53 protein-coding genes and 4 pseudogenes are annotated in these 47,765 nt (G+C 69.0%); 38 read left to right on the top strand and 19 right to left on the bottom strand.

Annotation, left to right across the window (positions count from 1 at the left end; genetic code table 11):
- The 10 genes from ACIGO6_RS34115 to ACIGO6_RS34070 form a co-directional block, all read left to right on the top strand.
- The coding region (locus tag ACIGO6_RS34115; protein WP_399883146.1) for a transposase at positions 1 to 434 on the top strand (434 nt) is incomplete at its 5' end.
- Between the two features lie 368 nt (positions 435 to 802).
- A complete protein-coding gene (locus ACIGO6_RS34110; protein ID WP_399883144.1) occupies positions 803 to 1,801 on the top strand; it encodes a TIM barrel protein in 999 nt (332 codons plus the stop codon).
- Positions 1,798 to 2,706: a transketolase gene (locus tag ACIGO6_RS34105; RefSeq protein ID WP_399883142.1), complete on the top strand. Its 909-nt coding sequence runs from the start codon at positions 1,798 to 1,800 to the stop codon at positions 2,704 to 2,706. The genes ACIGO6_RS34110 and ACIGO6_RS34105 overlap by 4 nt, the downstream gene beginning before the upstream one ends.
- A complete protein-coding gene (locus ACIGO6_RS34100) occupies positions 2,703 to 3,656 on the top strand; it encodes a transketolase family protein (RefSeq protein ID WP_399883140.1) in 954 nt (317 codons plus the stop codon). The genes ACIGO6_RS34105 and ACIGO6_RS34100 overlap by 4 nt, the downstream gene beginning before the upstream one ends.
- Positions 3,656 to 5,101 carry an FGGY family carbohydrate kinase gene (locus ACIGO6_RS34095; RefSeq protein ID WP_399883138.1) on the top strand — a complete coding sequence of 482 codons (1,446 nt, stop codon included), beginning with the start codon at positions 3,656 to 3,658 and terminating at the stop codon, positions 5,099 to 5,101. The genes ACIGO6_RS34100 and ACIGO6_RS34095 overlap by 1 nt, the downstream gene beginning before the upstream one ends.
- A gap of 200 nt (positions 5,102 to 5,301) precedes the next feature.
- Positions 5,302 to 6,207, top strand: a complete 906-nt coding sequence (locus tag ACIGO6_RS34090) for a sugar-binding transcriptional regulator (RefSeq protein ID WP_399883136.1) — start codon at positions 5,302 to 5,304, stop codon at positions 6,205 to 6,207.
- 296 nt (positions 6,208 to 6,503) lie between these two features.
- A complete protein-coding gene (locus tag ACIGO6_RS34085; RefSeq protein ID WP_399883134.1) occupies positions 6,504 to 7,658 on the top strand; it encodes a DUF5060 domain-containing protein in 1,155 nt (384 codons plus the stop codon).
- The gene (locus ACIGO6_RS34080; protein WP_399883163.1) at positions 7,580 to 7,849 is read left to right on the top strand and encodes a hypothetical protein; all 270 of its coding nucleotides are present in this window, start codon (positions 7,580 to 7,582) and stop codon (positions 7,847 to 7,849) included. The genes ACIGO6_RS34085 and ACIGO6_RS34080 overlap by 79 nt, the downstream gene beginning before the upstream one ends.
- A gap of 165 nt (positions 7,850 to 8,014) precedes the next feature.
- Positions 8,015 to 8,173 carry a hypothetical protein gene (locus ACIGO6_RS34075; protein ID WP_399883132.1) on the top strand — a complete coding sequence of 53 codons (159 nt, stop codon included), beginning with the start codon at positions 8,015 to 8,017 and terminating at the stop codon, positions 8,171 to 8,173.
- A 123-nt stretch (positions 8,174 to 8,296) separates the two neighbouring features.
- The gene (locus tag ACIGO6_RS34070) at positions 8,297 to 9,634 is read left to right on the top strand and encodes a hypothetical protein (protein WP_399883130.1); all 1,338 of its coding nucleotides are present in this window, start codon (positions 8,297 to 8,299) and stop codon (positions 9,632 to 9,634) included.
- Positions 9,635 to 9,694: 60 nt separating this feature from the next.
- Here the strand turns inward: ACIGO6_RS34070 and ACIGO6_RS34065 are convergent, their stop codons facing one another.
- The 3 genes from ACIGO6_RS34065 to ACIGO6_RS34055 all read right to left on the bottom strand — a co-directional run bounded on the left by ACIGO6_RS34065 (position 9,695) and on the right by ACIGO6_RS34055 (position 11,374).
- On the bottom strand, positions 9,695 to 10,552 hold the full coding sequence (locus ACIGO6_RS34065; protein WP_399883128.1) for an aldo/keto reductase: 858 nt from the start codon (positions 10,550 to 10,552) through the stop codon (positions 9,695 to 9,697).
- The gene (locus ACIGO6_RS34060) at positions 10,549 to 10,983 is read right to left on the bottom strand and encodes a cupin domain-containing protein (protein ID WP_399883126.1); all 435 of its coding nucleotides are present in this window, start codon (positions 10,981 to 10,983) and stop codon (positions 10,549 to 10,551) included. Before ACIGO6_RS34060 ends, ACIGO6_RS34065 begins: the two co-directional genes overlap by 4 nt.
- Before the next feature lie 70 nt (positions 10,984 to 11,053).
- Complete coding sequence (locus ACIGO6_RS34055; protein ID WP_399883124.1) at positions 11,054 to 11,374, bottom strand: carboxymuconolactone decarboxylase family protein; 321 nt, start codon at positions 11,372 to 11,374, stop codon at positions 11,054 to 11,056.
- 228 nt (positions 11,375 to 11,602) lie between these two features.
- Here ACIGO6_RS34055 and ACIGO6_RS34050 point away from each other — a divergent pair.
- The 3 genes and pseudogenes from ACIGO6_RS34050 to ACIGO6_RS34040 all read left to right on the top strand — a co-directional run.
- Positions 11,603 to 12,487: pseudogene (locus ACIGO6_RS34050) on the top strand (helix-turn-helix transcriptional regulator).
- A 161-nt stretch (positions 12,488 to 12,648) separates the two neighbouring features.
- Positions 12,649 to 12,807, top strand: a complete 159-nt coding sequence (locus ACIGO6_RS34045; protein WP_399883122.1) for a hypothetical protein — start codon at positions 12,649 to 12,651, stop codon at positions 12,805 to 12,807.
- Between the two features lie 74 nt (positions 12,808 to 12,881).
- Positions 12,882 to 13,302, top strand: a pseudogene (locus tag ACIGO6_RS34040) (transposase); the annotation flags it as partial.
- 49 nt (positions 13,303 to 13,351) lie between these two features.
- Here ACIGO6_RS34040 and ACIGO6_RS34035 read toward each other — a convergent pair.
- Entirely contained in the window at positions 13,352 to 13,738 is a 387-nt protein-coding gene (locus tag ACIGO6_RS34035; RefSeq protein WP_399883120.1) for a DUF6281 family protein, read from the bottom strand.
- Entirely contained in the window at positions 13,738 to 14,106 is a 369-nt protein-coding gene (locus tag ACIGO6_RS34030; protein WP_399883118.1) for a DUF11 domain-containing protein, read from the bottom strand. Before ACIGO6_RS34030 ends, ACIGO6_RS34035 begins: the two co-directional genes overlap by 1 nt.
- 554 nt (positions 14,107 to 14,660) lie before the next feature.
- Here ACIGO6_RS34030 and ACIGO6_RS34025 point away from each other — a divergent pair.
- The 6 genes and pseudogenes from ACIGO6_RS34025 to ACIGO6_RS34000 all read left to right on the top strand — a co-directional run.
- Positions 14,661 to 15,272, top strand: a complete 612-nt coding sequence (locus tag ACIGO6_RS34025; RefSeq protein ID WP_399883116.1) for a TetR/AcrR family transcriptional regulator — start codon at positions 14,661 to 14,663, stop codon at positions 15,270 to 15,272.
- 47 nt (positions 15,273 to 15,319) lie between these two features.
- Positions 15,320 to 15,991, top strand: coding sequence for an enoyl-CoA hydratase-related protein (locus ACIGO6_RS34020; RefSeq protein ID WP_399883114.1), 672 nt, complete (start codon positions 15,320 to 15,322; stop codon positions 15,989 to 15,991).
- Positions 15,992 to 16,087: 96 nt separating this feature from the next.
- Positions 16,088 to 16,858 (top strand): molybdopterin-dependent oxidoreductase, encoded by a 771-nt coding sequence (locus ACIGO6_RS34015; RefSeq protein ID WP_399883112.1) that lies wholly within the window; start codon positions 16,088 to 16,090, stop codon positions 16,856 to 16,858.
- Positions 16,758 to 17,132 (top strand): molybdopterin dinucleotide binding domain-containing protein, encoded by a 375-nt coding sequence (locus ACIGO6_RS34010; protein WP_399883162.1) that lies wholly within the window; start codon positions 16,758 to 16,760, stop codon positions 17,130 to 17,132. The genes ACIGO6_RS34015 and ACIGO6_RS34010 overlap by 101 nt, the downstream gene beginning before the upstream one ends.
- A gap of 57 nt (positions 17,133 to 17,189) precedes the next feature.
- The gene (locus ACIGO6_RS34005) at positions 17,190 to 17,633 is read left to right on the top strand and encodes a PaaI family thioesterase (RefSeq protein WP_399883110.1); all 444 of its coding nucleotides are present in this window, start codon (positions 17,190 to 17,192) and stop codon (positions 17,631 to 17,633) included.
- 186 nt (positions 17,634 to 17,819) lie between these two features.
- A pseudogene (locus tag ACIGO6_RS34000) lies at positions 17,820 to 18,050 on the top strand (transposase); the annotation flags it as partial.
- On the opposite strand, the gene ACIGO6_RS33995 reads toward ACIGO6_RS34000, so the two are convergent.
- Positions 18,010 to 18,189, bottom strand: a complete 180-nt coding sequence (locus ACIGO6_RS33995) for a hypothetical protein (RefSeq protein WP_399883165.1) — start codon at positions 18,187 to 18,189, stop codon at positions 18,010 to 18,012. The pseudogene ACIGO6_RS34000 and the gene ACIGO6_RS33995 sit on opposite strands and share 41 nt — an antisense overlap.
- A 43-nt stretch (positions 18,190 to 18,232) precedes the next feature.
- Positions 18,233 to 18,397 (bottom strand): annotated as a pseudogene (locus ACIGO6_RS33990) (ATP-dependent DNA ligase); the annotation flags it as partial.
- A gap of 158 nt (positions 18,398 to 18,555) precedes the next feature.
- Here ACIGO6_RS33990 and ACIGO6_RS33985 point away from each other — a divergent pair.
- The 3 genes from ACIGO6_RS33985 to ACIGO6_RS33975 all read left to right on the top strand — a co-directional run bounded on the left by ACIGO6_RS33985 (position 18,556) and on the right by ACIGO6_RS33975 (position 20,563).
- A complete protein-coding gene (locus ACIGO6_RS33985; RefSeq protein WP_399883108.1) occupies positions 18,556 to 19,338 on the top strand; it encodes a TSUP family transporter in 783 nt (260 codons plus the stop codon).
- A 140-nt stretch (positions 19,339 to 19,478) separates the two neighbouring features.
- On the top strand, positions 19,479 to 20,018 hold the full coding sequence (locus ACIGO6_RS33980; RefSeq protein ID WP_399883106.1) for a winged helix-turn-helix domain-containing protein: 540 nt from the start codon (positions 19,479 to 19,481) through the stop codon (positions 20,016 to 20,018).
- Complete coding sequence (locus tag ACIGO6_RS33975; RefSeq protein ID WP_385975734.1) at positions 20,015 to 20,563, top strand: transposase; 549 nt, start codon at positions 20,015 to 20,017, stop codon at positions 20,561 to 20,563. The genes ACIGO6_RS33980 and ACIGO6_RS33975 overlap by 4 nt, the downstream gene beginning before the upstream one ends.
- Here the strand turns inward: ACIGO6_RS33975 and ACIGO6_RS33970 are convergent.
- The 4 genes from ACIGO6_RS33970 to ACIGO6_RS33955 form a co-directional block, all read right to left on the bottom strand.
- On the bottom strand, positions 20,529 to 21,083 hold the full coding sequence (locus tag ACIGO6_RS33970; protein WP_399883104.1) for a hypothetical protein: 555 nt from the start codon (positions 21,081 to 21,083) through the stop codon (positions 20,529 to 20,531). The two genes, ACIGO6_RS33975 and ACIGO6_RS33970, sit on opposite strands and share 35 nt — an antisense overlap.
- A 184-nt stretch (positions 21,084 to 21,267) precedes the next feature.
- Complete coding sequence (locus ACIGO6_RS33965) at positions 21,268 to 21,378, bottom strand: SapB/AmfS family lanthipeptide (protein WP_399883102.1); 111 nt, start codon at positions 21,376 to 21,378, stop codon at positions 21,268 to 21,270.
- A 22-nt stretch (positions 21,379 to 21,400) separates the two neighbouring features.
- Entirely contained in the window at positions 21,401 to 24,052 is a 2,652-nt protein-coding gene (lanKC, locus tag ACIGO6_RS33960; RefSeq protein WP_399883100.1) for a class III lanthionine synthetase LanKC, read from the bottom strand.
- Positions 24,053 to 24,772: 720 nt separating this feature from the next.
- Positions 24,773 to 25,705, bottom strand: a complete 933-nt coding sequence (locus ACIGO6_RS33955; RefSeq protein WP_399883098.1) for a LysR family transcriptional regulator — start codon at positions 25,703 to 25,705, stop codon at positions 24,773 to 24,775.
- Between the two features lie 36 nt (positions 25,706 to 25,741).
- On the opposite strand from ACIGO6_RS33955, the gene ACIGO6_RS33950 reads away from it, so the two are divergent.
- A complete protein-coding gene (locus ACIGO6_RS33950) occupies positions 25,742 to 26,662 on the top strand; it encodes an EamA family transporter (protein WP_399883096.1) in 921 nt (306 codons plus the stop codon).
- A 488-nt stretch (positions 26,663 to 27,150) separates the two neighbouring features.
- Positions 27,151 to 27,906, top strand: a complete 756-nt coding sequence (locus ACIGO6_RS33945) for a class I SAM-dependent methyltransferase (protein ID WP_399883094.1) — start codon at positions 27,151 to 27,153, stop codon at positions 27,904 to 27,906.
- 735 nt (positions 27,907 to 28,641) lie between these two features.
- On the opposite strand, the gene ACIGO6_RS33940 is transcribed toward ACIGO6_RS33945, so the two are convergent.
- Positions 28,642 to 29,412 (bottom strand): hypothetical protein, encoded by a 771-nt coding sequence (locus ACIGO6_RS33940; RefSeq protein ID WP_399883091.1) that lies wholly within the window; start codon positions 29,410 to 29,412, stop codon positions 28,642 to 28,644.
- Positions 29,413 to 29,796: 384 nt separating this feature from the next.
- On the opposite strand from ACIGO6_RS33940, the gene ACIGO6_RS33935 reads away from it, so the two are divergent.
- From ACIGO6_RS33935 to ACIGO6_RS33925, 3 genes are all read left to right on the top strand, one after another.
- The gene (locus tag ACIGO6_RS33935) at positions 29,797 to 30,237 is read left to right on the top strand and encodes an ALF repeat-containing protein (protein WP_399883089.1); all 441 of its coding nucleotides are present in this window, start codon (positions 29,797 to 29,799) and stop codon (positions 30,235 to 30,237) included.
- A gap of 226 nt (positions 30,238 to 30,463) precedes the next feature.
- Positions 30,464 to 31,240, top strand: coding sequence for a hypothetical protein (locus ACIGO6_RS33930; RefSeq protein ID WP_399883087.1), 777 nt, complete (start codon positions 30,464 to 30,466; stop codon positions 31,238 to 31,240).
- An 813-nt stretch (positions 31,241 to 32,053) separates the two neighbouring features.
- Entirely contained in the window at positions 32,054 to 32,599 is a 546-nt protein-coding gene (locus ACIGO6_RS33925) for an MOSC domain-containing protein (protein WP_399883085.1), read from the top strand.
- Here the strand turns inward: ACIGO6_RS33925 and ACIGO6_RS33920 are convergent.
- Positions 32,502 to 32,930 (bottom strand): transposase, encoded by a 429-nt coding sequence (locus ACIGO6_RS33920; RefSeq protein WP_399883159.1) that lies wholly within the window; start codon positions 32,928 to 32,930, stop codon positions 32,502 to 32,504. The two genes, ACIGO6_RS33925 and ACIGO6_RS33920, sit on opposite strands and share 98 nt — an antisense overlap.
- Before the next feature lie 443 nt (positions 32,931 to 33,373).
- On the opposite strand from ACIGO6_RS33920, the gene ACIGO6_RS33915 reads away from it, so the two are divergent.
- The 4 genes from ACIGO6_RS33915 to ACIGO6_RS33900 all read left to right on the top strand — a co-directional run bounded on the left by ACIGO6_RS33915 (position 33,374) and on the right by ACIGO6_RS33900 (position 36,213).
- The gene (locus ACIGO6_RS33915) at positions 33,374 to 34,171 is read left to right on the top strand and encodes a peptidoglycan-binding protein (protein ID WP_399883083.1); all 798 of its coding nucleotides are present in this window, start codon (positions 33,374 to 33,376) and stop codon (positions 34,169 to 34,171) included.
- Positions 34,168 to 35,004 carry a DUF2690 domain-containing protein gene (locus ACIGO6_RS33910; protein ID WP_399883081.1) on the top strand — a complete coding sequence of 279 codons (837 nt, stop codon included), beginning with the start codon at positions 34,168 to 34,170 and terminating at the stop codon, positions 35,002 to 35,004. The genes ACIGO6_RS33915 and ACIGO6_RS33910 overlap by 4 nt, the downstream gene beginning before the upstream one ends.
- Positions 35,005 to 35,238: 234 nt before the next feature.
- Positions 35,239 to 35,754, top strand: a complete 516-nt coding sequence (locus ACIGO6_RS33905) for a peptidoglycan-binding protein (protein ID WP_399883079.1) — start codon at positions 35,239 to 35,241, stop codon at positions 35,752 to 35,754.
- 189 nt (positions 35,755 to 35,943) lie between these two features.
- Complete coding sequence (locus ACIGO6_RS33900) at positions 35,944 to 36,213, top strand: DUF4333 domain-containing protein (protein ID WP_399883077.1); 270 nt, start codon at positions 35,944 to 35,946, stop codon at positions 36,211 to 36,213.
- A gap of 370 nt (positions 36,214 to 36,583) precedes the next feature.
- Here the strand turns inward: ACIGO6_RS33900 and ACIGO6_RS33895 are convergent, their stop codons facing one another.
- The gene (locus ACIGO6_RS33895; protein WP_399883075.1) at positions 36,584 to 36,901 is read right to left on the bottom strand and encodes a transposase; all 318 of its coding nucleotides are present in this window, start codon (positions 36,899 to 36,901) and stop codon (positions 36,584 to 36,586) included.
- Complete coding sequence (locus ACIGO6_RS33890) at positions 36,885 to 37,280, bottom strand: transposase family protein (protein ID WP_399883157.1); 396 nt, start codon at positions 37,278 to 37,280, stop codon at positions 36,885 to 36,887. Before ACIGO6_RS33890 ends, ACIGO6_RS33895 begins: the two co-directional genes overlap by 17 nt.
- A gap of 288 nt (positions 37,281 to 37,568) precedes the next feature.
- On the opposite strand from ACIGO6_RS33890, the gene ACIGO6_RS33885 reads away from it, so the two are divergent.
- The 3 genes from ACIGO6_RS33885 to ACIGO6_RS33875 all read left to right on the top strand — a co-directional run bounded on the left by ACIGO6_RS33885 (position 37,569) and on the right by ACIGO6_RS33875 (position 40,041).
- Positions 37,569 to 38,576, top strand: coding sequence for a helix-turn-helix domain-containing protein (locus ACIGO6_RS33885; protein ID WP_399883073.1), 1,008 nt, complete (start codon positions 37,569 to 37,571; stop codon positions 38,574 to 38,576).
- Between the two features lie 85 nt (positions 38,577 to 38,661).
- Positions 38,662 to 39,096 (top strand): peptidase inhibitor family I36 protein, encoded by a 435-nt coding sequence (locus ACIGO6_RS33880; protein ID WP_399883071.1) that lies wholly within the window; start codon positions 38,662 to 38,664, stop codon positions 39,094 to 39,096.
- A gap of 81 nt (positions 39,097 to 39,177) precedes the next feature.
- On the top strand, positions 39,178 to 40,041 hold the full coding sequence (locus ACIGO6_RS33875) for a hypothetical protein (protein WP_399883069.1): 864 nt from the start codon (positions 39,178 to 39,180) through the stop codon (positions 40,039 to 40,041).
- A gap of 62 nt (positions 40,042 to 40,103) precedes the next feature.
- Here ACIGO6_RS33875 and ACIGO6_RS33870 read toward each other — a convergent pair whose 3' ends face one another.
- The 3 genes from ACIGO6_RS33870 to ACIGO6_RS33860 all read right to left on the bottom strand — a co-directional run bounded on the left by ACIGO6_RS33870 (position 40,104) and on the right by ACIGO6_RS33860 (position 42,209).
- Positions 40,104 to 40,583 (bottom strand): hypothetical protein, encoded by a 480-nt coding sequence (locus ACIGO6_RS33870; protein ID WP_399883067.1) that lies wholly within the window; start codon positions 40,581 to 40,583, stop codon positions 40,104 to 40,106.
- Positions 40,584 to 40,595: 12 nt separating this feature from the next.
- A complete protein-coding gene (locus ACIGO6_RS33865; RefSeq protein WP_399883066.1) occupies positions 40,596 to 41,258 on the bottom strand; it encodes a tyrosine-type recombinase/integrase in 663 nt (220 codons plus the stop codon).
- A 318-nt stretch (positions 41,259 to 41,576) separates the two neighbouring features.
- Positions 41,577 to 42,209 carry a TetR/AcrR family transcriptional regulator gene (locus tag ACIGO6_RS33860; RefSeq protein WP_399883064.1) on the bottom strand — a complete coding sequence of 211 codons (633 nt, stop codon included), beginning with the start codon at positions 42,207 to 42,209 and terminating at the stop codon, positions 41,577 to 41,579.
- Between the two features lie 115 nt (positions 42,210 to 42,324).
- On the opposite strand from ACIGO6_RS33860, the gene ACIGO6_RS33855 reads away from it, so the two are divergent.
- Both ACIGO6_RS33855 and ACIGO6_RS33850 read left to right on the top strand, forming a co-directional pair.
- Positions 42,325 to 43,173: an oxidoreductase gene (locus ACIGO6_RS33855; protein WP_399883062.1), complete on the top strand. Its 849-nt coding sequence runs from the start codon at positions 42,325 to 42,327 to the stop codon at positions 43,171 to 43,173.
- Positions 43,174 to 43,205: 32 nt separating this feature from the next.
- Complete coding sequence (locus ACIGO6_RS33850) at positions 43,206 to 43,457, top strand: alcohol dehydrogenase catalytic domain-containing protein (protein WP_399883060.1); 252 nt, start codon at positions 43,206 to 43,208, stop codon at positions 43,455 to 43,457.
- Between the two features lie 332 nt (positions 43,458 to 43,789).
- On the opposite strand, the gene ACIGO6_RS33845 is transcribed toward ACIGO6_RS33850, so the two are convergent.
- Positions 43,790 to 45,295 (bottom strand): hypothetical protein, encoded by a 1,506-nt coding sequence (locus ACIGO6_RS33845; protein WP_399883058.1) that lies wholly within the window; start codon positions 45,293 to 45,295, stop codon positions 43,790 to 43,792.
- Between the two features lie 128 nt (positions 45,296 to 45,423).
- Here ACIGO6_RS33845 and ACIGO6_RS33840 point away from each other — a divergent pair, with 128 nt between their 5' ends.
- Entirely contained in the window at positions 45,424 to 46,104 is a 681-nt protein-coding gene (locus tag ACIGO6_RS33840; protein WP_399883056.1) for a response regulator transcription factor, read from the top strand.
- Entirely contained in the window at positions 46,091 to 47,587 is a 1,497-nt protein-coding gene (locus tag ACIGO6_RS33835; protein ID WP_399883054.1) for a sensor histidine kinase, read from the top strand. The genes ACIGO6_RS33840 and ACIGO6_RS33835 overlap by 14 nt, the downstream gene beginning before the upstream one ends.
- Positions 47,588 to 47,765: the final 178 nt, after the last annotated feature.

The following is a 47,765-nucleotide window of genomic DNA, read 5'->3' as shown; positions in this document are numbered from 1 at the left end:
CCGTGATCCCGAAGGGCTCGGCGGAGATGGTCGCAGCGACGATCCGCACGGTCTTCGCCCAGCCCACCGCGGACGCGGTCCGCACTCAGCTCGACACCGTGGCAGACATGCTCGGCCGGCAGTTCCCGAAGGTCAGAGAGATGCTGCTGGAGGCCAAGGAGGACCTGACCGCGTTCGCGGATTTTCCCCACCAGCACTGGAAGAAGATCCAGTCAACGAACCCGCTCGAGCGGCTGAACCGGGAGATCAAACGCCGCACCGACGTCGTCCAGGTCTTCCCGAACCCGCCCGCCGTCCTCCGCCTGGCCACCGCGGTCCTCGCCGAACTCCACGACGAATGGATCGCCTTCCCCCGCCGCTACCTCTCCAACGAGAGCATGGACGCCCTCTACCCCGATGCCCCGACCGTCTTGCCCACCACGTCAGACGACTGATCGCCTACACCACGAGAAGGGACATGACCGCCAAGCTCCGCGCTGACGCCTGCGCAGGAGGCCGGGCGGCGCCGATACTCCTCCGCTCCGGCGGCGCGTCGGCATCGCCCCTCCCACGGGGGCCGGGCTGCCGCACGCACCGAACACCATCCGCCCCACCTGGCCGGCAGGTCACCGCGCTGCCACTCTCATTCTCCAGGTCAATCAGGGGCAATTTTGCTTATTGCCGCAAAATGCTGGCAGTACACGACCCCCGCCGTCTCGCCGCGCAACGTGACGTCGGGCGCAACGGGGTTGACACCCCGGACGGCCTGTTCGTAGCTTGACGGCATGTCCAATCAATTACGCATAGACATTCAGGAGCGACGGTGAGCGAACCGACCTTCGGTGCCGGCGTCTGGCACTTCGCCACCTACGTCGACCGCTACGCGACCGACGGATACGGCGAGCCGCGCACCATCCTCGACGCGATCAAGCTGGCCGGCGCAGTGGGTGACCTGTCGGTCCTGGACCTGAACTGGCCCTTCCCGCCCGGCGACATCAGCACGGCGGAGGTGCGGGAGGCGCTGGCCGAGCAGAACCTGCGGGCGATCGCCGTGACGCCGGAGTTCTACACCGGCAAGTTCGCCAAGGGCGGGTTCACCAACCCCGATCCCGCCGTGCGCCGGCAGGCCATCGACCTGGTCGCCGCCTCTGCCGAGGTCGGACGCGAACTCGGCGTCGACTACGTCAAGATCTGGCCCGGGCAGGACGGCTACGACTACCCCTTCCAGGCCGACTACACCGACCTGTGGACCAAGTCGGTGGACGCGCTGCGTGAGCTGGCCCAGTCCTTCCCCGACCTGAAGTTCGCCATCGAGTACAAGCCGCGTGAGCCGCGCAACCGGATGGTGTTCTCGTCCGTGGCGCGCACCCTGCTGGCGATCGAGGACATGGGGGTCGACAACGTCGGCGTCCTGCTGGACTTCGGCCATTCCCTGTACGGCGGTGAGACCCCGGCCGAGGCGGCCCGCATGGCGATCGCCCGCGACCGGCTGTTCGCCATCGACGTCAACGACAACTTCCGTGGCTGGGACGACGACATGGTCGTCGGCTCCGTCCACCTGCTGGAGACCTTCGAGTTCTTCTTCGCCCTGCACGACGCCGGCTGGCAGGGAGTATGGCAGCTCGACCAGTTCCCCTTCCGCGAGGACCCCGTCGAAGCCGCCCGCACCGGCGTCCGCACCATGCGCGCCTTCCACCGGGCCCTGGCCTACCTCGACCGCGACGAACTGGCCGCGGCCCAGTCCGCCCAGAACGCCCTGAAGGCACAGCGCATCGCCAAGCGGGCGCTGTTCCGCGCCCTCGCAGAAAGCGAGTCCCAGTGACCGCCCTCCTGGAGGCCGCAGCACCGCTGCAGGCCGACGACAGCGCCGCCCAGATCTACCAGCAGCGCAGCGCCCGGCTGCGGGCGGCCTCGCCCGCCGAGTCCGCCGCGGAACTGGCGGAGATCGCGACCGCCGTCCGCCGCGACATCCTCACCACCATCCAGTCGGCCGGCATGGGCCACGTAGGCGGTGACCTGTCCGTCACCGACCTGCTGGTCACGGCACTGTGGGGCACCCTGCGCATGCACCCGACCGACCCCGGCCACCCCCAGCGCGACCGGTTCGTACTCAGCAAGGGCCACTGCGCCGCCGCCCTGTACTCCACGCTGGCCTCCTGCGGGTTCTTCCCCCGGACGCGGCTCGACGAGTTCATGGCCCCGCTGTCTCCTCTCAACGGCCACCCCGCCCGCCTGACGGTGCCCGGTGTGGAGACCAACACCGGCCCCCTCGGCCACGGTTTCCCGGTGGCCACCGGTATCGCCCTCGGCGCGCAGCTGCGCGGTGAACCGTGGCGGACGATCGTGGTCCTCGGCGACGGCGAGATGCAGGAGGGCAGCAACTGGGAGGCCGCGATGACCGCCGCCCACTACCGCCTGTCGAACCTGACGGCCGTCGTGGACAGGAACCGGTTGCAGCAGGGCGCCCGCACCGAGGACACCACGTCCCTGGACCCGCTCGACGCGAAGTGGGAGAGCTTCGGCTGGGAGGTCCGCGTCGTCGACGGACACGACCACCAGGCGATCAAGGAGGCCTACGGGCCGTCGACCACCGGACGCCCGGTCGCGGTGATCGCCAACACCGTCAAGGGCAAGGGAGTGTCGTTCATGGAGGACCGCGTCGAGTGGCACCACAAGGTGCCCACCGACGAACAGGTACGTCTCGCGCTCGAGGAGCTGACCCGATGAGCACCCTGACCCAGCAGGCTGCCACCTACGACTGCCGGGCGGACTTCGCCGACGAACTCATCACGCTCGCCCGCACCGACGAACGGATCATGGCCGTCTGCAACGACTCGGTGGGCTCCAGCAACCTGGCGAAGTTCCGCGAGGAGTTCCCCGACCGGCTGATCAACGTCGGCATCGCCGAACAGGACATGGTGGGCGTGGCCGCCGGCCTCGCCAACGCCGGGTTCATCCCCTTCACCTCCGCCGCGGCCCCCTTCCTCACCGGCCGCGCCATGGAACAGATCAAGGCCGACGTCGCCTACACGCACCGCCACGTCGTGCTGTGCGGCCAGAGCCCCGGCATGGCCTACGGCGAGCTCGGCCCCACCCACCACTCCATCGAGGACCTGTCCTGGATGCGCGCGATCCCCGGCCTGGAGATCATCGTGCCCGCGGACCCTTCACAGATGCGCAGCGCGGTGCGCTGGGCCGCCGCCTCGGGCAGGCCGACCTACATCCGCGTGCCCCGATTCAAGGTGCCCGCCGTCACCCCCGACGACGCCCCCTTCGAAGCCGGCCGCACCGTGCGTCTGACCGAAGGCAGCGACGTCACTCTCATCGCGACCGGCACGATGGTCTCGCGCGCCCTGGACGCCGCCGACATCCTGGGCCGGGACGGCATCTCCGCCCGCGTGCTCAACATGACCTTCGTCGAGCCGCTCGACATCGAGGCGGTGGTGGCAGCAGCGCGGGAGACCGGCGCGATCGTCACCGCGGAGGAGGGACTGCTCTCCGGCGGCCTGGGCGCAGCCGTGGCCAAGGTGGTGGCCGAGAACCACCCGGTGGCGGTGCGCATGCTGGGCGTGCCGGCCTTCGCTCCCACCGGCAGTGCCGCCTTTCTGCTGGAGCACTTCGGGCTGACCGCCGACGGCATCGCCGACGCCGCACGCTCCGCGCTGGGACGGGCGTGATGAAGCCGCACGTTCTCGGCGTCGACCAGGGCACGAGCTCGACCAAGGCCCTGCTCCTGAATGCCGCCGGTGACGTCGTCTCCCGGGCGCAGGCACCCTTGGACCAGTTCCACCCGGGCCCCGGCCTGGTGGAACAGGACGCCGCGGCGCTGCTGGACAGTGTGCGCACGGCCGTCGCCGCCTGCATGAAGGACACCGACCCGCACAGCGTCGCCGCAGTGGCGCTGAGCACGCAGCGTGAGTCGGTCGCGCTGTGGGAGACCGCCACGGGCAAGGCCGTCGCACCGGTGGTCAGCTGGCAGGACCGGCGCGGGGCGGAACGTGCGGCACACCTCACCAAGGACGGCAGGGGTCAGGAGATCCGCAGGCGCACAGGTCTTCCGCTGGACCCGATGTTCTCCGCTCTGAAGATGGCCGACCTCCTGGACCGCCACGATCCCTCCCGGACACGCAGCCGGGCCGGCGAGCTGCGCCTGGGCACGGTGGACGCCTACCTGCTGCACCTGCTGACCGGTGAACAGGTCACCGAGGTCGGCAACGCCTCCCGCACCCAGCTGCTCAGCCTCGCCACCGCGGACTGGGACGACGAACTGCTCGAGTGGTTCGGCATCCCGCGCGCGGCACTGAGCCGGATCGTCGCCTCCACCGGCGAGTTCGGGACGGTGCGCGGCCTCGAGCCACTGGTCGACGGCACCCCCGTGCTGGCAGTGATGGGTGACTCCCACGCCGCCCTGTTCGCGCACGCCGGCTGGCGGCCGGGGATCGTCAAGGTCACCTACGGCACCGGCTCCTCCGTCATGACCGTGGCGGACTCCCCCGCACCGCAGGAAGGGGTGTGCAGCACCATCGCCTGGTCGACCGGCAGGCCGACCTACGCTCACGAGGCCAACATCCACTCCGCCGGACGGACCCTGACCTGGCTCGCCGACCTCCTCGGCGCCGAAGCTGGCGACCTGATCCGCCTCGCCGCCGACGCGGACGCGGCAGGCATCACCCTGGTGCCGGCCTTCGGTGGTCTCGGCGCCCCCTGGTTCGACCCGGAGGCCGCGCCCGTCCTCGCCGGATTCACACTCGGCAGCGGCCGGGACCATCTGGCCCGCGCCGCCCTCGAGTCGGTCGCCTTCCAGGTGGGCGACGTCCTGACCGTCCTGCCCGGGCTGCGGCGGGTCGTGGCCGACGGCGGCCTCAGCCGCAGCGACACGCTCATGCAGCTGCAGGCCGATCTCGGTGACGTCACCGTGGCCCGCACCCGCCACCACGAGCTGTCCGCCGCAGGAGCGGCCCACCTGGCGGGACTCGAACTCGGGCTGTGGACGCGAGACGATCTGGAACAACGAGCCGACAGCAGCCTTCAGGTCTTCCGCCCCGACTGGGACGAGGACCGGCGCAGCAGTACGGTCGCACGCTGGCACCGGCACCTGACGGCTGCCCGCACCCTGCGGTGACCGACGGCCCGCGGCCTCGCCGGCACCGCACGAGCACGATGAGGACCTCATGTACCGCAACCACCATCAGCGAGCGCACCACCCCGACGATAGGCTGTCGCATCGCGACAGCCAGGGGAACCGAGGAGGGAACAACAGTGGCGACAGCGCCGTCCGCTCCCGGCCCTGACCACCTGCGGCTACTGGTCAAGGTGGCCCGCATGTACCACGAACGCGGAGTGCGTCAGCCCGAGATCGCAGCGCACCTGAACATGTCGCAGCCCCGCATCTCCCGCCTGCTCAAGGAAGCTGCCGACCGCGGCGTCGTGCGCACGGTGGTGGTCTCCCCCGAGGGCGTGCACGCGGAGCTCGAAGAAGCCCTCGTCGCAAAGTTCGGCCTGCGCGATGCGATCGTGGTGGAGGTGGAGGGCGCGGGGATGGACGTCATCCCCGCCCTCGCGGCGGCGACCGCCACCTATCTCGATGCCACGCTCAAGGGCGGAGACGTCATCGGCGTTTCCTCCTGGAGCGCGACGCTGCTGGAAGCGGTCAAGGTCATGCGGGCCAAGACCTCATCGGTGGCGCACGAAGTCGTCCAGATGGTCGGTGGGTCCGGCAGCCCGGAAGTCCAGCTCCACGCCACCCGTCTGACCAGCCGCCTGGCGGAACTCACCGGCGCCCGCCCTGTCTTCGCCCCCACCGCGGCGCTGGTCGGCAGCCGCCAACTGCGCGACCTGCTGTCGCAGGAGCCGGCCATGACCGAGGTCATGCAGGCGTGGTCACGCCTCACCATGGCTCTCTTGGGCATCGGCGGCCTCGACCCGTCACCCCTGCTGCGCAGCTCCGGCAACGCCATCACCCCCGAGGACCAGCAACAGCTGAAGAAACTCGGCGCGGTGGGCGATGTCTGCGCCCGCTACTTCGACGCCGACGGCCACCCCGTTGACGCCCCCTTCAACGATCGCCTCATCGGCATCGGACCCGATGAGCTGCGTGCCGTGGAGCGCCGTATCGGCGTGGCCGGAGGCACAGCCAAGACCGCCGCGATCCGCGGCGCGATGCAAGGCGGCTGGATCAACGTACTGATCACCGACTTCGAGGTCGCGCGGAACCTGCTGAGCGACTGACCCGCACACAGGCACGCGCACACCAACTCGTGACCTGTCGTCCCCTGTCCGGCACCAGCACCGCCCTGGGGCAGCAACCGCCGAACTCGCCACCGGCGCCTCACCATGCCGGCCCGCCTCGTGGCACTCGCCCACCCCGTTCCAGGGGCGCGTTCGTCGGTCGATCGGCCGACGGCAGCGGGTGCCGGTGCACCGGCCTGCCGGGTACCTCCGGCTCTCCCCCTGCCCCGCCCACCTCGTTCATCCCGCTTCCAGCCGGCTTGGAATGCGCCCCGCCCACCCGCAGGAGAATTGCGATGCCTTTCGGCCCCCACACCCCCCTGTTCGAACTCAAAGCCTCCAAGGAGGCTGCGGTCGTCCTGGAGCAGCATCTTCCCGGCGTCCTCGAGTTGCCCGACTTCACCGTGCTGCCCTTCATGCCGCTGGGCGCGATGCTGGGTCACAATCCACCGCTCGGCGAGCTCCCCGCGGCCATGGACGAGCTGTGGCGGGATCTTGCCGCCCTGCCCTACGACTCCCCGCTGTACAAGACCCAGCAGGCCCCCACGCAGCCTGTTGCGGATGACGACGAGCCGCAGGCCCTCCAGGCGTCGCCGGCCATCACCCATGTCAGCGACATCGAGCAATGGGGCGTCGCAGAGGTCGTCCTCCAGGGACCCGACCACGGCAACCCCTTCACCGACGTCGAACTCGACGCCGTCTTCCGCCACGCCGAAGCACCCGAGGTACGCGTCGGGGGCTTCTACGACGGCGCGGGCACCTACCGCATCCGCTTCCAGCCGCCCCAGCCCGGCCGCTGGACGTTCGAGACCCGCTCCAATGCCCGCTCCCTGGACGGCCTGACCGGATCGCTTCAGGTGTCCGAGCCCTCTGGGGGCAACCGGGGTCCGGTCCGTGTGGTGGACACCTACCACTTCGCCTACCAGGACGGCAGTCCTTACCTGCCCCCCGGCACGACCGCGTACGCCTGGACCCACCAGAGCCCTGAGCTGCAAGCCGCCGCACTCCGCACGCTGGAAGACGCACCCTTCACCAAGATCCGCATGTGCGTTTTTCCCAAGTCGTACTTCTTCAACACCGACGAGCCGCCGCTCTTCCCCTACGACCGCAACGACGACGGAACGTTCGACTTCGCCCGGTTCAATGTCGCGTTCTTCCAGCACCTGGACCACAGCGTCGAGCAGCTCGCCCGCATCGGCGTGGAAGCGGACGTGATCCTTTTCCACTGTTATGACCGGTGGGGCTTCTCCGCGATGCCCGCCTGGGCGGACGACGCGGTGTCCAGTACACGCCAGATAAACGCGACGTGCCCCAGCAGGTACAGCGTGACGCCGCAAGCCGGGCCCTCTGGCCGTCCGAGCGAGGCCCGCGAATCGGCGTCCAGCGGCTGGACTCCCGCTTCGCCGCCTACCGGGACGCCGTTGGCCTGGACCCCGCGCTGGAGTTCCTAGGCAGGTCCTACAGCACACATCTGATCGAGGACGGCCACGACCCGCTGTTCGTCCAGCAGCAGGTCGGCCACGACCACGCCTCCACCACGGCGATCCACACGTGCGTCTCCTCCGACTTCCGCACCCACTCCCTCCGACGCGTCCTGGACGCCACCATCGAGGCCGCTCTGCGGCCGGGAAGGACCTCCTGATGCCACGCCAGATCAGCTACCGGTGGCGCCTGCGCGAGCTATGGCCCCCCGCGGCATGTTCACCGTCGGCGAGCTCATGCCGCACCTGGCCGAACGCGGCATCACCCTGTCCTCCTCCCAGGTCCACCGCCTGGTCTCCGGCACCCCGGATGGCTGTCCCTGCCGGTGCTGGCCGCCCTCTGCGACATCCTCGGCTGCACCCCCACCGACCTGATCACCACCTCGGCCCAGAACCTCCCGGCCCGCCGAGCCGCCGGCGAAGAAGCTCCGATCAAACCAGCCGCCCGGCGACCCACAAGGGTCCGACTGACGCCCGAGAGGTGAGCGGTGACTCCGGAGGAGTACGAGCGGTGGATGATCCGCGACTGCGCACGCTGTGGCCGACGGGCCTCGAAGTCCGCCGAGTGGTCGGACGGACCGATCTGCCGGACCTGCTACGAACGGGCGATGCGAGTCCGCGGCCTCTGCCCCTGTTGCGACACCGATCGGCTGCTGCCGGGGCGAGACACCGGTGGCACACCGATCTGCCGGGACTGCGCGGGCATCGCCCGAGACTTCTTCTGTGATCGCTGCGGCTTCGAAGGACTCCTGCTCGGCGGACGTCTCTGCGAACGCTGCGCCCTCGCCGACACGCTCGTCCGCCTCCTCGACGACGGCACTGGTCGTGTCGACCCGGAGTTCCTGCCTCTGGTCAAGATCCTGCTGGATATGGGCAGGCCCAAGAGCCGACCGATCTGGCTTCGCAACCCCAACGTCGTCCGTCTCCTCCAGGGCCTGGCCACCGGCAGCATCCCGCTCACCCACGAGGGGCTGCACCAGGAAACCCCCTGGCGGACTGTCACTCACCTGCGTGACCTGCTGATGGACAGCAGCGTCCTCCCACGAGTTGACCGGCAGCTCATCCTCTACCAGCGGTGGCCGACCGAACGGCTCGCCGTCATCGAGGAGCCCGAACACCGTCAACTTCTCCGGTACTTCGCCACGTGGCATCGCCTGCGGGCGAAAACGGAGAAGGGACCGCTGGGACGCTCCCAGACCAACCACACCAAGCAGGAGATCACCCAGGCCGGTGCCTTCCTCGCATGGCTCGCCGACCGAGGACGCGCCATCGGACAGTGCCAGCAGGCCGACATCGACGCCTGGCACACCGAGAGCCTGGCCACCCGCCGCCCGTCCCAGTCATTCCTACGGTGGTGCATGAAGACCGGCCGGATGCCCCGCCTCGCGCTGCCGCCCGCCGTCATCACCCAGGGCCCGGAACCGCTGCACCAGCACCGCCGGCTCGCGATACTCCGCCGGGTCCTCAACGACGACTCCCTGCCACTGCGAGCCAGGGTCGCCGCCGCCCTCGTTCTCCTCTACGCGCAACCCGTCAGCCGCATCGTTCGCCTCACCATCGACGACGTCACCGACGACGAGACGACCATCACCGTCCAGTTGGGCGACCCGCCGTCCCCGCTGCCGGAGCCCGTCGCCGTTCTGATGCGGGCCTACATCCAGTCCCATCAGCACCTGCCCTACGCCAGCAGCAGGAGCTCGCAGTGGCTCTTCCCTGGCAGTCAGCCCGGACAGCCGATGAATCCGGTCAGCCTCCAGGTTCATCTGCGTGAGATCGGCGTCCCGCCGCAGCGCGACAGGACCTCCGCCATTCGGCAGCTCGTCCTCCAGGCCCGGCTCCCGTCATCGCGAAGGCGCTCGGTTACCACGACAAGACAGCCACTCGCTTGGTACCAGACCTGGCAGAAGCTCACCGCCGAGTTCGGCGCCACCGACATCGTCGCGTAGGTGTCCGGCTCGGTGCGTCATGGCCGACCCGTGCCAGCGCGAGGTGGCGCTCGTCTGGCGTCACTTGCCGCTGAAGACGGGGAAGGCGCTGTGGTCGCCGTAGTCCACGTCGCGCAGGCCCCGCAGAGCGTCCATGTCAGCGTCGGAGATCTCGAAGTCGACCTTGGCGTTGGACCTCATGTGCTCAGGGTTCGCCGTCTTGGGCAGCGACACCGTGCCCAGCTGGAGGGTGTAGCGGATGCACAGCTGGGGGACGGACACGCCGTACTTCTCGGCCATCGCCTGGACTTCGGCGTTCTTCAGGATCGCGCCGTGGGCGATCGGCGAGTACGCCTCGACGAGGATCTGCCGGCTTTCGCAGTAGGCCAGGAGGTCGGAGGGGGTGTTGCCGGCGTGTACGAGCAGCTGGTTCACGTGCGGGACGACGGTCGCGCCCTGCAGGATGTTCTCCAGGTCGTGCTGCTGGAAGTTGGAGACGCCGATGGACCGGATCTTGCCGGCCTGGTGGGCGTCCTCCAGGGCACGCCATGCCTCGCGGTTGCCCTGGGCGTAGTCGTCGCCGCGGAAGTCGTCCCACGGCTGCGGGCTGTGGATCAGCATCAGGTCGATGCGGTCCAGGCCCAGCTTCTCAAGAGAGCCGTCGATCGCGGTGAGCGCCTGGTCGTAGTCCTTGATCTCCGCAGCGAGCTTGGTCGAGACGAACAGCTGGTCGCGGGGCAGGCCCGACGTGCGCACGCCCTCGCCGACGCCGCGTTCGTTGCCGTATGCCTGGGCCGTGTCGATGTTGCGGTAGCCGATCTCCACGGCTGCGCGGACCGCGTTGGCCGCCTTGTCGTCGTCGATGAACCAGGTGCCGAGCCCCAGCTTGGGAATCTCGACGCCGCCTGCCAGGGTGTAGGTCTCGTCCAGGATGGTCATGCGTTCGCTCCGTTCTTCGGCAGCGCGCCGTACACCTCGTCGGTGACCGGCTCGAGCCATTCGTTACTGACGTCTTCGCCAGGTGTGATGAAGGCGAGGTGGGAGAACCACGAGTGGGCCTTCGCGCCGTGCCAGTGCTTCGTGCCCGCCGGGACGCGGATCACCGTGCCCGGCTCCATGCTGATGGGGTCCTCCCCCTCGGCCTGGTACCAGCCGCTGCCCGCCGTGCAAAGCAGGATCTGGTCGCCGCCGCCGTTCGTGCCGTGGTGGATGTGCCAGTTGTTGCGGCAGCCCGGCTCGAAGGAGACGTTGCTGACGGGCACGCTGCCCGAGGTGAGCGGAGCCAGGTAGCTCTGGCCGATGAAGTACTGCGCGTAGGCGTAGTTCTTCTCGCCGAGCGGGAAGATCTGGTCGAATCCGTTGCCGGCCATCTTGTTCCTCTTCCTTGGTTCACTACGCCCCGCTGAGCGTGCGGGGCCGGTTTGCTGCTTGCGCCGGGGCTCAGGCGGAGCGTTCGTCCGCGATCTTCTTCAGCAGGGTGATCGCGGTCATGGCGTTGGGCCATCCGGCGTAGAACGCCAGGTGCGTGATCGCCTCGGCCAGCTCCTCGACCGTGAGCCCGTTCTCCAGGGCCACACCCAGGTGGTATGGCAGCTGCTCGCTGCGGTAGAGGGCGGCCAGCACACTGACCGTGACCAGGCTGCGGTCCCGCGCGGAGAGCCCGGGGCGCTCCCACACGTCCTGGAACAGGACTTCGTTGGTGAGCTCGACGAGCTTCGGCGCGATGCCGACCAGCTCCTGCGCCGCGGACTGCTTCGCCATGAGGTGACTCCTTGTAATGGTACGAACACGAGGATGCGGCGTTGTTCACTGTCCGCCACCCGGGGACCGGCAGGTATCCCGCAAGGCGGGTGCCTGCCTTCCGGGGCCGGGGCCGCATCCGCTGACAACATCGAGGAAACCGCAGCTCACAGGCGTACGGAAGGCCCTGCCGTTCCAGGTACTGGCAGAACCTCTCAGCCGTGCTCCACTCCTCCTAGCCTGGAGAGCATGGACACCGCCCGCGAGATCCGAGAGTTCCTCGCCACCCGCCGCGCCAAGATCACTCCACAGCAGGCCGGCCTGCCCGTCTTCGGGAGCGGTAACCGCAGGGTCCCCGGACTGCGCCGCGAGTAAGTCGCCCTGCTCGCCGGTGTCAGCATCGACTACTACGTTCGCCTGGAGCGCGGCCAGCTCGCCGGGGCCTCAGAAGAAGTCCTCGACGCGCTCTGCCGCGCCCTTCAGCTCGACGACGCAGAACGCTCCCACCTGCGCGACTTGGCCGCCGCCCAGCGCCAGCGCCCGGGCCGCCGCACCGGTCGGCGGGCCAAGGACACCGTTCCCGCCAGCCTCAAACGGGTCCTGGAGTCCATGACCGGCTCACCGGCCTTCATCCGCAACGGCCGGCTCGACATCCTCGCGGTCAACCCGCTCGGGCGTGCCCTCTACGCCCCCCTGTTCACCGGCTCGGTCCGCCCGGTCAACATCGCCCGCTTCCAGTTCCTCGAGCCCACCAGCCGCGACTTCTTCCCCGACTGGAACGCCTCCGTCAACACCACCGTCTCCCTGCTGCGCACCGAAGCCGGCCGAGCCCCGGACGACACCGAACTGACCGGGCTGATCGGCGAGCTTGTCACCCGCAGCGACGAGTTTCGTGCGGCCTGGGCCAAACACAACGTGCGCCTGCACCACACTGGCCGCAAGCCCTTCCGCCACCCGGCCATCGGCAAGACCACCCTCGACTTCGACGCCATGGAGCTGCCCGCCCACCCCGGCCTCACGCTGACCGCCTACAGCGCCGAACCAGGCACGCCCGACCACGACGCGCTGCGCCTGCTCGCCTCCTGGGCCGCAACCAGCTCGGACGAAGCTCACCAGGACGCATCCCGCCCCTGACCAGACCCTCGCCGAACGTGTTTCGCCTAGGCCATTTCGCTTGAATCATCGGGCGGACCACAGGAAGATGCCCGCAATGTGCAGTCCGGGCAGGTGGATCAGTCCGATCAGGCTGCACCCTCCTGTCGTCAAACGATGGCGAGCCCAAGCGGGCGCGTTCAATGAACCCGTGCAATCCGCAGGTCCGCAGCGGCCCGAATCCGAGCGTCCAGGTGCTGGAGGCGATGCGAAACCTCGGCATCACGGGGTCGAAGGACGACGCCCAGGGCTTCATGGGCGTCTGGCACTACGTCAACCACCACCGCCGAGATCCTCACTGAACTCGGCTACAGCCCCACTGACATCCGATCCCTGACACCGAGCGCCCGACGGTCTGTCCCGCAGCGGCGGCCCGTACACCATCGCTGAGCGGTCGAAGATCTATTGGCACTCCACCAACCATCAGGTCGTCATCGACGCCGACAGCCGGCGCGTCGTCGTGGTCGGTGGACCGCTCGCCGGCAACCGCAACGACTGCGGGGCCTGGGGGAGTCCGGCGCCAAGGCCGCCGTCGGCAAGACCCTCGTGATCACCGACGGCGGCTACCCGGGCACCGGACTCGTCATCCCGCACCGTCGCGAGCGCGGCCAGACCGAGTTCCCGGTCTGGAAAGAAGAGCACAACCGGTCCCACAAGCAGGTCCGGGCCCGGGTCGAGCACGTCTTCGCCCGCATGAAGACCTGGAAGATCCTCCTCGACTGCCGCCTCAAGGGAGACGGTGTCCACCACGCGATGCTCGGCATCGCCCGCATGACAATCTTGCCCTCGCCGGATAGGCAAGCGGGCCGCACCGCGACCCACCATCCCCGGTGGCTCGGAGATCATTTACGCGACAGCCCCTGTCAGGGCCTTGACCTCTGGAGGCAGGCTGCCACCGGGTTGGACGGCAAGGAGCATGATCTCGTCCGAGGTGTACCGCATCGCAATGGCGATACGTGGATTCAAGCCGTCGACAGCATAAGCCGTAGTGGGTTCGGGCCCTGCGGCATCGTCGTCGTGGCCCGGCGTGTCATCGCAGGGCGGGAACTCGGCGGGGCCGAGTGCTTCGCCAACAGTGAAGTCGACGTTGGCCACCTGCGTATAGGTGCGGCCCCCGTACAGGGCAGCGATCGCGCATGACCCTTCGGCCTCCCCGCCACCGCCCTGCGCCGTGCAGGCGATCGTCACCGCGGCCACGACCATGCCCGAGTACCACGGCAGCCTGATTCGCATCAGTGGGCTCCTTCTGGGGCGTGCGCGCTCCGTCTCACCGGGTGCCGCATGCCCCGTAGGGAGTTCGGACCCCAGGCGCGGCTCCCGATCAATTCATAACCATGACGGAGCTCGAGGCGAACTGGTTCGTTCCGCTTTAGGGCCGGGGCGTTTCTCAGGCGGGTTGAGCGGTGCCTGGGTTGCGGCGTGGGGGTGGGTTCACTGCTGCGGTGCGCAGGGCCGGTCTCGTTGCTGGTGCCGGCGACGGTGTTGGCGATCTGGCCGGCCCCGGTGGCCTTGGCGCGCAGGGCGAGGGTGGCGGTGCCGCCGTTGCCCAGCGATCCGGGGGTCCATTGTCCGGTGGCCGGGTCGTAGGTGCCGGCCCACACCGAGACGGCCCGTGTCCGGGCACATCACCTGGTACGCCGCGCCTTTGCCGCCCTGCCGCTTGCCGTCCTGCATCGCCAGGTTGCCGGCCCGGGGGCTGGGGGACGAGCTTGGCGTGGGTGCACTTCGGCACCGCCGTATTGCCCCGGCCTTGCCGCCGGCGCTGGAGTCCGCCGCGGGCGTGCCCGAGCTCCCGAACGAGCCGGGGCGGCTGGAGGGGGCGGAGGCGCAGACCTTGGCGTACTTCGAGGCGCCCCGGCAGCCGGGGGCGCCGACGCCGGTGCCCCCCGTTGTCGGCGTGGGTGGGCGCGGTGCCGACTGCCAGGGGCGCGGCCGCGGCTGCCGTCGAGCCTGCGAGCGTGATGCGCCGCTTGTTGAGCCGAGCGTCATATGGATCACCGCCCTAGCTGGCGCGCATCTCAAGCGGTGCCGTCGCTGCGGATCCAATCACCGCCCGCGCCCCCCTTGCATGTTCTATGCCATACCCCATAAGTTACCGACAGGTAGCCCATCCGCTCGTGGAGGAAGGGCCACGTCGTGGGGAGGTGCTGGGCAGGTGAGTCCGCGCAGGAGTGACAGCCGTGACCGGATGATCCTCAGTGCTGCTGCTCTGCTGCGGGAGTACGGCGCGAGCGCGACCAGCATCGACAGGGTGCTCGCTCACAGCGGAGCTCCTCGCGGCTCGGTGTATCACCACTTCCCCGGCGGGCGGACGCAGCTCATCGACGAAGCGGTGGCGCTGGCGGGGGACTTCATCGCGGGGCTGATCGACGCTGCCATGCAGGCGGATGATCCAGTGGCGGCGGTCGACGCGTTTTTCCTGCTGTGGCGTGAGCGGCTCGTGGAGAGCGGCTTCAGGGCCGGCTGCCCGATCGTGGCGGTGGCCGTGGAGACCAATGACGACGCACCCCAGCTTGCCCGTTCCGCCGCCGCGGTCTTCGCCCGCTGGCAGGAGGCCCTCGCGGCCCTGCTCCTGCGGCACGGCCTGAGCGAGGTACGCAGCCGCCGGCTCGGTGCCTTCATCATCGCCGCGGTCGAAGGCGCGGTGATCATGTGCCGGGCCGAGCAGAGCACCGCCCCGATCGAGGCCGCCGCCGCCGAGATCCATGACCTGCTCCTCCACGCCCTGCGCGACCGCCCCGGCGCCGAATCCGGTCCCCGGCCGTAGCCCGCAGCCGCCCAGCCGCTTCACCTGCACACCTCGAAGGAGTCGCCATGCCCTCGCTCGACCGTCACGACAACGTCTTCGTCCTGGACCTGGGAGACGGTGAGAACCGCTTCCATCCCGACTGGCTCACCGCCGTCAGCGCCGCGCTCGACGAGGTGGAGAAGACGGAAGGCCCTCGCGCCCTGGTCACCGCAGCCACCGGCAAGTTCTACTCCAACGGGCTCGACCTGGACTGGCTGTTCGCCCACGCCGACCAGCACCAGGACTATGTCGTCTCCGTCCACGAGCTGCTCGCGCGAATGCTGTCGCTGCCACTCATCACCGTGGCCGCGCTGCAGGGGCACACCTTCGCCGCCGGCGCGATGTTCTCCCTCGCCCACGACTTCCGTGTCATGCGCGCCGACCGCGGCTACTGGTGCCTGCCCGAAGCGGACATCAACATTCCCTTCACCCCCGGCATGGCCGCCCTCATCCAGTCCCGGCTGGCCCCGCAGACCGCGCACGAGGCCATGCTCACCGCCCGCCGTTACGGCGGCGCCGACGCCGCGGCCGTCGGCATCGTCGACCAGGCCGTCGCCGAGGACGCCGTGCGCTCCACCGCCATCGAGATGGCCCAGGCACAGGTGAACAAGGCCGGCGACACCATCGGCACCATCAAGGCCCGCATGTACGCACCGGCCCTGGCCACCCTGCGCGACACCACCAACCCGCTCGGCTGAGCCGACGCCTCACTCACCCCACCAAGCCGCGCCCCGGGCGCTTCCCCCTGGGGCGCGGGCCGCACCCGCCGTCCGCCGCATGAGGAGACAGGGCCGATGACAGCCGACACCGCCTGGCACAAGAGCGCGTGCATCCTGTGCGAGAACAACTGCGGCATCCAGATCCAGACCGACGGCCGCCGCTTCGCCAAGATCCGCGGTGACAAGGAGCATGTCGCCACCGCCGGCTACACCTGCAACAAGGCCCTGCGGCTGGACCACTACCAAAACGGCGGCACCCGGCTGACGACCCCGCTGCGCCGGGAGGCGGACGGCACCTTCACCCCCATCGACTGGGACACCGCCATCCGCGAGATCGCCGCCCGCCTGAAGACCGTGCGCGACACCCACGGCGGCGAATCGATCTTCTTCTACGGTGGCGGCGGACAAGGCAACCACCTCGGCGGCGCCTACAGCGGCGCCCTGCTACGCGCCCTCGGCGCCCGCTACCGCTCCAACCCTCTCGCCCAGGAGAAGACCGGCGAGGGCTTCGTCGACGCCCACCTCACCGGCGGACACCACCGGAGACTTCCAGAACGCCGAAGTCTCCCTCTTCCTCGGCAAAAACCCCTGGCAGTCCCACGGCGTCCCGCGCGCCCGCACCGTACTCAAGGACATCGCCAAGGACCCCCACCGCACCATGATCGTCATCGACCCGGTGCGTACCGAGACCGCCGACCTCGCCGACATCCACCTCCAGGTCAGGCCCGGCACCGACGCCTGGTGCCTGGCCGGCCTCCTCGGCATCCTGGTCCAGGAAGACCTCCTCGACCACGCCTTCCTCACCAAGCGCGACCCCCAGGGCACGCTCCGCGTCAGCCCTCATGACGCCCAACAGCTCGGCCTGTCCGAAGGCACCCTCGCCCGGATCACCACCTCACGCGGCACCGCTCAGGCGGTCGTCGAGATCGACGACCGCCTGCAGCCGGGGCACGCGGCCCTGCCCAACGGCTTCGGCCTCGACCTGCCCACCCAGGACGGCCACACCGAACGCACCGGCGTCGCCCTGAACACCCTCACCGACCTCACCTGGCGCGACCCCATCGCCGGCACCCCCTGGCACAAGCACGTCCCCGCCCGCATCGAGCACCGTCCCACCTGACGAACACACCGCCTCCCCCGGCGGCGGCACCACCAGCACCCTGCAAGGAGAACGACCATGACGACCACCGACCTCGCCGCCATGACCGGCCTGGAACTGATGCGCTGGGTACAGACCGAACGCCCCACCGACGTCCCCTCCATCGGCCGCCTGCTCGGCATGCGCTTCGACGAGGTCGACCACGGCCGCATCGTCATCTCCCTCGACACCCGCCCCGACTTCGCCAACCCCCTCGGCACCGTCCACGGCGGCATCGCCGCCACCCTCCTCGACTCCGCCATGGGCTGCGCCGTCCACACCACCCTCCCCGCCGGCACCGCGTACACCACCCTCGAACTCAAGGTCAACTACATCCGCGCCGCCCGCACCGACGGCCAGACCCTCACCGCCGAAGGCACCGTCATCCACGCCGGCCGCCGCACCGCCACCGCCGAAGGCAAAGTTCTCGACGACCAGGGCAAACTCATCGCCCACGCCACCACCACCTGCATGATCCTCTAGGCGCGCCCGGCGGATGACCGAGCAGCGGAGCCGCTGGTCGTCGCTGACACCGCCGGTTTCTCACCGGACCAGAACCAGAACTGCTGCCGGGCAGGGCATCAGCGGTGAGTGGCTGGACCGACTGGCGGCTGTGGCTGGGGGGGCAGGGCCCGTACGACGGAGAGGCCGGACGGACTATTCCAGCGGGTGGTCCCAGCTGCGCCGGTGCGTCCGCAGCGCGGTGGCCGACGGCGCTACGGCGATCGCGAGGTGCTGGCGGCGATCCTGTTCGTGGCCACGACGGGGTGTACCTGGCGGCAACTACCGCCTGCCTTCGGCCCATCCGGGCCAACCGCACACCGGCGGTTCACCGAGTGGAGCCGGGCCCGGGTGTGGGTCAAGCTCCACCGCCTGCTCCTGGACGAACTCGGCGCACGGTTAGGGGCAGCCGGGCGACTTCGGTGACCTTGATGGCGTGGAAGGCGACCAGGCCGACGGCCAGACGCCCCATCGCGCTGTCGATCCGGTCGAGCAGGCCGCGCAGCCGGTCGCTGGGCAGAGGTTCGGCGAGTCGCACGGGGGTGGTGAGGGAGAGCCCGGCGAGCGGGTTGCAGCCGCTCGACGGCCAGCCGGTCGCCCTCCCACACCACCAATTCCCCGTCCAGACCGGTGTCGTCGGGAAGCTGCGCGAGGGCGGCGCCCACGATCTCCGGGAACGCGGCCGTCATGTCCGCGCCCTGCCTCGAGCGCAGCAGCACCCGCCTGCCGGTGTAGCGGGCGAGCCGGGCACGGTAGCCGTGGTTTTGTTCGCGAGTTTGGACGGCAGTTGTTCACCGCCTCAGGAGGCGGTTGGATCGGGGCGGGGTCGATGTTCACGAGAACGGAAGGCACCTGATCCGGAGCCTGTTTCGGGTGCCGGTTGGAGAGTGCCGAGGGGGACGTCGTGGAGTGGTCGAGGGGGTTGCTCGGGTTCGCCGCCGGGCTCCTGATATCCGTCATCACCGCGCCCGTGGGCGTCTCCGGAGCGGTCTTCCTGCTGCCCGTCCAGGTCAGTGTGCTGGGCGTGCCCAGCCCGGCCGTAACACCCACGAACCTGCTCTACAACGTCGTGGCCGGCCCCGGTGCCCTCCTGCGCTACTGGCGGGCCGGACAGCTCGGCGGACCGCTGACCCGGCTCTTGATCGCGGGCACCGTTCCTGGCGTCGTCATCGGCGCCGTGATCCGTGTCTACGCCGTTCCCGGCCCGCGAATCTTCCGCCTCCTCATAGCGGTGATGCTCCTGCCGCTCGGGCTGTGGCTGTGGCTGCGGACCGTACGCCCGGCCCCACCCCACACTTGCCGCCAGCCTTCGCCCCGCGCAACGACGTCGCTGGCCCTGGCTGTCGGCGTGGCCGGCGGCATCTACGGAATCGGAGGCGGCTCGCTGCTCGGCCCGATCCTCGTCGGCCGCGGCGCACCGGTCGCCACCGTCGCACCCGCCGCCCTGGCCTCCACCTTCGTGACTTCCATCGTCGGCGCGGCCACCTACGCGCTGCTTTCCGTCGTCACCACTGGCGACGTCGCCCCCAACTGGCTGCTGGGCCTTTCCTGCGGCGCCGGCGGCCTCCTCGGCGGCTACCTCGGCGCACGCCTTCAGCCGCACCTGCCTGAGACGGCTCTCCGGCTCCTGCTCGGCACCCTCGCCACCGCTATCGGCGCGCTCTACGCAGTCCAGACCCTTCGCTGACCGTGCAGTGGCCAGCCGTTCCAGGGCACCTGGGCGCTGTCGAAACTCGTGAACATTCCGGCTCGACGCCAACCTTCTACTGACTTTGTTGGCGTGATGTCGTAGCTGACGTGGTGTGATCGTCGCGGTATGCCGGTTGTATGAGGTATCCGCAGGGTGGTGGGCTGACGCCTGAACGGCAGGCGTTTCGTGAGCGGATCCGGATGGAGGCCGCCGAACGGTTCGGCGCCGGCGCCTCCAGCGCGGAGGTCGCCAGGGACTTACGGGTGAGTGTGCGCTCGGTTCAGCGGTGGCGCCGGGCCTGGCAGGACGCGGGCACGGCGGGTCTTCGCTCGGCAGGGCTGGTATCGCTGCCCAAGCTGAGCGAGAAGCTGTTCGCCGTGCTGGAGCAGGAGCTGGCCAAGGGCCCGGTGGCGCATGGCTGGCCGGACCAGACGTGGACGCTGGCGCGGATCAGAACGCTGATCGGGCGCCGGTTCCACAAGAGCATGACGCTGTCGGCGATTGCACAGATGCTGCACCGGCACGGCTTCAGCCACCAGCTCCCGGCCCGCCGGGCGACCGAGCGCGACGAGGAAGCCGTCACCGGCTGGGTGAAGGAGACTGGGCCGCAGGTGGAAGGTCCGTGGCGGCGCTCGACGCCTGGCTGTGCTTCGAGGACGAAGCCGGCTTCTCGATGACGCCGCCCACCGCACGGACCTGGTCCCGGCGCGGACACACACCCGTCATCCGGGTCCGGGGACGCTCCCAGCGTCGCTTCTCCGTCGCCGCCCTGGCCTGCTACAGGCAGGGCGAACGCGCACGGCTGATCTACCGGCCCAAACAGCATGTCGACCACAAGCGAGGTGGCAGACGCAGTTTCACCTGGACCGACTACCGCGACCTGCTCATCGCCGCCCATCGGCAGCTCGGAGCCCCGATCGTGCTCGTGTGGGACAACCTGAACGTCCACAGAGACCGCCGGCTGCGGGAGTTCATCGACACCCACGACTGGATCACCTGCTACTTCCTGCCGGCCTACGCACCCGACCTCAACCCCGTCGAGGGCATCTGGTCACTACTGCGACGCAGCAGCCAGGCCAACACCGCATTCACCGACCCCGACCACCTCATCAGCACACTCCGGCATGGTCTCCGCAAGATCCAGTACCGCAGCAACCTCATCAACGGATGCCTCGCCGAAACCGGCCTCACCCTGACGACATCACAGCAACAACGTCAGTAATGGCTTCCGAACCGGTGTCGAAGTGCTGTCCGTTCTCGCGTACAGAGCCATCGGTGAGCTGCGGGATCAGGTCGGTCAGGGCTTCGTGGGTGGCGTCGAGATGACGCTGGCGCAGGTGGGCGATGCGGGCGTCGCCGGCGGTGAGGACGGGGGTGAGGTCGGCGGTGACCCGCTGTTCGTCGTAGCCGTTCCAGGGTCCTTTCGCCCGGTCGTGCTGGTCGCGGCGTGCAGCGGCGATGTCCCAGATGCCTTCGTGAAGAGTGCGCTGTGCCTTGTAGAGGGTGACGAGACAGACGGCCAGTTGATGCAGGTGTCCGATAGCGGCGTGGGCGGTCGCGTGGTCGTCGTGGTGGGGGGTGCCAGCGGTGAGGTTTCGCTGGGCCGCTGCGACGGCTTCGTGTTCCCTCGGTGGTGTGGGCGCGGGCGAGGTCGTCGATGCGGTTCGTCTGGACGGTTGTGTCCCAGCCGGCCTGCTCGGCGCCCGGCCGGAGCGGCTGGACGTCGGCAGCCGGACGTGCATGGACTTTGCAGGCGCCAGCCGGCGTTTGTTCGTGCTTCTGCATAGGGCTGCGCTCCCACGGCTCCGCACACGGCGTGAACGGAGTGGCCCGCCGACAGCACCGCTGTGCCGGCGCCTGGGTGGAGCGGTGCTGCCGGCGGCCCCGCGGGGCACTCAATAACGGGGAACTGGGCGTGCCCGTTGCCTATTCGTCAAGGCAGAGCAGGAGGCTGAGGCCGCTGTCGGGTTCGAGAGAGGCGTCCTGCGCCTCTGGGGTCTGCTCCGGGTTCAGGGTCTGCAGGTCGAGCAGGATCATGATGGGTTCCCTTCTTTTCGGGTTATCGCCGGTTGGTGGCCGGCGAGTACAGGAGGTGGTTGGTGGCCTGCGTTCCGGTCGTGTTTCCCGGGGCGCTGCCGTGGGCGGGGGGCGGGGGGAGGAAGGGGAGGGTGGAGAGCCTGTTGCCCAGGGCGGAGTCGAGGGCGAGGAGGACGCCGGCGGTGCCGGTGGCCAGGTCCATCGACAGGCGCATCATCTGGTGCCCGGGGAAGGCCAGGTGGCCTTGGTAGGAGAGGGCGTACCAGTGCATGCGGTGCGCGTGGGCGGTGATGTCGGCCTGGAGGCGTTCGTTGCCGGGTGTCCGGGCCAGGTAGTGGAGGAGTCCGGCTCTGCCCTGGCACAGGCCGGGCTGGGCGTAGTAGGTGCTGCGCGCTGCGGTCAGGATGCCCGTGCGTGACTGGAGGAGGTCGTCGTCCTCGCGGTGTACGAGGTAGTCGTCGATGACCATGCCGATGCCGGCGCTGCCGTCGCCGAGGTAGGGCATGGTGCGTCGGCCTTCGTCGACGTGGAGGCCGTGGTCGGTGCTCACGCAGCGGTCCAGGTCGAAGGCAAGCGCACGGCGGGCGAGGTCGAGCAGGGATGTGTCGCCGGTGTGTTCATGCACGTGCAAGGCGGCCAGGGCAGTGCCTGTGAGGCCGCGCATCAGACCGGTACGCCGATGATGTGGGGGTTCGTGCTGGGGCAGGCGGTCGGCGAGGATGTCGACGCCCTTCAGGGCAAGACGCTCCAGCGTGCTGTTACCGGTGTTCCGGGCGAAGTGGCAGAGGACGAGAACGATGCCGGGCAGGCCACCGTGCAGGTCGGTGCCGAGCTGTTCCCATGGTGCGTGAAGGAGGTGGTCAATCAGCTCCAGGGCGCGGTCCTGGTAGCCGAGACGGTCCAGCACATAGGCGACGCCGGACAGGCCGTCGTAGAGGCCGAGGCGGGTTGCCGGCTGCGGCGCTGCTGTGTGCTCCAGTAGCCATTGCTCGCCTGCCTCGTGGCGAGGGGCGCCGACTTCGTTGAGGACGTAGAGGACTCCTGCGGCGCCGTAGGCCAGACTCAGCGCTCCGCCGTCACTGAATTGCGCGATGTCCCCAGGGAAGAGACGGTCTCTGCGTTGGGGGGTGGCGCTGGCGAGAAGGGCCTGGATCATGGAGTGACGGCTCAAAGGCCAGTCGGCCGGCGAGACCGTCGTGCCGGGGTCGTGCTGTACGGGCTGGGCCGGAAGGAGTCCCGCTGCGGAGGCTTTGACGGCGGGCCGGGCAATCTCGGCCACCGCCTCGGCAAGCCACTCCTGCGGGACGGGGAAGACTTCGGTGATCGCCCTGGCCAGGCCGACGGCTTTGGTCCGGTCGATGGCCAGCAGGGACGTCATGGGCATGAACAAGGCCAGGCGCAGACAGGCCAGGGCGTAGTGGTCCACGGCGGTGCCCCGTCTGTCGGGGGGCGCGGCGAAGGCGGGGCTGGCCACGGTCTGGCGCCCGGGGCGTGCGGCCTCGCCCGCGGCTTCGAAGTCGAGGAGCCGTACGCTCTTGTCGTCGGCGACCATGATGTTGAACAGGTGCAGGTCGTGGAAGACCAGTCCACGGCTGTGCACCGCCTGGACGGCCCGCTCGACCCGCTGGTGGATGTCCATGGCCCATGCCGTGTAGCCGGCCACGTCCGCCGGGGCGGGCGCCTGGCCGTAGAGCGGATAGCGGCGGGACAGGCACTCGTTGAGGGGAGTGCCGGGCAGGAAGTCCATCACCAGAAACCGGTGGTCCCCCACGACCAGCCAGTCCCTGAAGCCGGGCGCCACGCCGAGGCCGGTCAGACGTTGCAGAGCGTTCCTCTCCCGTTCAAGGCGGGCAACGGCATCGGCGCCGTCAGCAGCGAGCCCGGCATGCGGGCGGGCCTCTTTCAAGACGACCTTGTCGCCGGTGCGGGTGTCGGTGGCTGTGTAGACACCACCGCCGTTGGAGTAGTGCAGCGCCTGGTCGACCCTGTAGGGCACGCCGGCGGTGGTGACAGCGTTGCGGGCGGCGAGTGCGGGTTGAAGGAACGTCGGCAGTTCCACCCAGGCAGGCAGCTGGAAGGAAGGCGCACGCCGGTCCGGTACGAGCGTTCCTTCGGGGTTCTCGACGGCCGGCACCCGGACACCGCGTTCATCGAGGCAGTACCGGGGGGCGAAGGCACCGTATCGGACGTAGAGGGGACCGTCGCCCCACCGCAGGTCGGTGAGGATGTAGGGGCCCGGCTCGCCCTCGAGCAGGCTCCCCAGCTCCGTCAAGACGGTGTGGAGCTGCGGTTCGTCGGCCGGGTAGAGCGTGGCGAACTTCCCACTCCCGTCCCTGGCGGCGTACTTGCCATTACGAAGGCGCCAAAGATGCGGCCTGGGCACGAACTTGAAGGCGATAGCCCGTTCTGTGCAGTACGTCCACACCGTCGAAGCGGCCTTCTCGGCGTTGTGCAAGGTTGCCGAGACATGAATCTTCCAGCCCTGAAGCGGCCTGCACCGCCCTACCGACGCCGGTGGGTGAAAGGCAAGCCAGTCCCCGAACGCCGTGGTGTCCCACCCCTGCGGCAATGGCCGCTCGGCCGCCGCGTAAGACACGTCTACCGCAAAAGGACCACCTGGGCGATCGTAGAAGTACGGGTCACCCAGGAGGAAAGCCTCATAGCCCTTCTCCACCGAAACTCCCTGCACAGCAACAGCAATCCGACCCCACGGACGCCGAGATGGACGGTCGCTCTAGCAGGGCAGGTCTACCCAGTGGCGCACGCCACCAGGGCTTCGGCCGAGACAAACCACCCGTCCGGCCCGCTGGCGCGAGAACGACACGGCCCGGGACCCGCTCCATACTGGCTCGGCCGACCCATGCGCGGCGCCAGCCGCCCCACGCCGTCGGCGGGAGGCTCGCCCGGGTCGGGTACGCCGATGTGAGAACCAGCCAGCGGCCTTCTGCTCCGGCACGGTCCGGGCCTGCTCCTGGCGCTCGGACGTGGCCTGGCCTGCCGCGCAGCGGCCGCGGCCTGGTGTTTGCCGTCGCCGGGGTACCGATAGCGGCCCTCGTCCGCGGCCCTCATCCACCGCCCTGTCCCGGCGAACACGATCACCACGTCGGGCATGACGGGACGGTGGTCGATCGTCTCGCGCGTTCCCCAGCCGGCGGTGAAGCGACGGTGCTGCCAGGGATGGCCCGCGCCGCCCGAGTACAGCAAGCTGCCGACCTCACGCCGTGCCGTCTCTGACAGGGGTGACGTCCGCGCGATGAACCGCAGGCGGCCCGCCTCGTCGTAGCGGCCCAGCAGCAGCGTCACAGGCGCGGCCACCCGGCCCGTCACCGAGGCGACGACCGCCTCCGCACTGGCGCGGGCCTCCCTGGCGAAGAGGCAGTATCCCGAGCCTGCGCTATTCGTCGCCGTACCCGAACTCGGCCGTACCGGGCGCGTGCCCGTGCTCGCGGACAAGATCTCGGATCATGTCGGCGAGCTGCGGCACGGCCGGGTGGCTGGGTGGCTCGCTGTGAACGAGGAGAAGAGGAACGGACGGGGCGTCGATGAGAGAGAGGTAGGCGACGCCCGGATGGGGATGGACGCCGGCTGTGGCGGCTGAAGTGACACCAACGGCCCGACCGGCCGCGATCGCGGCCAGCCAGTCGTCGGTGTTGGCGACCGCCAGAGTGTCGGAGGGTCTGCTGCCGGCGGGCCACAGGTCGAGGCTCGTCGTTCCGGAGACGGTGTTCAGGGCGAGCGTCTGCTCCGACAGGTCTGCCAGGCTCACGGTGACGTGGTCGGCCAGAGGGCTGCTGGTGGGGACTGCGGCGATCCGCGGTTCGCGGGCTTGGAGCAGGCTTCGGGTGCCCGCGAGGTTGATGGGGCCGCGGAGCAGGGCGGCGTCGACCCTGCCTTCCGCCAGCCCGGCGGTGCGGTCGTCGATGCGCAGAAGTTCCAGAGGAATGCCTGGCTGGGCGCGCTGCCAGCGACGCAGAAGGGCAGTGGTGTGCTTGCCCAGGGCGGACCATGCGTGGCCCAATCGCAGGGGCCAGGTGCCCAGCTGACCAGGGTCGAGGGCTGCATCCACGGCGGCCAGAGCCGCGGTGGCACGTACGCGAAAGGCTTCACCAGCAGAAGTCAGGTACAGGTGGTGGGTGGAGCGATCGATCAGCCGCACTCCCAGATGCTCCTCCAGCTGACGCAGAGTCCGTGAGAGAGCGGGTTGGCTGGTGTGCAGACGGGAAGCAGCCCGGGTGATACTCCCCGCCTCAGCGATGGTGAGGAAGCATCGCAGATGCCGCAGCTCCATGCTCATATCAGGGAAGCATAACCGCTGATGAACGGGCATTTCACAGGTGCGTCAGCGGTTCGTAGCGTCGTCTGTATGACTGACTCTCCCGCCACCTCGGCACCCGTCTCCACCGCCTCGGCCAGCAAGGCCGCCGGTTCGCCCGCCCGACAGAGTGCCGGAGCGGCCGGGGTTGGCCTGGTGCTGGCCGGGATCTTCTCCCAGCAGTTCGGTGCCGCGGCAGCGACATCGCTGTTTCCCCAGCTCGGCGCCACCGGGGTGGTGTCCCTGCGGCTGACGGTGTCCGCACTGGTGCTGCTGGTGGTGTGCCGACCGAGCATGCGCGGGTACGGGCGCTCGGACTGGACAGTCGTCATCGGTTTCGGTGTCGCCCTGGCCGGGATGAACCTCCTCTTCTACCAGGCCATCGCCCGTATCCCACTGGGAGCCGCGGTGACCCTGGAGGTCCTGGGCCCGCTCGTACTCTCCGTGGTCAGCGCCCGACGAGCCAGCAGCTGGCTGTGGGCGCTGCTCGCCCTGACCGGTGTAGGGCTGCTGGGACGCAGCGGATTCCACAGCCTCAATGTCTCCGGGGTCGCCTTCGCTCTGGGCGCGGCCACCTTCTGGGCGGCCTACATCCTGCTGTCCGCCCGCACCGGCGACCGTTTCCCCAAAATCGACGGCCTGGCCCTGGCCATGACCGCCGGCGCCATGCTCAGCCTCCCCCTAGGCATCGCCGACGCCGGACACGCCATGCTCGATCCGGCCGCCCTGGGCCTGGGAGCGGCAGTCGCTCTGCTGTCCTCCGTCCTGCCCTACACAGCAGAGATGACGTCCCTGCGCCGCCTCACCCCCGCGGTGTTCGCTGTACTGATGAGCCTGACTCCCGCCGTCGCCGCCCTGGCCGGCTACCTAGCCCTCGGCCAGCGGCTGGCGCCCCTGCAGGTGCTCGCCATCATTCTGGTCGTGGCAGCCAGCGCCGGAGCTGTACGCACGTCGGCAGCCCCTATTAAGTGATCAAGCACGTTTTTGTACTTGCCCCACGCCCTGGCGCCGGAGCGGTACGGCTCCGCCAGTCTCTTGAAGCACAGGCCCTCTAGGCCGGCCGATGTCCAGGTGAGCCATTCCCGCGCGGTGGCCGGGTCGGTGGTCGACGGGCACAGCGTGAACGGCGCGGTCAGGGCAGCGTCCGCGAACAGGGCCTCTAGGCGCTCCGGCGCCGGACGTACGGCCAGGCGGCGAGGTCGGTGCCCTCCACGTGCAGGAGGTCGAACACGGAAGCGCGCAGGTTCGCAGAATCTCGGTCCCGCGGAAACGGGAACTCGCGCGTTGGCCGGTGTTCCCGACGGTATCGCGCACGGGTTAACCAGCCGGTGACATGCACTCACACGGACAACTGACAAACACCGTCTGAGCCATCCTTGCGAAAACCATTGGTGCCCGGCTTGCTCCGCTGATGGACTGACTTCCTACCGTGAGTCTGCCGCGTGACAGAGGTAGTGGTTGTGACAAGTTATGACGTGCTTGCCGAGGTGTACGAATGGCTCATCTCGGATGCAAAGTTGCCTCCAGCCGAGTTCGCTGCGTCGTTCGACGACGTCCTCAATCTCCTGCCGTCGAACGCTCAAGTCCTCGACTGTTCCTGCGGAACCGGACAGTTGGCGGTTGGCCTCGCCGGTCGTGGCATGCAGGTTGTCGCAACTGACGCCAGCGAGGCGATGGTTCGTCGGACTGCAGAGTTGTCCGAGGAGTTCGGGGCATCCGTCCGGGCCGTACGGGCGAACTGGGAAGAGTTGCCCGACCATTTCCAGGACAACACGTTCGACATGGTGTTCTGCGTTGGCAACTCGCTTCACCATGCCACGGGCGCGACAGGCAGGGGTGCTGCTCTGGAGTCGATGTCACGGCTTCTGCGCCCCGGCGGGCGCTTGGTACTCACATCCCGCACTTGGGAACTCGTGAGGGCCAGAGGTTCCCGGCTCGAGATCAGTGACCGTCTCGTCCGCCGGAACGGTCGCGATGCCGTCGTGGTCTACCGCTGGGAGATTGCGCCGCATTGGGAGAAGGAGCACCACATCGAGATTGCGATCGCGCAAGTTGATGCGACCGGGTTGGTTCTTGTCCGCTCGGAACTGCTGTCCTGCTGGCCCTACCGGTACGAGGAACTCGAAGTCGAGCTGCACCGGGTCGGACTCCAGCCGGAACTGAGCACGTTCGATCTTGAGGCCGAGAACTACATGGTGGTCGCGAGCAAGGTATAAACACCGGACTCTCAGTCCCTGGCCGGACCGCGCGGTTGCTCGCAGGAGGCTTGCGCTCTCTCATCGGTGCGGGTTCAAGTGGTCAACGCAACGCCTCGGACGAGGAGTCCTCGTCGGTCAGACGGCGGTAGATCCGGGGTGACGGTGTGGCGCTGTTTCCTGGTCGCTTCCAGATCAATGAGCAGGATCTCGTCGATCAGCAGCGTGAACGGATCCAGCTTCGACGGCCGCGCCGAAGCGGTTGTCGTGCGTGTCTGCGGCCAAGCCAGGTCAGGGCCTTGTTGACGCAGACCGCACACCACATCAAGATCGAGACAGACCTAGCGGAGTCCTACTAGCGCTGTGACCGCATAGGTTCACCGGGTCAGAACAGCGCGTCGATCTGCATGACCAGCACCATCACCGTCCAAAACCGACCAGAGCAGCGAACGGAATGCACCTGAGGGGGCGTCATTTCCGGTTGTCAGACACCAAGGCGTACGCCGTCTCGCCCGAGCCAGCCCCTCGCAATCGAACATCGAGGTAACGCTCCGCGACGGCTCCCCAGGGTCTGTGCCAGAACCCGATTCGGGTTCTGGCACAGACCCTGGGGAGCCGTCATGGCGGGTCACTGGTCGTTCGAACCGAGAGTCGTCGGACGAAAAGGATCAGAATGCAGTCTACGGGCGGGCCGGATTCGAACTACTTCGCAAAATGATCTGATCCTGCTCACCAAGCAGCCGCAGGCGCGGGGGATCAACTGCGGTCGAGAGGCGGCAGCGACGCACAGAGGTGCTCGGGCAATTCCGGCAGGACTTTGTGGATCCCGCCGCACCCCGCATCGCCGTTCGTGGCGACCGGCCGCCAGCCTGAGGACTCGGCCTGGTAGAACCAGCGCTGGGAGACACCAGAGGAGGAGCATCCGTCGCCGGCGTCACCGCACGCCGGCCCCATCCGGGTCGACAGGTCCAGCACCAGCCACGTGTCGTCGCAGCCGCGTTCCTCCCAACTCGTGTGCTTGGGGATGTCCGTGCCGTTGACCGCCTGTCGGTACGAGGACGAGGTGCAACGCGGCGGCGTGGGATCGCAGCCGTTCTCACCGCACTCCCGCAGGGCGGGTGGCGTGGCACCGACGGGGGTATACACGTCCATGCTGTTCACCATGACCCTGCGGAAGCCCAGGGGCTCGCCCAACTTCACCGTCGCTTTGACCCGCCGCGTGCCGGCGCAGCCGGAGTCCTGGTCCAGGGAACGGGTCTCGTACGTGACCTTGACGTATACCGTGCCGTGCTCGACGGTGTCGAGCTCACCGCGCAGGCTGCGCACGCAGTCGCGTGCCCCGTCGGGCACTTCGGCATCGACCACCAGAGACCGGCCGCCGTCGGCGGTACGGACGCCGTCGATGCGAATCGGAGCGGCGAGCGTCCAGGCGGCGGCCGTGGCCACATCCGTCGCCTCCGCATCGGTCTCGGCGGTCTTGGAACCGCAGCCGGCGAGGACCACCAGGGCCGCGCCGAGTACAACCACCCATATCCCCCGCTGCCACATGCCATGCCCCCATCCACCGAAGAACCGCAGCCTAGCGTGCCCCAGGTGTCCCCCACCGTCTCCTCCCGGACCGCATACAGGGCCAATCCAGGCCGAGCACGTCGTCCAGGGCGAGGAAGATGCCGCATCGATGACTCGTCGTGACGGCTCCCCAAGATCTGTGCCAGATCCCACTACTGCTCGATAATGCCAGCCCCTTCTCGAAGGCGCGCCGCCGTGAAACACCGGCCACGTCCGCGGCGACGGTGCCCTGCGACCGCAGCGGGGCGACTGCCACTGTCAGACCCAGGTGGCAGCATCACCGAAGTGGACGCCTGAGTGTCCTCAACTCACCTCCCTCGCGAACGAAGAGGAGCATTCCCCTTGCGACTGCATCGCGTAGCGCCCGGCCTCGCCGCGGGCATCCTCGCCCCGGCCCTCCTGCTCGCCACCCCGTCCTTCGCCGCCACGGCGGCACCGACCGCGGTGACGGTGCCCGCGGTGTCCTCGTCCGCGGACGAGCCGGACGCCGACGACCTGAGGGTGGCCATAGTCCGGATCCTCGCCGACCCGGACAGCGGCCGGCGTGTGACACGAGAAGCCAACGCCCTCCTGGACGCCAACGACCCCGAGGCGATGCGCGCCTGGCTGGAGACCGGCTACCGCATCGCCCAGGCCGAGGACGACCGCGTAGCCATCGCCCGCATCCTCACCGACCCGTCCATCAGCCCGGCCCTGCGCGCGGCAGCCAACGCAGCCCTGGACGACAACACACCCGAAGCACTGCGCCACTTCCTGGAAGTCGGCAGGTACCAGGTCGCCTGACCGGCACGGCGCCGCAACACAGCGCGTCGCCCGGGTGGCACCCCTGCCGCACGCCCGGTCGCCGGAACGCCGGTAATCCGGGCGGGGCCGCCTGCATCTCTGTGTGCCGGCGGCCCCGCCCGGCAGGCCCTGTGTCGGTTCGGCGCCCTCCACTGAGCTCTGTGGTCTCGCCGCCCGGTGCGGCATGGGCCACTGACACCTCCGACAGCAGAAAGCACATTCTTCGATGACCACACAACCCCTACGCCCCGAGCGCAGCGGTCCGCAGACCGCTTCCGTCGTGACCGACCTGCCGTTCAAGCCTCCCCTCGTCAAAGCGGTGTTCAGGGACGTGACCTCGTTGCACGTCTCCCGGCCGGCCGCGTGGGCCGCCGCGTCGGTGACGCGGACCGTGCTGACCGAGATCATCGAGGGCGCGAGACGCGCGGCGGCCGAGGAGGCCAGGAAGAGGCTGATTCCCAAGGACCTCATCTCGGCAATCGACCGGAACGTCGAGGTGGAGGTGGGATCGGCGTGGTACCTGCACAGCCCGACCTTCCATGGCCTGATGGGCGAGGTGCGCAACGGCGATGGTGCGCTCGTGTCTCTTCGTGAGCGCCGCGGGGCGCGTACACCGAGTGGTGTGGCTGGCGCCCACCGGTTCGAGGCCGGGGTGAGAAGGCTGCTGGGGAGCCGGGGGGTGAGGGCGGTCCCGGCGATGGTCCGCGACCTGGACGGAATCGCGAGCGTGTTCCTGACGGACCTGGCCCGGGACGCGGCCAAGATCGTCCGCGAGGGCGGGGTCAAGCGGTTCGGGACGGTCAGTCTGGTGGTACCGGGCGAGCCGGCCCCGGCCCCGCTGCTCAAGGACCCCCTCCTCGCTCTGTCCACCCGCCGCGGGGACGGGCGGACTGTTGGCGGGGACGACGTCCTGTCCGCCGTCACGATGCAGCTGTTCGGCGATCTCAGACAACGCGCCATCACCGAGGCAGCCGAGATGACACGGAACACGTCGGCCAACTGATCGGGCCCGCCCCTGCGCTCTGCCCACTGCGCACGGTTCGCACAGTTCCCACGTGTGCGCGGCTCCCGGAATCTGCCGCCCGCCTTCGGCTCCGGTCGGCTCGCGAGAACGGGCTCGTCGCATGGGCGCGGACCGCCGGCCGCAGGAACCCCACGGGGAAGACCTCCCTCATTGGGGTCCGTCTTCGAACGGATTTTGCCCAGAGTAGGAACGAGGCGAGATTGACCGATGCTTCGTAGAAAGTGGCGGTCTTCTCGTATCGGGTGGCGATGCCGCGGAAGCCGTTGAGGCGGTTGAAGCAGCGCTCAACGACGTGGCGGCGACGGTAGCGATGCCGGTCGAATGCCGGTGGTGGGCCGCCGTCGCGTCCGCGGTTGTGACGGTGCCGTTACTGGTCGGTCTTCTCCGGGATGGTGTGTGCGATGCTGCGTTTGCGCAGGCAGGCGCGGAAGCCGCGGGAGCTGTAGGCCTCGCCTGCGATGACCTGGTCGGGCCTGCAGTGTGGTCGTCCGGTACCGGTTCGTGGGACGTGGATGCGTTCGATGAGCGGCGTGTGCAGATGCTGTCGTGCCGTTGGCCGGGTGTCAGCAGGATGGCGAGGGGCCGGCATCGGCGTGGCACGGACCTTCTACCTGACGGGGGCGAGCCGGACTAGGAGCTGCCTCCTTGGTGTTCAGTGACGGGACGGTGCCGGTCGGGTGCCGGACCTGACGCATCTGCCCGATGAGTTCCGCTCACTGCATCCCCCTCACAAGGCTGGTTGCACCACCTCTATGATCGACCGGCCGAAGAACGGCAACAGGTGGAGGCGTGATGCCTGGTCAGGTCGCCGCAGTCAGCCGTAACGAGGTGTACTCGTTCAGCAAGCCCAATCGCGATTCCATCACGTTGCTCACGGGGCTCGGCGTGGAAGGAGACGTTCACGCAGGTGAGACGATCCGCCACCAGTTCCGCATGACCTACGAGCCGGACCTGCCCAACCTGCGCCAGGTCCACCTGATGCACGAGGAACTCTTCGACGAACTTGCGCTCAAGGGCTTCAAGGTCTCTGCGGGCCAGCTCGGCGAGAACATCACCACGCGCGGGGTGGACCTGTTGGGCCTGTCCACCGGCGCTCTGCTCCATCTCGGGGAGCAGGCGGTGCTCGAGGTGACAGGACTGCGCAACCCGTGCTCAAAGATCAACGACTTCCGCAAGGGGCTGCTTGGTGAGGTCTTCGCCATGGATCCCTTGTCCGGCGAGTTCACCTTCAAGTGTGGCGTCATGGCTGTGGTCCGCCGTGGAGGGACCGTCCGCCCCGACGATTCCATCCGGCTCGAGCCCCCGCCCCTCCCCCACCGCCCGCTGGAACGGGTCTAGGTTCCGTATTCAAACGGATCTTGCCCAGAGCAGGAATGATGCGAGGGCGACCGCCGCTTCGTACGAAGTGGCGGGGTCTTTCATATCTGGTCGCGATGCCGCGGACGCCCTTGAGCCGGTTGAAGCAGCGCTCGATCATGTTGCGCCGTCGGCAGGTCTGCCGGTCGAACCCTGGCGATCGGCCGCCGTGGCCACCGCGCCTCAGCCGGTGCCGTCGCTGGTCGGTCCTCTCGGGGATGGTGTGTGCCATGCCGCGTTTGCGCAGGTGGGCACGGAAGCCTCGGGAGCTGTAAGCCTTGTCCGCGATGACCTGGTCGGGCCTGCACCGCAGCCGGTCCGGGCCGGTGCGGGGAACGCGGATGTGTTCCAGCCCGGATCTTGTAGACCATCCAGTTGATGACCTGCCGGTCCTCCACTCGGGGCCGCCCCGTCGCGGCCCGGGGTATCAGCGGAGCGAGTAAATCCCACTGCTGATCAGTGAGTTCAAGACGACGTACCACGACACCATGGTCTACCAACCGGATGATCTTTGCAGACGGTCCCTGGTTCCCAGGCGATCCCGAATACAACGGCGCCACGAAGGCGGCCGTACACTCTGCCCGGGTAACACTTGGAGGACGGGCCCGAGCACTCCACCAGCGAGGTCTACCTGCTCTTCACGCGCAAGTCGTCCATCCCGGCCACGGTGCTCAGGAGCGCCCTTGCTGACCTGCGCGGAGGCGCCGCTCAAGTCGTTACGGTGGGGCGGAGGCCGTCGCACGGTGGGGGGAGAACATGTCACGTTGGAAGCCGCTCCCGGCTGAGCTGCACCCACAGGTCCACCTGCTGGTCGTGCGGCTGCGCAGGCTGAAGGACCACAGTGAACTGAGTACGCGTCAACTCGTCGGCCGAACCGGCTACAGCGCGAGGTCGTGGCAACGTTATCTGAACGGCAGGGCACTGCCGCCCCGGGAGGCTGTCGAGGCGATGGCCCGCATCGGCGCTGCCGACTCGGACCGGCTGCTGGCACTGCACGAGATCGCCGCCGAACGGTGGGCCGAAGGGCGCGGGGCCGCCACCGACGCCACCGAAGACGGGCCTGCGGCGGCGCGGGCCAACCCCACGCGGCCTCAGGTCTCTGGGCGTTACGCCCGCGCCCTGATCGCAGCCACCGCAGTGGCCCTGCTGCTGTCGGTCTCCGCCTCGCTGCTGCTGGCCGTGAGGCTCGCCGAGACCCGCGCCCAGCTCGCGCGCGCCCGTACGGACACGGCCGCGGGGACCCCGGTCACCGTGTCGGAGTCCCTGGTGCCGGTCGTCTACACATGCCGGCTGGAGCAGCGCGACGGCCGCTGGTACGCCGGCCTGAGCCGGACAACGGACAGCATCCTGGCGTACACCTACGTGGGCCCCGAAGTGGCCGAGGCACAGTGCCTCTTGCGTCGGGCGGGCATACCGCCGGGAGACATCGACGGCGTCTTCGGGCCGAAGACGCAGCGCGCCGTCGTACGGCTCCAGACCCGGGACGATCTGGTCGTGGACGGTGTCATCGGCCCGCACACCTGGAAGGTTCTCCGGCAGGCGGCGCCCCGTTGACCACGGAACACACCCGGCTGGTCACCGCACTGCGGGAACTGAGGGCCCGCACCGGCCTGAGTCTCGCGGCGCTGGCCCAGCGGACGGCTTACAGCAAGTCTTCGTGGGAGCGCTATCTCAACGGCAAGAGCCTGCCGCCTCGGCAGGCCGTACAGGAGCTGTGCCGGGTCGCGGACGAGCCGGACGGACGGCTCCTGTCCCTGTGGGAGATCGCCGAGTCGCAGTGGAGCCGACGCGCGGCGGTCGTCGCACCGGTCTCCGAGGAACCGCCGCCCCTGCCCGCCACGACCCGACCGCGCGGCCGCAAGGGCAGGCTCATGGTGGTGCTGGCGTCGGCGTACATCCTGCTCGCCGGCGGTGTGTCCGTGGTGCTGCTCCTGCTGCCGGGCCGGGACACCGCTGACGACGAACCGCTCGTGTCTTCCGTCCCGTACTCCCTCGCCCCGCAGTGTTACGGAGCCGCCTGCGAGGGTCGGGACCCGCTGCGCCTGGTCTGCGGCATCGACCCCGGCACGCTCACCACCTTCCGCACCGCCACCGGCGCCCATGTGGAGCTCCGCCACAGTGCGAAGTGCGGCGCGAGCTGGGCCAGGGTCTGGGGGACTCGGATCGGCGACCGGGTCGAGCTCACGGCGGGCGGTCCGTCCCACGAGGTGCGCATCGAAACCAAGGACGACACGCTGACCTACGTCTACACCCCCATGGCCGCGGCACGGCCCGGCAGCGTAATCCGGGCCTGCTTCCGGCCCGCGTCACCCGACGGCGAACGGGAATGTGCCGAGGCCCGCGTGGGCGGGGCCGCGGCGACCACGACCAAGCCGCCCAGCTCGTAGGCGTCCCGCCACAGTGACTGCGTGGGCGGAATCCCAGCAGGTCAGAGAGTGGGACGTCCCAGACTGCCGTCACTTGGACGTTGACCGGGACCGAGCAGCGCACCAGACCGCAGGCTTGTCGCGGACCCGGCCCAGGAGACCGAACCGCACCACACGCACCAATGGAAGGAAACTCGCCAACCCATGCCCTCCTCGAACAGCATCCGCAGGGCCCTGCGCCTGACTGCGACTCCGTTGACCGCCGCGCTGCTCGCCCTTGGCGTCAGCGCCGCCGCTGTCACCCCCGCATCCGCTTCCAACTCCTACAACGGCAACAAGTTCATGAAGGGAGAGGGGAGCTTCCGTGACGACTGGAACGACGAGGGCATCGTCGCCGAGTTCGGGGGCTACAACCGGAATTCCAACGTGACCTGCCTCTGGCAGAAGATCGTTTTCTGGGCTGATTCTTCCGACGGCGGTCACAGAGATCAGATCGACGGCTACTTCGGCCACAACACCACGCTTGCCACGTATGCGTGGCAGAGCACGTACATGGGCCCTGCCGCTGCAGACGGCGTGGTGGGGAAGGGCACGTGGGCCGCCGCGGGAACCCGGCTCAGGGACACGAACGGCAACGGAACGGTCGACATGTACGACGGCCGGTACAGGGACATCGCCATCTCCCGCGTCAATGGCATCTACCACTTCGCCGACGCCGACGGCAACGACCGGATGGCCAACTACGACGCCCGGACCTGCACCATCGTCTAGGACCGGCGACCTGGCACTCGCGATTCACCTGTGGGGGGCGGCTCCTGAACAAGTCGCTCCCCACAGGGCGTTGTATGAGCACGGACAGCCGGACAGGACTGTCCGCGTGACTGATCGACGCAGCTTGCCCGTACCCTCACCGCGCATTCCCGGGCCGTGATCGCCTGTTGTGCGCTCACCTTCACCATCATGCTGTTGGCCGCGAGTCCCGCCGGGCAGCCGCAGCGGGTCCTGGATCAGAACGCGCTGGCGCGGACCGTGCACAGCAACGTCGAATCCGACGACTCCTTCGCCAAGACCCCGAGCCTCGACGATGTCAGCTGTTCCGCTTCCGCCCCCATCGAGCCGGGCCGGGATTTCGAATGCAAGGTCGTCGGTGCCGACGACGGCAACAGCAGCGGCCGCGCCCGGGTCAAGGTCAAGATCAAGGACGATCAGGGCGACCTGTCACTGGGCTGAGGAGCGGTAGAGCGGGCGAGCGGGACGGCGGACGGAGCGACGGGGCCCGTCCCGACCCCGCCCGGGAGCCGAGAAGTGCGTTCGCTGCAGGCCCTGGACCGGGTGACGCTGCCGCCGCCCGGCCGGACGCGGTGCTGGTTCGTCACCCAGGACGGGGCCAAAGCTGCGCAACTGGCGGCCCACGCTGACGGCGCCCGACCGCACCGCCGCCAGGCTCCGGGTCGGACATGCCCTGACGGTGACAGAGACAGGGCTGGCGTTCGTCCAGGACGCCAGCCAGCGTGGGGACGTGTGCCAGCTCCTGGACTGGTTCCCCGAAGTTCACCACTCTCAGCGGCGGCGAGGCCGTCCTCCCCGATGCCCTGCTCAACTACCGGCACGACACCGGAGGCGCTGGGGGTGGTTCGATACTGCGGGCGTTCGTTGAAGTCGACCGGGCCACCATAGGCCCGAACGCCTCGCCGCCACACTCGGCGCCTGCGCCCGCCTCCACCTTGACCGCCCGGGTGTAGGCGGCGGCACGGTCGCGGCAGATGATCTCCGCGCCGAGGTGCTCGCGCAGCCGGGCGGCGAAGGTCTCCGAGGTACGGTCCGGGAGAACGTCCACGACCCGGCCGGTCTCGATGTCCACGAGCACGGTGCCGTACGTGCGGCCTTTGCGGAAGGCAAACTCATCGACCCCGAGCACGCGCGGCGCTCCCTCGGGCTTCGGAGGCTTCCAGCAACCCAAGCAGGCGGGTACGGCCCGCGGCGATGCAGAGTCTGCGGCACAAGCCCTCGCCGGACCGGCCGCCCGATTCGGTGGCAACAGCACGAAGCCACTGCCCGAGCCCGACGCTGGCGCGTACATGACGCTCGCTCAGTCCCCGGACCTGCTCGACAAACGTCCGCCGCTGGCAGCGGACCTGGTCGCAGAAGAACCGCCGCACTCGTAGTCGTATGACGAGCCTTCTTCCGACGAGCGGCCGTTCGGCCAGCGTGCGCCAGTAGGTGGAGTGGATTCGCTGGCCGGGTCTTTCGCAGCCTGGGCAGCGAGTTGGCGGGCCGCAGGCGGCCGCCTCCAGCATCAAGAGGCCCTGGTCAGCGGCCAGCCGCTCCAGTTCGACACTGGGGCAGCGACGGCAGTACCCGGACGCGTTCGTGCCGTTCCTGGTGTACTGCCGGCAGCGGCTGGCGGACGATCCGCCTCGCGTCGGGGCGGACCCGCGCAGCAGCCCCTGCTTCATGGGGGGGGACGGTCGACGTCCCTCTCCCTGCCGTCGCTCCATGGCGACGTGGGGGTTTATCACTCGTTGACCCGACGCGGAAACACTGTGCTCCGTCACAGCCTTACGAGCCGGTTCGGTGGGGGAGCCATGTTGGACGAGGGTGTGTTCCGGACGATCGACGTCGCCAGGGAAGACCGGTTCGATGCCTGGTGGCAGGCGATGAACCGGACCATCTGCCCCATGGACATGAGCCGGGAGGACACTAGGGACTTCCTGGGGGAGATGCGTCTACTGAGACTTGGCGACGTGTGCGTCTGGCCCGCGACTCTGGAGCCGGTCCGGTGGCGCAGGACGCCCAGGCTGATCCGCCGCTCCGACCCGGAGTTCTACCACCTCTCCCTCCCCCTGCGCGGGACCATCGGCGTCACCCAGGGCGGCCGACAGGCTTCGCACGGCCCGTCCGACATGTACGTCGTGGACACCTCGATGCCCTGGGACTGCCGCACCGGACCACTGCAGGCGATCGGGGTGGAAGTTCCCAAGAGACTGGTGCCGCTGCCCTCGACCGGGATCGGTCGGCTGGTGACTCGGCGATTACCCGGGCGGGAGGGGCCGGGCGCGCTCCTCCTCGGTTTCCTGATCGGGCTCACCTCGAACTCCGGCTCCTTCCGGGTCGCAGACGGCCCCTGGCTGGAATCGGTCGTCGTGGACCTGCTCGCCGCCACGCTCGCCCACCAGCTCGACGCCGCCGACGACCTGCCGCCCGAAACCCGAACCCGGAACCTGGTCCGTCAGATACGGGACTTCATCCAGCGGCATCTGCACGACCCGGATCTGACGCCGTCGGCCGTCGCCGCCGCCCATCACATCTCCCTCAGCTACCTGCACCGGCTCTTCCGCACCGAGGACACCACGGTCGCCGCCTGGATCCGGCGCCAGCGGCTGGAACGCGCACACCGCGAACTCCGCGACCCGGCCCTGCGTTCGATGCCGGTGCACGAGATCGCGGCCCGCTGGGGTTTCAAGAGCCACGCGGACTTCACTCGCTCCTACCGCACCGCCTACGGCGTCGCGCCACGGGACCACCGACCGCCAGTGAACGGAGCGTCAAACAGCCCTGCACTCGGTGACAACGACACGCACGGACGTCCCTGAGACGCTCGTTCCCGCAAGCGTTCCAACTGTTCCGAAACCGCGGCGCGACAGCCGCGGACTCCAATCACGGAAAAGGATGGACACCGTGCGTGTTTCCAAGCGGTATCTCGCACCGGCGCTTCTCACGCTCGTACTGCCCCTCGGTCTCGCGTCCCCCGCGAACGCCTCTGCCGAGCGGGTCTTCGCCGGCAGCTGTTCGTCGGGCAACTTCTGTCTGTTCGAGAACAACGACTTCAACAACGGCAACACCAACCACTGGCGGGACATCACCCACAACGACAGAGACTTCCGCGGCAACCACTGGCGGGACGGAAACGGCTGGCTCACCGACGACGACATGAACGACGAGACCAGCTCGGTGAAGAACCGCACCGGGGGCACCGTGTGCCTGTACCAGAACCCCGGATACACGGGCGATAGGTCTGGCTTCGCGGACGGCGCGGACGACGGGTACCTGGCCAACAACGACATCGAGGACAACAGTGCGTCGGCGGCCGAGTTCGCTCGCTGCCGCGACTGACCCTGCCTCCGCGGACGAGTCCGGTGCGCGTCGGCGCGCCGCACCGGGCTCCTCCGTCGTCACGGCGAAGGAACGGATGCCATGAACCGAGCGCGCGCGTCCCTTGCCCTTCTCTCCGCCCTGCCACTGCTCCTGCTCTCCGCCTGTGCCGAGCACCGGCCCGAGCGCGCCCCGGCACCGCCGCTCGTGGCCGCCACCTCGCCCGCCGAACTGGCGCTCCCTTTCGACACGTACAAGTGGACTCCCCGCGAGACATGGCTTCAGGACCGGGCGCGTCGGCTGCTGGCCGAGCGCTGCCTCGCGGACCGGGGCATCGGCCTCAAGCTTCCGGACCCAGGCGACGAGCCGCCGGACGTCCACACCAACGACCGCCGGTACGGCGTCACGAACGTGCAGGCCGCGGCACGCTACGGCTACCACCTGCCGTCCATGTGGGACGAGGAGGGTGGGCGAACCCGGACCACGGGCTGGACCCGAAAACCGAGCGCGCAGGAGGAAGCCGCGCTGTACGGAGAGGCCGACCGGCCCGGTTGCTACCAGTACGCCGATTCCGTACTCGCGCGCGACGTCCCGGCGGCCGACACCCGCTGGTTCGCGGGCCAGAGCGCCGAGACCCTGGAGCGAACGGAGACCGACCCGGCGGTCGTCAGGGCCAGGACCCGGTGGAAGACGTGCATGGACGAGGCGGGCCACGACTACGCGCATCCGCGTGAAGCGATCGGCGACGCCCGGTGGGACCTGGACGCGCCGACCATCACCGAGCGGGAGATCGAGACCGCGCAGGCCGACATCCGGTGCATGCGCTTGTCCGGGCTCCTGAGTACCTGGCACCGGGCCGAGGTGACCCTGCAACGCCGGATCATCGCGGAACACAGCCAGAAGTTCAGAGACCTGACCATCGCCAAACACGCCGCGCTGAGGAACGTTCTCGCAGCTCTGGAGTGAGCAGAGCCGCGCCACACCGCCGGTTGCCGTGATCAGACGGCGTCCGGCGTCCAGCCAGGACGCTACCGGGAGCGTGCGGGGCGCCCCTCGCACAGCCCTGTCCGGACGGCGGCTTCGATGTCCTCGTCCTGCGCGTCCGTGTTGCCCGGGTCGACGTTCGCCATGACCGTCGTCTGCCTGCCGTCGGCCGTGGCGCCGCCCGCGGTCTGGTAGCCGAAGACGTCGCCGCCGTGGCCCCAGTAGACGCTGCCGCAGGGCAGCGGCCGGCTCTCCAACCCCAGGCCGTACTCCCGGCTGTCGTCACTGTAGGTCGGCCGAGTCTGCATCATCGCCCTGACCGCGGCGAAGGAGACGACCGCACGCAAGCCGAGCCGCAGCGCCTGATCACCCGCGCGGGCGCTGCGACGACTGCCCGGCATGAGCACGGCGCAGAATCCCCGCATGCCAGATCGGATCGCCATCGGCCGCCACGGCATCTCCCACGTCCTGCTCGCCGTCTCCAGCGAGGGCACGCCACCCTGCCCCGACTGCCGCAGCTCCACGGGTGGCTTTGTTCATGAGATCGGGTTCTGGTCCATGTCCTCGTGGCAAAGCCCCAGCGCCTGCCCGATGCGGCAGCCCGTCTCGAACATCAAGGCCATCAGTAGCCGGTCCCGTACCCGGCCGCAGGCGTCCAGGATCTGCTGGACCTCGACGTCGGTCAGTGTCGGCGGTCGGCGCTTGGTCTGCTTCAGCCGTGTCGGCCGGGTGGTGATCTGCCGCTCTGCGATCCCCCCGAGGAAGCCGCCGTGGTCACCGATCGAAGCCGCGCGGCGATGACTCAGCTGGGCGCCCATGCCGACACCTCGGCGGGCGAAGAACTCGTAGAACATGTAGACGCTGTTCAGCGCGCGGTTCACCGTCGATGTCTCCCGGGCCGGACCCCTGTCCGTGTCCGCCGAGCGAAGGTGGCCGGGTTGGCCCGGGCGGCGCGGCCAGCCAGCGAACTGGCCCACGTGCTCAGGAGACGCGGTCAGCGGATCGAGGTCCATGAGACGCAGGAAGGCGAGCCACACCTTCAGGTCCAAGGCGCGGGCCCCCAGCGTGTTCGGCGAGTGCTCCCGGTCGGTACACAGGGCGAGGTAGTCGTCCACCGTCTCGACGACTCTCCCGTCGCCGTCCACGACCGTGTACGTCTCGCGACGCGCTCCTGTCCCCACGACCCGACGCACGTACATCCCGATCTCCCCACCCGCTGGCTACTCGGATGGGGTAGCGACTGTCACGGACAACGGTCACCGCCGACTGTCAGCCACGAGGGCCCGACGCTTCGCCAGGCCCTCGTGGCGAACGTCCCTGACACTTCTGGATCGCGTACAGATAAAGGCCGAGGCGTACGGGAAGTTCGCCGAGGAGCCGGCCCGCCCCGAGGGGTGAAGCGGCCTCGGTCATGCCGCCGAGCGGGTTCGCCGCCGCGTGGAAGGGGTTCACGGCGAGGTTCTCGGGTTGGCTCTGTCGATGAGCTTCGGGCGACCGCGCCGTTTACCCTCGCTTCGTTACTCCTGTTCTCGACGTGGGCGCGGTGCATCACGGGGCGTGAGTGGGCACGTGCGGTCGTCGAACCGGGCAACGGCGTCGGTGATGAGGTCGTTGATTTGGTGCGGCGGGACGATCCCGCAGCTGATCAAGCCCGCAAGACCCTGGAATGTGGCGAGGAAGATCACAGCGGCCCGCTGCGCGTCCTGCGCGCCGGGGACGTCCTCGGGCTGGGCTCGCTGGAACACGTCGAGGATCGGCGCGAAGGCCTCGACAGCGCTGCGCGCTATGGCTTCCGCGCCTGCGCCGTGCTTGTGCGCGAACATCAGCTCGACCAGGTTCGGCTCCGAGGTCGTGAAGCCGATGTAGGCGTCTGCGATCGAGCGGATCCGCTCCGTGGGCCCGCCCGCGGTCGCGGCTGCTTCTCGCAGGCGCACACCGAGTCGCGCGAACCCCTCGACCGCGAGCGCGTCGAGCAACGCCTGGCGATCCGGGAAGTACCGGCGCGGCGCGGCATGAGTCACCCCGATCTCCCCGGTGAGCTCCCGGAGGGAGAGCTCTGCCGCGCCCTTCTCGTGGAGCTTCATCGCGGCACGATCCAGCAGCGCCTGACGCAAGTTGCCGTGATGGTACGGACGACGAGGGGAGGTCATCCGGTCAGACTACCAAGCGGTTTCCATTGACTACATTGTATCCAGTGGTTACATTCGGGCCATGTCCACTCTCTCTTCTCCCTCGCAGATCCCTGACCAGACCGGCCGGACCATCGTGATCACCGGTGCCGCCAGCGGCATCGGGCGATCCGCCGCATCGGCGCTCGCCATGCGGGGCGCGCGGGTGATTCTCGCCGTCCGCGATCAGGCAAAGGGTCGCGCGGCAGCACACGACATCGGAGGCCAGGCCGAGGTCCGCGCTCTCGACCTGGCCTCGCTCGCCTCGATCCGAGAGTTCGCCGAAGGCCTGCGCGAGCCGGTCGACGTTCTCGTGAACAACGCCGGAGCGATGACCGCCGCTCGCCAGGAGACGCGGGACGGCTTCGAGAGCCAGCTCGGCGTCAATCACCTCGGTCACTTCGCGCTGACGAACCTGCTCCTGGATCGCATCACCGGCCGAGTGGTGACGATCTCGTCCAGCGCCCACCGTTCGGCGCACATCGACTTCGAGGACCTCCAGTGGGAGCGGCGCCCCTACCGTCCCTTCGGCGCCTACGGCCAGTCCAAACTGGCCAACCTGCTGTTCACGTCCGAATTGCAGCGCCGCCTCACCGAGGTCGGCTCGCCGGTGATCGCCACGGCCGCGCATCCCGGATGGGCATCGACCGGGTTCCGGATCACCAGTGGCAACCGGCTCTTCGACACTCTCATGGCGATCAGCACGCCGTTCCTCGCGCACGGCCCGCGAGGCGGCGCGCTCCCGACCCTGCTGGCGTCGACCGGTGATGTCCCCGCCGGTGGCTTCGCCGGCCCGAGCCGCTTCGGCGGCGTGCGCGGCCCTGCCGCACTTGCCGAGCCGTCCGCCCAGACAAAGGACCCCGAGACCGCCAGGCGCCTCTGGGAGGTCTCCGAACGTCTCACGGGCACCGAGTTCCCGCTGACCGCGGACGCGCCCGCCGCATGATGGCGCACACGGACAACACGCCCCGCCCGATAATGAAGCGCATCCAGTACCACAGGTACGGCGGACCCGAGCTGATGCGGCTGGAGGACTTCGAGCCGGCTCGGCCAGGACTCGGCGAAGTGCGTGTCCGGGTGCGCGCTGCCGCAGCCAACGTCATGGACTGGAAGATCCGCAACGGACTGTTGCGCATCATGACCGGGAACAGCTTCCCACGGGGATTCGGCACCGACTTCGCCGGCGTCGTCGAGGCAGTCGGCGGCGACGTTTCCCGAATCACCCCCTGAGTGGACAGTCCGGCGTAGCTCACACGGGGGACACGAGATGCCGGATGCCGCGCACTGTGGGCCGTTCACGGTGCGGCACGCGGAAGGCCCGGGCTTACACCTCACGTCACGTGAGGAGGCAGCGGGGGACAGCGTGACGGCGGTGGGGGCACGTCCTGCGGAGTGGTGCAGTAACGCGATCAAGGCATCGGTCGAGGCCCTCGCTGATCTGCAGGTTGGTACAGATCAGTCACGAGAGGTGACCGCCCACTACACCACTCGGTGGGACACGACCGCGGTGGTGCCGGCCGGGCCGGCACCAGTCGCGGTCACTTCATCACCCCACCGCTCGCTCACGGGCTGTTGGATCCAGGACCGGCCTTCGGAGACGGGTCGTGGTCTCGGACATAGACGGTGACTCGCGCCCCGTTGACATGGGTTGTTCCGTACTCGAGGAAGTGGCGCCGCAGGGTGCTCGTTTTCGCTTCCTCCTGCGGGTTGGTCGACGAGTGCGCACCCGCCGCGCAGACCGCGACGATCCGGTCGAATTCCAGCATGCGTGCCGCTATTTCCTGGGCGGGAAGCTCGACACCTGCAAGTGTGTTCGACGAAACGGGATCCTGCGCCAGGGCCAGATCCGTCAGGAAACGGGTGTCCTCGGGGTTGGCCGCAGTCAGGATCCGATGCCGGCCGGCGAGATAGAGCAGCCCGTCGCCGGGACGGCCTTCCTTGCGTACGGCGGCGCCGATGGCGGTGACGTTGTCGCTCCGGCTCTGGGGCGTCCTCAGCGACAGGCTCGGCGGGACGAGCGCTGCCAGTACGGCAACCGCCGCGATCCACGCGTTGCGGGAAGACCGCTGCCGCCGGTGGAAGTAATCCATCCAGGCACCCAGCAGCAAGGCGATTCCGATATTGCTGAAGAGTACATACCGGTCGACGAAAAGGGGCTTGACCAGTGAGGCGATCAGCAGCAGAAGGCCCGGAAGCACAAGAATCGGCACAGCCAGCACGGAAAGCCGGACGGGCCCCCTCACTCCCAGGGGCGCTCGGGCACACACCACGCCCACGACCGCCACCACCAGGAAATAACGAAGCCGCACCGGACCGCCGATCCAGGACACCTGCTCCGACTGCCCCGCACTGTGGATCGCCAGCGGCAACAGCCCGGCCACAACGCCCGCGGCAGCCACACTCCACGCTCTCAGCACCGGTCGTGGAACACGGGAGACGACCAGTGTGACGCCGTGTGCGACCAGGGCGAGGACCGCGAACTCATGGAGCAGACAGGCCAGCAGCATGGTGGAGCCATAGACCGCCCACCGCCACCGGGCGCGATGCGGGACGCTGGCCACGAGCGCATAGGTGGCCCAGGTGACCAGAGCACAGACCATGGCATACGAGCGGCCTTCCTGCGCGTACTTCTGTACTTGGGGAAGGAGCGGAAACGCCAGCCCTGCCAGCAGCCCGGCACGGGGTCCAGCCAGGCGTAGTGCCAGAAGCCCGACCCCGCTCGCCGCCACGGACATGGCCAGCACGGACGGCAGCCGCAACGTCAGCAGCCCTCCGCCGAAGAGACCGAAGATCTCATGCATCACGGCGTAGTAGAGGGCATGGACCAGATCAACATGCTGGGCGGTGTGCCATATCTGTGAAAGATCGCGGTGCGCGAGCTGATAGGTGACGGACTCGTCCCCCCACATGGTGTTCTTCCTGCGGATACCCCAGAGCCCCAGAGCGATGGTCAGCGCCAAGGGCGTGATGACGACAACGGCTGCGCCCGGGCCCGGCGATGGTCGACGGGCGGGTACGGGAGGGGAAACCGTCCTGGCCGCGGCGAGGGCACGTTCATCAAGGGACATCGGCGACAAGGCCTTTCAGCAGTGGCGAAGAAACTCCGCCAGCGTGCCGGGACCTTTTTGACCGGATGCTGATCCAACCTGACCGGCCGATCAGGAAGCCGGGCCGGCGCTGTGCGAGGCTGCACCACATGCGCATCCTGGTGGTCGAAGACGAAGTGGACCTTGCCCACACCCTGCACACCGGTCTGACCGCCGAGGGCTACAGCGTCGACCTCGCCCATGACGGCCGACAGGGACTGTGGATGGCCCGGACCGGCGAATACGCCCTTGTCGTACTGGACTTGATGCTGCCCGGACTCAACGGCTACAAGGTCTGCGCCCAGCTGCGCCGGGAGGGCAACGCGACCCCCATCCTGGTACTCACCGCCAAGGACGGGGACTGGGATCAGGCAGAGGCCCTGGACACGGGGGCCGACGACTACCTGGCCAAACCCTTCTCCTACCTGGTGCTCGTCGCACGACTGCGGGCCCTGGTCAGACGAGCCGCCACGGCCGCCCCGCCCGTCCTCGCCGTGGGCGATCTCTCGTTGGATGTCGCCGGCCGGGTCTGCCGCCGGGCCGGGGCCCGGGTGGACCTCACACCCCGGGAGTTCGCCGTACTGGAGCTACTGGCCCGCCGGGCGGGCCAGGCGGTCTCCAAAACGGATCTGCTCTACCACGCGTGGCCCGACGAAGCCTGGGATCCCAACCTGGTGGAGGCGCGCGTCAGCACCCTCCGCAAGAAGGTGGACGCCGCGTTCCACCGGAAATCCCTGCAGACCGTACGAGGTACCGGCTACCGGCTGGTGGACGACCGTGAACGCGACTGAGCCGCGACGCCGCTGGTGGCCTCGTTCAGTACGAGCCCGCACAGCCCTGGCCGCCGCCCTGGCCGCCGCCGTCGTCCTGGTCGGCATCAGCTGGTGGGTGCACCAGGAGGTCTACCGCGAGAGCATGACCATCGCCGAAGAACGTGCCGAGCGGAATCTCGCCGCCCTCGTCGGTCAGCTGAGGGATGGTTCGGTTCCCAGTCCCAGAAGCGCCGCGCCGTACGAGGTCGTCGCGACCGGCCGACGCACCGCTGTCGCCTCCGGCGGAGCCATGCAGGACTTCGATCCCCGCGCCCGCCATGTGCTGCCCGCCCCACCCGCGCTCTCCGCCCCGACACGGGATGACGATGACGGTTGGGGCTATGCGATGCGGCCCCTCCGCATACCCGAGCGCCGCGACCACAACTCCGTGTACGGATACGACTTGGCCGGCAAGACCTATTTGGTCTTGTACGACGACATCTGGGCCGGTGAACTGGGCAAGGACAAGGCCGCCGCCCTGGGCGTCACGGCCGACGCCACGCTGCGGGCCTATGTGGTGGTGCTTCCGGACACAGCCGAGGAGATCGCCGGCACCACCGACGACCTGCTGCTGCGGGCCGGTCTCGTCGGCCTTGTGCTGATCGCCGCCATCGCCTACTTCACCGTCCGCATCGCGCTGCGGCCGGTCGAAGCCATCCGCGTCCTGACCGCCTCGGTCACCGCGAGCGACCCCCGCGAACGCGTCACCGTCCCCGCCACGGGACACGAGATCACCGCCCTGGCCACCACCATCAACACCACCCTCCAACGCCTCGACGACGCCGCCGCCCAGCAACGCCGCTTCGTCGCGGACGCCGCCCACGAACTACGCAGCCCCCTCACCACACTGCTGGCCAGCCTGGAAGTCGCGCTCGCCTACCCGGAACGCACCGACTGGCCCGCCGCGGCCACCACCGCCGCACGACAGACCCGCCGCCTCCAGGCCCTCGCCGAAGACCTGCTGCTCCTCGCCCGCCTCGACACCCGCACCCCCATGGCCGACCCCGAAACCGTCGACCTGACAGCCCTCGCCTCTCGGCTGACCGAGCAATACCCCCTCACCGAACGACGGTTGACCCTCACCTGCGACAGCACCGCCCCCGCACACGCACACGGAAACCCCGACGAATACGAACGACTGCTGCGCAACCTCATCGACAACGCCGCCCGCCACGCCGCACACCGCATCCAGATCACCATCCGAAACCAGGACGCCTGGGTGCTCCTCACGGTGCACGACGACGGACCGGGCGTGCCCACCGAGGACGCCGAGCGCATCTTCGAACGCTTCGTCCGACTCGACGACGCCCGCTCCCGCGACCACGGCGGCACCGGCCTGGGCCTCGCCATCGCCCGAGACTTGGCGCACCGCCACGGAGGCACCCTCACCCTCACCCCCCGGACCCTCGGAGCATGCTTCCAGCTACGCCTTCCCCGGACCCCCACCCCGGCCGAGGAATGACGCGCTTCACCGCGGCAGCCCTACGGAACCGGAAGACCACCAGATGACCACGCCCACTGCCACTGCCACTGCCACAGCCACAGCCACAGCCACAGCCACAGCCACAGCCACAGCCACAGCCACAGCCACAGAAACGATCACTCACTTCACCCGCCACCTGGCTGAGCCCGGCTGCTGT

It is taken from the genome of Streptomyces sp. NPDC053750 (genome assembly GCF_044544295.1).
Lineage (GTDB): Bacteria > Actinomycetota > Actinomycetes > Streptomycetales > Streptomycetaceae > Streptomyces.
This window is presented reverse-complemented; position numbering and strand designations above follow the sequence as displayed.

Excerpts from the sequence above, each read along its gene's own strand:
- ACIGO6_RS34100 (WP_399883140.1), top strand. The coding sequence starts at position 2,703 with ATGAGCACCCTGACCCAGCAGGCTGCCACCTACGACTGCCGGGCGGAC.
- ACIGO6_RS34095 (WP_399883138.1), top strand. The coding sequence starts at position 3,656 with ATGAAGCCGCACGTTCTCGGCGTCGACCAGGGCACGAGCTCGACCAAG.
- ACIGO6_RS34090 (WP_399883136.1), top strand. The coding sequence starts at position 5,302 with ATGTACCACGAACGCGGAGTGCGTCAGCCCGAGATCGCAGCGCACCTG.
- ACIGO6_RS34085 (WP_399883134.1), top strand. The coding sequence starts at position 6,504 with ATGCCTTTCGGCCCCCACACCCCCCTGTTCGAACTCAAAGCCTCCAAG.
- ACIGO6_RS34070 (WP_399883130.1), top strand. The coding sequence starts at position 8,297 with ATGCGAGTCCGCGGCCTCTGCCCCTGTTGCGACACCGATCGGCTGCTG.
- ACIGO6_RS34065 (WP_399883128.1), bottom strand. The coding sequence starts at position 10,552 with ATGACCATCCTGGACGAGACCTACACCCTGGCAGGCGGCGTCGAGATT.
- ACIGO6_RS34060 (WP_399883126.1), bottom strand. The coding sequence starts at position 10,983 with ATGGCCGGCAACGGATTCGACCAGATCTTCCCGCTCGGCGAGAAGAAC.
- ACIGO6_RS34055 (WP_399883124.1), bottom strand. The coding sequence starts at position 11,374 with ATGGCGAAGCAGTCCGCGGCGCAGGAGCTGGTCGGCATCGCGCCGAAG.
- ACIGO6_RS34045 (WP_399883122.1), top strand. The coding sequence starts at position 12,649 with ATGAACCCGTGCAATCCGCAGGTCCGCAGCGGCCCGAATCCGAGCGTC.
- ACIGO6_RS34035 (WP_399883120.1), bottom strand. The coding sequence starts at position 13,738 with ATGCGAATCAGGCTGCCGTGGTACTCGGGCATGGTCGTGGCCGCGGTG.
- ACIGO6_RS34020 (WP_399883114.1), top strand. The coding sequence starts at position 15,320 with ATGCCCTCGCTCGACCGTCACGACAACGTCTTCGTCCTGGACCTGGGA.
- ACIGO6_RS34015 (WP_399883112.1), top strand. The coding sequence starts at position 16,088 with ATGACAGCCGACACCGCCTGGCACAAGAGCGCGTGCATCCTGTGCGAG.
- ACIGO6_RS34005 (WP_399883110.1), top strand. The coding sequence starts at position 17,190 with ATGACGACCACCGACCTCGCCGCCATGACCGGCCTGGAACTGATGCGC.
- ACIGO6_RS33980 (WP_399883106.1), top strand. The coding sequence starts at position 19,479 with ATGAGGTATCCGCAGGGTGGTGGGCTGACGCCTGAACGGCAGGCGTTT.
- ACIGO6_RS33975 (WP_385975734.1), top strand. The coding sequence starts at position 20,015 with ATGACGCCGCCCACCGCACGGACCTGGTCCCGGCGCGGACACACACCC.
- ACIGO6_RS33970 (WP_399883104.1), bottom strand. The coding sequence starts at position 21,083 with ATGCACGTCCGGCTGCCGACGTCCAGCCGCTCCGGCCGGGCGCCGAGC.
- ACIGO6_RS33965 (WP_399883102.1), bottom strand. The coding sequence starts at position 21,378 with ATGATCCTGCTCGACCTGCAGACCCTGAACCCGGAGCAGACCCCAGAG.
- ACIGO6_RS33955 (WP_399883098.1), bottom strand. The coding sequence starts at position 25,705 with ATGCCCGTTCATCAGCGGTTATGCTTCCCTGATATGAGCATGGAGCTG.
- ACIGO6_RS33950 (WP_399883096.1), top strand. The coding sequence starts at position 25,742 with ATGACTGACTCTCCCGCCACCTCGGCACCCGTCTCCACCGCCTCGGCC.
- ACIGO6_RS33930 (WP_399883087.1), top strand. The coding sequence starts at position 30,464 with ATGACCACACAACCCCTACGCCCCGAGCGCAGCGGTCCGCAGACCGCT.
- ACIGO6_RS33925 (WP_399883085.1), top strand. The coding sequence starts at position 32,054 with ATGCCTGGTCAGGTCGCCGCAGTCAGCCGTAACGAGGTGTACTCGTTC.
- ACIGO6_RS33915 (WP_399883083.1), top strand. The coding sequence starts at position 33,374 with ATGTCACGTTGGAAGCCGCTCCCGGCTGAGCTGCACCCACAGGTCCAC.
- ACIGO6_RS33900 (WP_399883077.1), top strand. The coding sequence starts at position 35,944 with ATGCTGTTGGCCGCGAGTCCCGCCGGGCAGCCGCAGCGGGTCCTGGAT.
- ACIGO6_RS33890 (WP_399883157.1), bottom strand. The coding sequence starts at position 37,280 with ATGCTGGAGGCGGCCGCCTGCGGCCCGCCAACTCGCTGCCCAGGCTGC.
- ACIGO6_RS33885 (WP_399883073.1), top strand. The coding sequence starts at position 37,569 with ATGTTGGACGAGGGTGTGTTCCGGACGATCGACGTCGCCAGGGAAGAC.
- ACIGO6_RS33875 (WP_399883069.1), top strand. The coding sequence starts at position 39,178 with ATGAACCGAGCGCGCGCGTCCCTTGCCCTTCTCTCCGCCCTGCCACTG.
- ACIGO6_RS33865 (WP_399883066.1), bottom strand. The coding sequence starts at position 41,258 with ATGTACGTGCGTCGGGTCGTGGGGACAGGAGCGCGTCGCGAGACGTAC.
- ACIGO6_RS33860 (WP_399883064.1), bottom strand. The coding sequence starts at position 42,209 with ATGACCTCCCCTCGTCGTCCGTACCATCACGGCAACTTGCGTCAGGCG.
- ACIGO6_RS33850 (WP_399883060.1), top strand. The coding sequence starts at position 43,206 with ATGAAGCGCATCCAGTACCACAGGTACGGCGGACCCGAGCTGATGCGG.
- ACIGO6_RS33845 (WP_399883058.1), bottom strand. The coding sequence starts at position 45,295 with ATGTCCCTTGATGAACGTGCCCTCGCCGCGGCCAGGACGGTTTCCCCT.
- ACIGO6_RS33840 (WP_399883056.1), top strand. The coding sequence starts at position 45,424 with ATGCGCATCCTGGTGGTCGAAGACGAAGTGGACCTTGCCCACACCCTG.